This window comes from Occallatibacter sp. (assembly GCF_049582745.1).
GTDB lineage: Bacteria > Acidobacteriota > Terriglobia > Terriglobales > Acidobacteriaceae > Telmatobacter.
This window is the reverse complement of sequence record NZ_JBAUUO010000087.1, coordinates 1-57,671: the sequence shown is the minus strand read 5'-3', so window position 1 is coordinate 57,671 and position 57,671 is coordinate 1. Positions and strand designations below refer to the sequence as shown.

Below are 57,671 nucleotides of genomic sequence, written 5' to 3'. Positions count from 1 at the left end.
ACAGCGTTACGCCGAGCTGAACAGCCGGCAAAAAGTACTCGAGTTCGTGCTGCAGGCGCCGAACCGCCCGCGCGCCCGGCACCTTGGCGGCTAAGAGCTGTTCGATGCGCGTGTCGCGTGTGCTCACCATGGCGAATTCGGCGGCCACAAAGAAGGCATTGGCCAGAATCAGCATGGCGACAGCGACAACCTGGAGAAGCGGCAAACCGTGCATCTCGGTTGTGAGGATAGCATTCGCACCGCGCCTGCCCAACATGATGCTCGATTGGCCGCTCACTAATACCGGATCGGCCGAGTCATAGCCATGTCTGGAACTAACCGGGCGCGAAGTGCGTATCCGATTACAGCCGGTAGAGCGACTGAAACGGGTGCCGACTCTGCTTCGTTCTTTATTTTGGAATTGAAATTGCTGGTACCGGTTGCGGAGTTTCCATTCTTCAGCGGGCGTTCGGCTCATTCATTTGGTTTTCATATTCGGGGAGCGAGAGGCTCCAGGTTGATGTTGGGGGTGCTCCATGGCTTCGCGGAAAAGCAAAAAAATCTGGATCTGGATTGGTTCGGTTGCGCTGCTGGTAATTGTGGTGATTGGCGTTGGGGCGGCACGTTTGGTGCGGTCGACGAGTATCGATCCCAACCGCATCGCCAAAGTGCAGCGCGGTGACGTATTGCGGTCCGTAGTCGCGACCGGGAAAATTCAGCCCATCACCAAGGTGGAAGTCAAAAGCAAGGCATCCGGCATCGTCACCAAACTCTACGCAGACATCAATAACAAGGTTCGCAAAGGGCAGCCGCTGGCGCAGCTCGATCAGCAGGAAATTGAAGCCCAGGTGGAAGCACAGCGGGCGCAGCTTGCCGGGGCAGAGGCAAACGTCGCCACATTTGAAGCGAACATCGTACAGGACAAGGTGAATGCCTCCGCCCCCGATCTGCCCATGTACAAGGCCACCCTCGACCGCAATCAACAGCTGTCGAAAGAAGGCATTGTGAGCCGGCAGGCGCTGGATGATGCGAACAAGGACTACCTCGCCGCCCTAACCCGCCGCGATTCAGCCAAGGCACAAATTGGCGTCGACACTGCCAAGCTGAAACAGGCAAAGGCGCAGGTGGCCCAAAGTCAGGCTAGCCTAAAGCAGCTTGAAGAGCAGTTAAGCTACACCACGATCGTGGCTCCCATGGATGGCGAAATCCTGTCGCGCGATGTGGAGATGGGCGACGCCGTCAGTTCCATCCTCGTGCTCGGTTCGACAGCCACCCTTGTGATGACCGAAGGCGATGTGAATCAGGTCTACGTCCAGGGCAAGGTGGATGAATCTGATATCGCGCACGTCTACATGGGACAGCCCGCGCGCATCAAGGTCGAGAGCTTTCGCGACCGCGTCTTTAACGGCAAGGTCACCAAGATCGCTCCGCTCGGTGTTGAAAAGGATAACGTCACTACCTTCGAAGTGCGCGTAAGCATCGACAATCCCGGCGGCGAACTCAAAGCCAACATGACCGCCAACGCCGAGATCATGCTCGACGAGCACAAAGGTGTGCTCATGGTTCCTGAAAACGCTGTGAGCTACGACGCGCAGAAGAATTCTTTCGTGCAGGTTCCCGACAAGAATCAGAAAGACGGCACGCGCAAAGTCGCCGTGGCCGTCGGCCTCTCCAACGGCTCGCAGACTGAGATCGTCAAGGGCCTCAAAGAGGGCGACCAGGTCGTACTGCAGCAATAAAGCAGTTGTGAGTTAGGAGTTCGATGTTTTGAGTTAACGATTTCTTGTTAACAACGGTGCGATTCCAAACGTCATCCCTGTAGCAGCGCAACTCAAGGGAGAATATGTGCGAAAGATCGGTCTCATTCGGGTCGCTCACGCACCGTGGGCAGATTGTTCAGTGCCGCACAACAGTGTTCGCAAACGGACACTCGACGCGCGGTTGTCTACCTCTCCTCCAAAGCCGGGCGCACTCAAACCAGTGAAGTTGCAGCGGACTGTGCTTTTGGCAACGCGCATGCTCATCCCTACGACGTGGAGTTTATTTCCCTCCCCCATCAACCAACGGCAACGATGAACGAAGCAAGGTCAGAGGCCACAAATCGGGAACAGGTGAGCTGAATCAGAATCCAGTGCTCTGACCACAGAACCAGAAGTGAATCGAGGAACATGATGAAGCGATTTGCATTTGCAGCAGCCATTCTGGCTCTCGCCGCTGTTCCGGCGCTAGCCAACGAAGCGACCTTCGAGCGCAACCTCACCGTCAATGGGCACGTGGAGTTGGCGGTCTCAACAGGCTCCGGACATATCCACATCACGCACGGCTCCGGCGACCGGGTCCACATCGTCGGCCATGTGAAGTCCAACTGGGGCGCCAACGAAGCTAAGGTGCAGGAGATTGCGAATAATCCACCTGTCGAGCAGACCGGAAATATCATTCGCATCGGCCAGCGCCACGAGAACTACCACAACATCAGCATCGACTACGATATTGAAGCGCCGGCGAATTCCTTTCTCGAGGCCAACTCAGGCTCCGGCGACATTAACGACGATGGCGTTGGCGAAAATGCAAAGCTCGGAACCGGCTCAGGCGGCATTCATGCCACTGGCCTGCAGGGCGGTTTCATCGCCAATACAGGTTCCGGCAACATCTACGCCGAGCAGACCGGCCAGGGCGACGTGAAGGCGCAGACTGGCTCCGGCACCGTCGAATTGAAAAACCTGCATGGAAGCCTCCGCGCTGGCACCGGATCGGGCAACATTAAGGTCGCGGGCACACCGACTTCCGATTGGAAGCTCGAAACCGGCTCTGGCAGCGTTGAATTCTGGGCTGGCGATGCCGGCTTCACACTCGATGCTTCGACGGGCTCCGGCTCCGTACACACCGATCAGGAAATGGCTGTGCAGGGATCGTTTGACAAGCACCACATCGTTGGCAAGGTGCATGGCGGCGGACCGACCGTGCGCATCGAAACCGGTTCAGGCGACGTTCGCGTTCATTGATTTGTAAATGTTGTTGCGGCCGGGTCTGGGTGGCTGGGTTGGGCCGCGCAACGGGCAGCAGTTTGACCAACAAGTTCGTTCCTCAGGCGAGGCTTCGGAGTTCTGCCATCAGACCGCGATGACATTGCTCAACCTCCTGGGAGGCCTCGCCTGCCTTTTTCCCCTCCCCCAATTCCTGATCCTGCCCTCCCGTTACTTGATGAAGTAAAACGGGTCAGGATATTTCACTGAGAATTCCGCCTCGGGATTGCCCCGCAGATCGCTCCACTGGTCGCCGACGTTGAGGATGATCCGATATCCTGCCGCCGCAATCTTTGCGCGCTCCGCCGATTTGTACGCAAGCGCGTTCATCTTCGCCTGCTCCGGCTTGCGCATGATGAGTTGCTGCCACGTGCCGAATCCCCGCAGCCGCAGATTGGTCTCCGTCGATGTGCGCTGCACCTCCGGTCGTCCCGTAAGAAAAAATACCCTCACGCCCAGTCGTTGCGCTTCGTTGTAGATGCGCAGCGTACCTGGAATGGCCGGTGCCTGCGCCGACTCGACCCATGCATTGAAGGCCTTGCTGTCGTACTCGAAGTTCGCACCTGACATCTCCTCCCAATTCGACAATGTCGTCTCATCGATATCCAGAACAAGAGCCAATTTATCGTTGTCACAGCGATGCGCGCGCGCTTCGAGGAAAGCAACTGCACGGTCCGCCTCAAGATCCAGATCCTTCGCATAACAACCGCACGTGCAGGTGCATGCGTGGTATTGCCGCAATTCCGACTTCACCGCATTCACCTTGTCGAGCAGTGGGCCAAGGTTCGGGATGCTTTCGCTGCGCGCGACGGGTGCCGTGTGCGGCTCCTGTGCGACTACGATGGGAACCGCGAGCATCAGCAGCAGCGAGAGGCGAGTGAATCTGAATTTCATCGATCTGTTTCCCTTCATTGGCATGAAGTTGCATTTTCGCACTGCGGAGAACATTTTGGGAGCGCGCGGTGTCCATACAAATGAGGGTTCTGCCAATGCAAGGAGAAAACCCACATCCGGAAGAGGCGCAGTTGGCCCGGAGTCTCCAGCAAATGTGGCCCCATCGCGAGCACGAGTCGGGCGCGTTGCGGGCGTTGATGTGCCGTCTGGGAATGCACCTCTGGCTACAACCGGATTACAGCGGCTTTGCGCCACGCCGGGCGGTGCGGTTCTGCCTGTGGTGCCCGTGCGTGGAGATTGATGGGCGGCTCTATCGTTGAATGGCCACGCAGAGCGAACCATTGAGCGCCTCACCCGACTTCAGGTTCTGCTAATATCGAACCATCCCAACACAGGAGAAAACATATGATTATCGACGACTTTGAAGAACTCTCCTGCTTTCGAGCGCAGCAGTAAGCGCCGTAAAGGCTATCCTTCCGAGACAAACGTAAAACGTGGACTCCGAATTGTTCGGGGTGAAAAAGAGTTGCGCGAAAAACTTGGCCGGAACGATTTGTGCCCCTGCGGATCCGGGAGGAGCTTTCAAGAAATGTTGCCTGAAATGCGGCAGATTTGACGGCTCGAACCGCAATTACTTTTTTCCGCGAGTAGTGCGAACCATGGGACTGGCGGCGTCTTTCGTCTGCTGGTCCCATTACACTGGAAACATGATTCGGGTTTTCCGTCCTGTGCCTGTCGACCGCCTCAAGCTACTGGTATTCGACCTTGACGGCACGCTCATCGATTCGGCCCAGGATCTCTGCAACAGCGTCAACGCCACATTGGAAAATTTCGGCCGGCCGAAGCTCTCCGACGAAATCATCGCCGGATACATCGGCAACGGCGCCCTCATGCTTGTGCGCCGTGCCTTCGCCACCGATGACGGCCGCGAACCGGGCGATGAGCTTCTCGCCGAAGCGTACAAATTTTTCCTCGACTACTATCGCGAGCACAAGCTCGACTACACCTACGCCTACGATGGCGTACTTGAAGCACTCAGCGCCCTGCACCAGGTCCACGACCAACTTGACGTGCCGGCGCGCGCCATGGCCGTGCTTACCAACAAGCCCGTGCGTCCCGCGCAGGCCATCTGCGAAGCGCTGGGACTCGCCCCCTACTTTCTGCGCATCTATGGCGGCAACAGTTTCGCAACCAAAAAGCCCGACCCCGAGGGGCTGCTTTCGCTGATGAAGGATGCAGGCGCCACGCCCGAGCAGACCGTGATGATCGGCGACAGCCAGGTGGATGTGCTCACCGCCCGCAACGCAGGCGCCTGGGTCATTGGCTGCACCTTCGGCCTCGCTCCGGGAAGCCTCGAAGCCATCCCCCCCGATGTGCTCGTCGATTCACCCGCAGACTGGACAGCCGCCCTGAGTCCTGCGAGAATTGAATCATAAGGGCGCCTCACACAAGACTGCAAGTGCGTAAGCTGCATGGAGTTAGAGCGCAGTCAAAGATCGTTCCGCAGAGAAGATCCAGGGGATCAACCATATCTCCCCTGACATTCGCCGGCCACGAGTGTCTGTCTCCCGCCGCGGACCGGGGTGCCTGATTGCAAGCACAGTGCGAGCCAGTCCTCCTGGTCTCGATGTTGGGTAATGCTGGAGATTTGAATGCTTCGCTTTTTTGCTTTGGTTGTATTGTTGCTGTCGCCCGCCGCGATTCTTGCCGGTAATTCTTCGAATTCCAATGCAAAGCCCGCACCTGCCGCCACCGTTCAAGGAGTGGTCGCCGACCCCACAGGTGCGATTGTGCCCAACGCCGAGGTCGACCTGGTCGATACCGATGGATCGATCGCCGGCACCACAAAGTCAGACGGTATAGGAAACTTTCTGATGGCCGCGCCTCACTCCGGCAGTTTCACGCTGGTCATCTCTGAGCCCGGCTTTGAGACCGTTCACCTTCCGGTCACAGTCCGGCCTAACGTGGTTGCGGCCGCGGCCCCTGCAGCCCACGTCATGGCTGCGCCGCTCCACATCACGCTGCCCATCGCCTCAGTCGCCACCAATGTCCGCGTAAACGGCGATACCGACGAAGATCTGACGGCATCCGAAGACAATCGCGATTCCTCGGTGATGTCTTCGAGCGATTTGAAAGCGTTACCAATCTTCGACAACGACTATGTCACCGCGATGAGTTCCTTTCTGGATGACAGCGCGTCGGCGACGGGCGGGTCCGGCTTGATGGTCGATGGCGTCGAGGCCAACCGCGTAACCGTGTCCCCCTCGGCGGTCCAGGAAGTGCGCATCAACCAGGACCCCTATTCCGCGCAGTATTACTGGCCCGGCCGCGGGCAGATGGAGATCATCACCAAGTCCGCCGCCGACAAATATCACGGCCAGTTCAATTTCCTCTTTCGCGACTCCGCCCTGAATGCGCAGAACGCACTTGCCCCGTCGAAGCCTTTCGAGCAGCGGCGCGTGTATGAGGGCAGCATGACCGGCCCGATCTTCTTTGCAAAGAAGAGCAGCTTTCTCTTGAGCTTCAATCGCGCCGAAGAAGACCTTGATTCCGTCGTCAATGCAACAGTTCTTCCCACCACCGCCGATCCAAGCGGTCTCTTCCAGGCCAATGTCGCCGCTCCCACGCGCGACACCGAATTCAGCATCCGCGCTGCCCACCAGTTCGGCGACAAGTACTCTGCCTATGCACAGTACAGCTACGAAAACTGGACCGGGCAGAACCAGGGCGTCGGCGGCCAGTCGCTTGCCGACAGCGGTTACAACAGCAAGTACCATGAAGACGATACGGTTGTGCACGTCGACTCGACGCTCTCCGCCGTGCTGCTCAACCAGTTTTCCGTCGTCGGCGAGCACGACTTCAATACCCACGCCAACGCGTTTGACGCGCCGAAGGTGAATGTTGCCGGCGACTTCATCGGCGGCTCTGCGCAGGGTGATTACCTCAGCACTGAATACAACTTCCGCATCTTCGACATGGTTACGTGGAACCACGGCCGCCACACCTTCAAGCTCGGCGCCGGCGTTCCACACATGAACCGCCGCGCTTTCGACGACAACACCAACGCACTCGGCACCTATACCTTCGGCCCCACGCTGAATGCGAATGGCAGCGTCGCCCAGTCGGCTCTCCAGAACTACGCCAACAATCTACCCTCGGGTTTTTCGCAAAACACCGGCGACGTCCACTTCATCTACCACCAGCAGGAGATGGGCACATTCATACAGGACCAGTTCAAGATCAACGCGCGCTTCGCCATCACGCCCGGCGTGCGCTATGACTGGCAGAACTTCCTGGCAAGCAAACGCCTCGGCTTCTCGCCCCGTGTCTCGTTCGCATGGGTGCTCGATCAGGATTCGAAGACTGTAGTGCGCGGCGGCGGCGGAGTCTACTACGACCGCTTCGGCTCAGGACCGCTGCTCGACCTCGCGCGCTATGAGAATGCGCGGCGTCGCTCTGTGCAGATTTCTCTGAGCCCGGCCAACGAACCTGCGACGGGATGCGTGCCCGTCAGTTCCTGCACCACCGTTACCGAACAGCCCGCAAACCTGGCCCAGCTTGCTCCCAATGCGGCAATTCCCTACCAGATCCAGTACGGACTCTCCATCGAGCGCCAGCTCGGCGAGAAGGCCACCGGCATCGTCAGCGCCTACCAGACCCGCGGCATCCACGAGTTCCGTTCCGTCGACATCAACGCGCCGACTTCGGAGTCTGGTTACACCGTGCGCCCCGATCCCAACTTCGGAATGATCCGCCAGATGCAGCCCTATGCGTTCATGGAGGGCAACGGCCTCGACGTGTCCTTCCGTGGCCGCGTCAACAAGCACTTCACCGGCTTCGGGCGCTACACCTGGTCCCACTTCGAGTCCAACACCGGCGGCATCGGCTGGTTCCCGCAGAATCAGTTCGCCCCCAATGACGAGTGGTCCAACGCCAGCTTTGACCGGCGCAACCGGCTCGGCATGTACGCCATGGTCAATCCCAAGAGTGTTTACAACATCGCCGCCGGCGTCTTCGCCAACACCGGCCGGCCGTGGACCATCACGACCGGCAGCGATCTCTATGGGGATTCTCTCTTCAACACGCGGCCCGACGACGTCGGTCGCGACACTGAGAACGCTCCATCTTATGTGGACCTGGACCTGCGCTGGGGCCACGACTTCGCCATCACCGCCAACAAGGACGAAGATGCTCCGCGCGTGGGCCTGTCCGCGGGCGCATTCAACCTGCTGAACCACCAGAACCCCTCGAGCATCGACACCGTGGAAACTTCGCCAACTTTCGGCGACGTCACTGCGGACGGCCCGCCCCGCCGCATCCAGCTCGGCATGCGCGTGGAATTCTAGGGTCTAAAGTTCTCTTGTTTTAGGGGATTCAGAATTCGCTTAATGCGTTGTCATTCCGACCGACCCTTCGCAAAGCGAAGGGGAGTGGAGGAACCTGCAGTTGCTTTTCAGCACTCTCTCCACTCGCCCCGCACTCCGGAAAAGTCCTCACTGACAGCTCACCGCTCCCAGAAATGAGGCGGCTCAATTCCCAGCGCACGCAGATACACATACCCCTGGCCGCGATGGTGAATCTCATTGTCGATCCCGTAGCGGATAATATCGACGCCGCGCATTTCCCACTGGCCAAATGCCTTGTCCACCTCGTTGAACCGATGCGGCGGAATCTGCGCAAACACTTCGTCCAGCCTGGCTGTCTGCTCATCCCAAATCCGCAACAAGTCAGCCTTCGTGGTCACTTTCGCCTTCGATAGATCGAACTCCGCCCACTTCCCCGTAGCGACACCTTCCGCAATCGGCACTGCCATGCGGATAAACTCCCACGCCAACTCCGAGAACGGCCGCATGCCGCCAACTGAGAATTCGAAAAGCTTGTCTTCAGGAAACGCTTCAATCACCCTGCGTGTAAGCCGCCGGTGTCCCTGCCAGTTCTTCAGGATGTCGTTCGCCGTCTCCACGCCCACTTCTGCAATCGCGGTTGTCATATCGGTTTTCCTCCGGCTCAAATCTGAGCACAAAACAAAGATGACAAACCATACATGACAGAGCATGTCATATTTACGAAATAATTCATACCAGATCGAAAGCTGAAAATCCTCGGCCCTGGAAGGGCGCCTTCAGCGTTATTGCAGGATGGCCGATCACTCGTTCGCAACCGTGTCTGAACCGCCGACCGGATCTTGCTCAAGCGGGCTGCCGGCGGGCTGGCGCTTGATATATGCGGCTCTGATGTTTTCGTATTTTGTCTTCAACTTATCGAGTTCAAGGTCGCTCAAATTCTCGATGTCGATCATCTGATCGCGAGCCTTATCGATGGCGCGAATAAGCTCATTGAGTTTCAAGTTAATCGCTCGAGCGTCCCGGTTCTGTGTGTTCTGGATCAGAAACACCATGAGAAATGTGACGATCGTTGTGCCTGTGTTTATCACCAGTTGCCAGGTATCGGAGAAGTGGAAGACTGGGCCAATGGCCGCCCAGATGACGATGACGATGCCCGCTCCCGCAAACGCCCACTTCGATCCCAGCCATCCTGAAGCAGAGGCGGCAAATTTTCCGAACGCATCATTTGTCGCACGCGTTTGAACTTCCAGGGGCGGCTGCGCCATTGGCATTCCTTCGCTCAATGGCGCGATACGCGAAGCTTGGCGGGAGCCATGGTCTTTGCGAGGTAGCGGCCCACGCTGGGTTTGCGGGGTGTGTAGACAACGGAAGGCCAATGTCGCTCGGGAACCCAATCGCCATTTGCCTCGGAGACCCCGACGCTCTGACCGCAGATCTCGCAGGAGTACACCCCCCAATCAGCTCTTTCCTGACGAGTGCGCAGCAATTGTCGCGTCTGTTCGCTAAGTTTTCCCTTACACGGCTTCGTCAATATCGGCATCGTCCTCATTTCGTGGCCTGCAGTTTGTGAACCACAGGCGGCCTTTGCTTGGTCAACGGGTGGCCAGTTCGTTGCAGGCTGAGAGAAAGACTCTTCCTCAAAGCCTTAGACCACATTGGATGCGGTAAGACGTTCCCGAGGTTTTGCATCTGGCGATTACAAGCACTTTCGCGGTAGACCGCAAGGTCCATCCGCCACCCCTCTCCTACTTAAATTTGCGGTTTTTCACACCTGAGTTGCAGGTTTTTCGGGAATCGAACCAGACTGATTCGCTCCATTTATCTTGGGCTTGCGGGAACCTTTCTCCCGGCCAGCGCGTAGAATTCCTGAGTGAGGGTCGCCATGCCTCAACGCCTGTTTTCTGCCCTGCTGCTGTTCTCTGCACTTCTACTCTCCACAAGCCCCGCGCGCGCCGACAATGACGCGGTGCAGTTTGGCAGCAACATCGTGGTCCCCGAGGGCCAATCCGTGCACGACGCGGTCTGCTTCTTCTGCAGCGTCAACGCCAAAGGCGACATCGATCACGACGTCGTGGTCTTCTTCGGCAACGTACACATCGCGCACCGGTCCCGGCACGACGTTGTGGTCTTCTTCGGCTCCGTGCGCACCGAAGATAATGCCGCGATCGGCCACGATGTGGTGAATTTCTTCGGCAACGTGCACCTGGCAGAGAACGTGACGGTCGGCAACGACCTGGTCGTCATGTTCGGCGGCCTGCATGCTGCCGATTCGGCGAATGTCACAGGCACGCGCTTCGCACAGCCGATATGGGTCTTTTGGACTCCGCTGCTGATTCTGGGCCTGGTTATCGTCCTCGTCGTGCGCGAAATTCGCGCCTCGCAGCGCCGTCGATACTTCGCGGCCTATGGATATCCGCCCATACCGCCGCAGCCGCCAATTCAGCCGGGACCGTCCGCACAATAACCCTTCCGATACACTCGCTTTGATGGAGACGAGCCGTTTTGCGGCAGTGCGTCCGCTGCGCATTGTCATTCCCGGTGGCAGCGGACAGATCGGGACCGTTCTGGCGCGGCACTTCCAGCGCCGCGGCGACCAGGTCATCGTTCTCACCCGCGGACCGCATACGGCCGAGTGGCAGACCGTGCATTGGGACGCGCAGACGCCGGGCCTCTGGACGGACTATCTCGACGGTGCCGACGTCTGTATCAATCTCACCGGCCGCAGCGTCAATTGCCGCTATACGCCTGACAATCGCGTGGAGATTTACAACTCGCGCATTGCATCCACCCGCCTCCTCGGCCAGGTCATCGCATCGCTCGCGAATCCACCCCGCGTTTGGCTCAACGCCTCCACGGCGACCATTTACCGCCATGCCCTCGATCGCCCGATGGACGAGAAGACCGGCGAACTCGGCGGCCGCGAATCCGGAGTGCCCGATACCTGGAACTTTTCCATTCGTGTGGCGCGCGACTGGGAGACGGCATTCTTCAAAGCCGACACACCGAACACCCGCAAAGTGGCAATGCGCTCGGCGATCACCTTCAGCCCGGTCCCAGGAAATGCGTTTGCCGTGTTGTCCAACCTGGTGCGCATAGGACTCGGCGGAAAACAAGGAAACGGACGGCAGTGGGTTTCATGGATTCACGAAGACGACTTCGCCCGTGCCGTGGAGTTCCTGATCGCACGCGAGGATCTCGAAGGCCCGGTCAACATCGCATCCCCGAACCCCGAACAGAATCGCGAATTCATGGCAATCCTGCGCGAAGCCTGGAACATGCCTAATGGAATCCCAGCCCCCGCTCCGCTGCTTGAAATCGCTGCATTCTTCATGCGTACCGAGACCGAGCTGGTGTTGAAGAGCCGCCGCGTGGTTCCCACCAGGCTGCTCAACCGTGGGTTCACGTTCAATATTCCCAACTGGGCCCACGCCGCCGAGGACCTGGTCGAAAAATGGAGACGCAGACCGTAACAAAAATAACGTTAACTAGTGCGGCGTAATATCCGTGACCGGCAGATCCCAGTGCCCTGCGAGGATTTCGAATCGCCGTTGTTCCTCGCGTTTGTAGGTGTCCTGGTCCGGCCAAAGCTGCTTGATCAATGCTTCCTCATCAGGATTTGAGGTCGTCGCAACAGTGGAGTTTTTATAGCGGATGGTGACCCGGTAATCCCAGCGGCCGTCTTCCGTCGTGTGGTACGCGGGCGCCTCGATCTTGATCGAGAGCATGCGGCCGGTGGACTGAATCTTCTTCAATAGCGGGTAGTGATTCTTGAGGAAGAGATCGAGAAACTCCTGCTGATGACCCCATTGCACCTTGTAGTAGTACTCAACGGTATAGGGCTGATCGGCGCTCGTCTGCGGCGGAGCACCTTGCGCCATGAGCGGCGCAGCAATTGCAAATGCAATCAGAAGCGAAAGAATTGCGGGAAGGACCCTGCGCATGGAAGCCTCCTGGAGGTGAATGCAGCTGGTTGGCTGCCATTGTAACGCGAAGGCTTCCGTGCGCATCACTCGGGATTTTTATAAGTGCGCCGCCACGAACCCGGGCCCAACTATATATGTCGATATAAATCGTGGCGGAAAATCAACAACGCAGAAAATCAACAACACTGTCCAACGAACGACTGCAAATCCGTTTGGGATTCTCTCTTACACTCCGGCAAGATGCTCCAGTGCCACTCTGCTGGGGATCTCAAGAATCGAACCGTGAAATGCAACAAGGCGGCGGCTCTTGAACGTCGACAGTGTGCGCGTGACAGTTTCCCGCGATGCACCGATGAATTCGCCAATCTCTTCGTGCGTCAGGCAGAAGCGAACGCGTGTACCCGCGTCGGTTTTCTGGCCGTTCTCGCTCCACTCCAGCAGAAGGCGGGCGAGTTTCTCCGGGGCCGAGCCAGAGAGCGCGACCGTACGCAGTTGCTCACAGGCAACTTTGTACTGCAGGCTCAGTTCCTGCGTCACTACCTGGTACACCTCGGGATGGCGGCTCATGAAAGCGATGAACTGATCGCGCTCGATGATGGCAATGCGCGAGGGATACAAAACCTCGGCCGTCATCTCGCTCGGCAGTCCCGAAAGAACCGATGAGAGACCCAGCACCTCGCCGGCCTTGGCGATACTGAGGATCAGACGCTTGCCCTCGCTTGAGTTGATGGAGAGCTTGACCTCGCCCGACACCACGATGAAGATGCCCTCGGGCGCAGCCTTCTCAGAGAACAGCAGCATGCCCGGTTGATACAGCGTGGGGAACTCCATCGACTCCAGGTCCTGCAGCGCCGCCGGCGAAAGCCCCTTGAAGAATTCGCCTGCCCGTTGACTCTGCCCTTGCGAGGTATTCATCGTATCGCGTGTCATCAGCATTGTTACTCTCCCTCTTCGACGTTTACGGGTTCGCTTGCGGTGACTTCTTCAGCTAAAAACCTGGCCCATGGTGTGTTTGTGACAAACTCGGCGTGAGTCTGTGCGTAAATCGATTTCAGTACGTTCTTGCCGGCGGCATCGGCGTATGTAACGTTGTGCAGATCGATGATGAGTTTCTTCGCGGCCACGCGCGGAGCCGTATCCACCCAGACACGGTCGAGTTCACTCGCCCATGGCCCGGCCACTCGGCCTTCCAGCCTCATCTCTATTGCTTCCTCGGTATCTTGAAATGTGATTCGCAACGTATCCAGGCCCTCACTGGCCTCGACCACTACTAAGGCAACTGGCGTGCCAAACTTGTGTGACGAGTAAACGATGGCTGTGAGTGGCTGAATTTGAAGGATTTATTTTTGCGGAAATCTTCAGAGAGACCAATCTGACCAACTCAAAGTGACGAAGTGACGAAGACGGAATATCGTCACCGGACGAGATGTCGTCACAAACCGACGTCGTTGCTTAAGAAAAACCGCCTCAGCAGGCTCGCAACTGCCGCCACGCAACCCTACATATAGTCGCTGCGTTCAATGCCGAGTTTCTTGAGCTTCGAATTCAGAGTCGTGCGCTTCAGGCCAAGCCGCTCCGCCGCGCCGTCCGTTCCACCAATCTGGCCCTTGGTCTCGCGCAGCACGCGCAGGATGTGTTCGCGCTCCGCGGCGTACAGATTCGGGTTCCGCTCTTCCAGCTCCGCTTCTTCCTCGGCTACCTTGGTCTCGAGCTCGGCAAGCGGAACGTAGAGTTGAGGCCCGCGGGTAAGGATCACGGCGCGTTCCAGAAAGTTCTCCAGTTCGCGGATGTTTCCTGGCCACGGCCAGCGGCAGAGAGCCTGCATCGTTTCCTCGGGAATGGTCTCGATGTTCTTTCCCATGCGCCGGCTGTGCGTCGACACAAAGTGGCGCACCAGCACCGGAATGTCGTCAGCACGATCGCGCAGCGGGGGAGCGAAGATCGGAAACACCTTTAACCGATAGTAGAGGTCGCTGCGGAACTGCTTCTCGGCAACCATCTGCCCCAGGTCGCGATTGGTGGCGGCAACAAGACGAATGCTGATGGGAATGGAGCGCGTGCTGCCGAGCCGTTCAATTTCTCTTTCCTGAATCGCCCGAAGCAGCTTTGGTTGCAGGTCGAGTGGAAGCTCCCCCACCTCGTCGAGAAACAGCGTGCCCTCGTGCGCGAGTTCGAGCCGGCCGACCTTGCGGGCGATTGCCCCCGTAAATGCCCCCTTCTCGTGGCCGAAGAGTTCGCTCTCCAGCAGTCCCGCGGGGATCGCGGCACAATTCACCTTGACAAACGTGCGATCCTTGCGCGGGCTCAGCCGATGGATGGCGCGGGCCAGCAGTTCTTTTCCGGTTCCCGTCTCGCCCTGGATCAGTACGGTCGCGTCGGTCGGTGCGACCGTCTCAATCTGCTTGAGCACCTGGCGCAGTCCGCCGCTCTCGCCCACAATGTCTTCGAAGCGATTCTCGAGATTGATCTCTTCCTCGAGGTATTGTTTCTCCTGGCTCAGGCGATCGCGCAGGTCGGCAATCTGCCGAAATACCATCGCGTTACTGACCGCCATCGCCACCTGGTCGGCCACCTGCACCAGCATTTCGGTTTCTCTCTCGCCAAATGCGCGTTCGATCCTGCTGGCAACCGCAAGCGCGCCGATCGCCTGGCCGCGATGCACTAGCGGTACCCAGCAACCAGATTGCATACCGAGGCTGGTCAAATGTTGAACGCTTTCCCGCGAGAACTCACTCCTCTCGATGCGGTCGATACGGATCGGCTCCCGCGTCAGAAAGGCCCTGCCCGCAGGCGAACCTTGCACCGGTACGCGGACATCTCCACGGCTCGGCTGCTTCTCGCTGACGTCGAGAAACTGCACCATGATCGAATTGGTTCCCTCCTCGTACAGACCCAGCGTGGCGCAATCCAGCGGAACGACCTCCTGCAGGCTCGCGGAAATGGCCGACAAAAGCTTGCGCACATCCATATTGGCCAGCAGCGCCTGACTCAGCTGCAGCATCACGGCTTCTCCAGCGCGTTTGCGATCGGTAAAGTCGCGCGTCACCTTCGCATAGCCCGTCAGCTCGCCGGTTTCGTCGCGAATCGCTGTGAGCACGACATTCGCCCAGAAACGCGAACCGTCTTTGCGCACGCGCCAGCCTTCGTCTTCGATTCGGCCGCGTTGCGCAGCAAGCTTCAGCAACTCTGCCGGGCGCCCACGGTCGATATCTTCCTGCGTAAAGAAGCGGGAGAAGTGCTTGCCGATGATCTCCTCGCTTTTATATTGCTTGGCCCGCTCCGCGCCTGGATTCCACGTTGTGACGTACCCCTCCGTGTCGAGAAGGTAGATGGCATAGTCCCGGACGCCGTCGAGCAAAGATCGAAGTTGAAGGTCCTTGCGCCGCGCAAGTTGCTGGGCTGCATGCTGCTCAGTTACATCGCGGACGATGCTCAGCACAATCGTGCCTTCCGGCATTGTCAACGGCTTGAGCATGATGTCGACCGGGAATTCCGTGCCGTCCTTGCGCAGCCCGAAAAGGTTCAAGGCCGCACCCATTTGGCGGGCTCGCGGATGAGCATGATAGTTATCGCGATGTGCCGGGTGATGCGTCCTGAAGCGCTCAGGGACGAGGACTTCGATCGGCTGGCCGATTAGCTCCGACTGGCTATAACCAAACAGCTCGACGGTACGCGGATTTGCGACACGAATAATGCCTTGCGCATCCGTGACAAAGATGGCGTCAGGTGAGATATCGAACAGGTTCTCAAGCGCAAAGTGAGCGAGTTCGGAACGTCTGATCCCAGCCGTAGCGGCTGCGTCCTGTTCCGGGGAATCAGAAAGGCGCATTCAGGCTCCAAGCTATGTCAATTTGAACCTTAGTCGCTCTCCACCCACCATGCAAACGAATTGGAGGGCTTCTCTCCATGATAGGGGACAATCTCCTTTGTCCTGTCAAACATTGCGCGCTTCGGTTCCACCCAATACTGAATTCCTGCACCGTAATCTGCCCCTCTGGAATCCAAGGCTCGACAGGAGAAACTCGGCCCATGGAACAAAAGATCGCATTCATTACCGGTGGCAATCGCGGACTCGGCTTCCAGACCGCCCTCGACCTCGGACAGAACAAGGAATCTGACATCAAGGTTGTAATCGGCTCTCGCGACAAAACGCAGGGCGAGCAGGCGCTGGCCCGGCTGCGTGCCGCCGACGTCGCCGCAGACATGATCCAATTCGATATCACCAGGCCGGCCGATTACCAGGCCGCCTACGACTACTTTGATTCCAACTACGCGCGGCTCGACATCCTTGTAAATAACGCGGGAATCGCCGGAGGCGCATTCCCCGGAGAAGGCCCGGAGCATCGTGCCGCCGATGTGCCGATGGATCTGCTGCGCAAGGTCTTCGAAACCAATTTCTTCGCCCAGGTGGAACTAACGGAAAAACTGCTGCCCCTCATTAAAAAGAGCCCGGCAGGACGCATCGTGAATCTGTCCAGCATTCTGGGTTCGCTCAAGCTCCATGCCGACCCGAATTCGCCGATTTACCACGCAAAGTCCTTTGCCTACGACGCCTCCAAAACCGCCCTTAACGCATTCACCGTGCACCTTGCCTACGAGTTACGAGATACCAAAATCAAAGTGAACTCCGCGCACCCCGGCTGGGTCAAAACCGACATGGGGGGCCAGAGCGCGCCGATGGATCTGAGCGACGGAGGCAAGACCAGCGCGGCCCTGGCAACGCTTCCAGACGATGGACCCACGGGCGGCTACTTCCACATGGGTAAGCCGCTGCCCTGGTAGACGATTTTCCGTCCAATATTCCGCAATTCCTCGACGATGGCACTCTTGAACGGGCGTCGGTATGGGGCGATACAATCGTCCCAGCCTGGACTGGAGAAGGAACCGCATGCAAAAGGAATGGGCTCTACCTGCCGCTGCCGTCGTGCTTCTCATGATCTTCGTCGTTACCCTGGTGCCGGTCTTCGTCAACGCGGACGCTTTCAGACCGACGGTGGAGAGTCAGCTCTCGTCGGCTCTCGGCCGTGAAGTGACAATGGGACGCCTGACCCTATCTATCCTGGCCGGAAATCTCGTGGCAGATGACATTGCTATCGCCGATGATCCGGCCTACAGTGCTCTTCCCTTCATCCAGGCTAAAAGACTGGACGTTGGCGTGAAGATTCTGCCTCTCGTTCTTCATCACGAGGTGCGGATCACCCGGCTGAACATCGACACTCCCTCGATCCAGCTCATCCAGAACGGGAGCGGGAAATGGAACTTCTCCAGCATCGGGGGCGCGGCGGCGGCGGCGTCCGGCCAGGCCCAGCCGAGCTCAGTGCCCGACCTGACCGTAGACGAATTGAAAATCACCGATGGAAGCGCCACGGTTTCATCCATCCCGTTGACCCAAAAGCCCTTTGGATATTCAGCAGTCAATCTGACCGTAAAGCACTTCTCGTTTCTCAAGTCTTTTCCGTTCGATCTTTCCACCAGGCTACCGGGTGAGGGCTCTCTGAAGCTCACCGGCGATGCGGGCCCGATCTCGCAAAAAGACACAACCCAGACCCCGTTCCAGGCCACGTTGCAACTGCGCGACTTCGATCCGGTCGCATCCGGCATCATCGACCAGAGCAAGGGAATTACGATGGTGGATGACGTGGATGCCCAGATCAAGTCCGATAGCGTCACCGTCTCGAGCACAGGGAAGATCAAGGCAATGCGCCTGCAACTTGTGCCCAGGGGATCACCGGCGCAAGACCCGGTTGAGATGGACTACACCGTCTCAGACAATCTCGAATCGCGCCTCGCAACCGTCTCGGATCTCGCCGTGCACGCTGGATCGGCGGCAGTCCATGTCAACGGTACCTTCCAGTTCACTGCACAGGCTGTCATGCTCAACCTGCATCTGGCTGCGCCCAACGTTCCTATCGACCAGCTTGAGAGCCTGCTCCCCGTCGTCGGCATCCACCTGCCCAGCGGTTCTTCGCTCCAGGGAGGAACGCTGACCGCAAACATCACGGTCAAAGGTCCGGCAACGACCGCAACCCTCGCAGGGCCCGTCGAGATTGACAACACCAGGCTCGCCGGATTCGACCTGGGATCGAAGATTCAGGGCCTGAATCCCTTTGGCGGAACATCCGCCGGCACAGAGATCCAGGTGCTCAAAGCAAATGTGAGCTCTTCCCCTGAAGGCGCGAAAATCACCGACATCTATGGCAATCTTCCCCAGCTTGGCTCCGCTACCGGCGAAGGAACGGTCGCTCAGTCGGGAGCCATCGATTTCAACCTGACGGCAAAACTGAATTCGTCCAATGCCGTGGGTGCCGTTGCCAATACCGCCGTCAATGCGGTTGGCGGCATTGTCGGAGGCTTCCTGCATCCGGGAACAAAGCCGGCCCCGGTATCGAATCGCGGAATCCCGCTGACGATTACAGGAACGGCAGCCAGCCCCTCGATCAAGGCGAATCTCGGTGCGATGTTAAGGTAGCTTCTCTGCCCCCGCCATCAAGACTGGCTCAGTGAGCGGGTTTCCTGAAGATCGCTGATCTGCGCAGACGTTTCCGGGTGCGCATTCGACAGCACCTCGTCCAGAACTTCCTCAATCGTATCGACAGCTTCCTTCACCGGGTCCATCGCGTGCGGATTGCTGGCATAGACAAGGCATTCAATCGCCTGCAGCGAATTGCGAATCCGGTCATTCATCCAGCGGATGGTCTCGAAGCGGTGCAGCGTCTCGATCTTGCGTCTGCGGGCCGCCATCTGCCATCGAAACGCGAACACAAAGGTGAGAACGAATGCAACAGCGCTGCCCAGCAGGTGCAGCGGTGCACTTTGGTGCAGCCAGTCGTCATAGACCAGCCACTGCAGGCAAATGACAAGGAAGAAAACTCCCAGTCCACACACGACCGCGAATATCCAGGGAGCGGTGACAGAAGGAATCTGGGACGATCGGGGAGTTCGGTTTTGGGATCTCATCGGAAGGCGAGGACGTCAAAAATGACGACAAACGCCTGATTTTGAAAATAGCACAGTCCGAAGGCGGCGTCACGTTGCCGCTCTGCTGCCGATCAGACAGACAAACCAGCCACGCTTGCGCGGATCAGAAGTGCACGGCAAGGTCCGCAATTGTGATTCTGACGGTTTTTCCGTCAAGTCCGTTGACAGTGAGTTTCGTCGAGGCCGCCGCGGACTTGGCATGATCCATCTGGCCGATCTGTTGGGCACGCACAGGTGCGATACCTGCCAACAGGACCATGGCCAGACCCGCCTGAGCAACACTTGAAACTGCGAATCCGAATAAACCTTTCATAGGATTTCTCCGTTGGAGTTTCCCTGTCGCACACACACTCGTGCGGCTGAACATTGCCGCGATCCACAATCACTAAAACGGCATGCGAAGCGTAAAGACCAGGTTGTGGTTATTGCTGTAGAAGTGAGTCACCGCGATCTGCTCCCCGGCTCCAAACGTTAGACCCAGCCGTCCCGGTTTGCCGCTCGCATCGTGAACAAGCGAAATGCGGCCAATGACAATGCCCGGCGTCAGAAAGCTCGTCGCTTTCCCATCGTTGGAGCCGCCCTTGAAGAAACTGCTGTTCGATTCCAGTTCGGGCCAGAAGAGACGCCCCGCCCCGGTGTGAGCCACGCGATACTGGATGACGTTGTTCCACGCAATTGTGTGCCCGAGCTTGGCGGTGTTGCTCGCCGGTATTGACCCGCCTGCCGTCGATGTCAGCGCCACCAGCCCAAATCCCTTGCCAACCGCCAACGTGGGAGTAATCGAAGCACAGCAACTGCCGTTGCCATTCTTCCCCGTCGGATACGAACCCGCGAGGAAAGCCGTAATGATCGCGTTGCCGTGTTCCTCATTGCGCGCATAGAAACGGTACTTTGAGTTGAATGAAACGTCGCCAAAGCCATCGTTTCCCGCGCCCGCCTGGTGTGCGATAAACGGCGGGAAGTTGAACAGCAGCTCGATGTGCCGCTCCGGAATAATCTCAAGACCCTTCCCATTCCCAAAATTCCACGTCTCCTGCAACTTGGAATTGGTTTGGCGCACAAAGTCAGACCGAACCTCCTGCTCCAACCTTGGCGTAACGGTGACCAGCGGAGTGATCCAGTGAGGCTGCTCTGCCTGCGTCGCCGACACTCGCTCCTGGTACCGCGCAATAAACGACCTTCCGCTCTGCGCCTGAGCGTTCGGCAAGGCCAGCGCGGCAAAACCCATGAGCAGGACAACGTAACGAAACCGCCTGGCGCCGGGTGAGGAAGGACAAATGGAGTCTACGTATAGGTTAGAAGGGTAGCCCAGTCGCATATCGGTCGATTTTATACGATTCTTATCGTTTATTCGTAGGATAATACGCAAACTTGAGCGGATTCAGAGCTCATGGCCGAAGGCACATACGAATCGCCGCCCGACGCGAGCTCCGCTCCTGCAATGCGGCGTTCGCTCCTCGATTTGAGGCGGATGCGTATAGAATTGCGAACGAACTACATCTTCTCCGATCTACAACATAGCGGAAACTCCGTTGCCTCCAAGGCGCGGGTGTGTCTGCAGCAGAGGAATCCGAACAGATGATTGCGATCACACGTGCGAAATCGATTGCGGGCCTGGGTGCGGTTCTTGTCCTGGTTTGCGTTCCCGCACTTGCCCAGCAACCGCGCCGGTATACCGATCAGGATTATGCGGCGGCCGAAAAGTTCATGGCCTACAACGTGAATCCGCTTGCCTATAAAGGCCAGGTGAATGCGCAATGGCTCGATAACGATCGCTTCTGGTATCGCGAGGTGGACGAAAGCGGAACTAGTTACGTGATCATCGACCCGGCAAAGGGATCGCGCGCACCGCTTTTCGACCGCGAAAAACTGGCAGCCGCGCTGAAAGAGATCGCGAAAGGCGGCCCCGGACTCGATGCCCGGCACCTGCAGCTCTCCGATATTGCGCTGAGCGACGGCGATCGCACGCTGGAATTCAAAATGCGCGGCGCAACATACCAATGCACCCTGGGCGCCCAATCGGACTCGTGCAAAGCGATCTCGGGAGGGACCGCCCGGCCGGGCCAGCCTGCGCAAGCGCCCATGAACCTTTCACCCGACCGGAAGCTCGGCGCTTTCATTCGCGACTGGAATCTCTGGGTGCGCGACCTGGCGACAGGCGCCGAGACCCAGTTGACCACCGACGGCGTAAAAGACTTCGGCTATGCGACGGACAACGCGGGCTGGAAGCATTCAGACTCCGCCATCCTGCTGTGGTCGTCCGACTCAAAGAAAATTGCCACGTTTCAACAGGATCAGCGCAAGGACGGTGAGATGTACCTTGTCCCCGTTACCAACACGCATCCTGAACTGAAGACGTGGAAATACCCGCTCGTTGGCGATAAGGACGTGACGATGATCGAGCGCGTGATCATCGACGTCGACGCGCGCAAGGTGATTCGCCTCAAGATGCCCCCCGATCAACATCGTTCGACCTTGTGCGACGACATCTCCTGCGAAGGCGACACATTTTCCGACGTGGAATGGAGTCCCGATGAAAAACACCTGGCGTTCGTCTCCACCTCGCGCGATCACAAGCAGGAGTGGCTCCGCCTGGCCGACGCCGAAACCGGCGATGTGCGCGAAGTGATGGGCGAGACCGTGCCTGAGTTCTACGAAAGCGGCAACGGCAAAATCAACTGGCATTACCTGCCCGATTCGAATGACATCCTGTGGTTCAGCGAGCGCGACAACTGGGGAAATCTGTATCTCTACGACCTCTCCACCGGCAAACTGAAAAACCAGATCACCCAGGGACCGGGAAACGTCACGCAGGTTCTGTATGTCGACGACAAGGCGCGCGTCATCTACTTCGTCGGCGTCGGTAAGGAGAAAGGTCGCGATCCTTATTACCAATACTTCTATCGCCTGAATTTTGACGCCACGGGACTGAAACTGTTGACGCCCGAGAACGCCGATCACCGCATCAAAGTCTCGCACGACGGCCGCTACTTCACCGATACCTGGTCAACGCCGACCCAGCCGCAAGTCACCGTTGTGCGCGATGACGAAGGCAAGACGGTGATGGACGTGGCGAAGCAGGACATTGCACCGCTGCTCGCTGCCGGTTGGCAGCCGCTCACGCCGATCACCGTAAAGGGCCGCGATGGCACGACCGACCTCTACGGCTTCATGTTCAAGCCAACGCACTTTGACCCATCGAAGAAATATCCGATCGTCAACTACGTCTATCCCGGCCCGCAGATCGGCTCCTGCGGTGCCCGCGACTTCCGTGGAGCCCATGGAGACAATCAGGCCCTCGCCGAGCTCGGCTTCATCGTTGTCTGCATCGACGGCATGGGAACACCCTTCCGCTCCAAGTCGTTTCACGAGGCCTACTACGCGAACCTCGGCGACAACACCATTCCCGACCAGGTCGCCGGCATGAAAGATCTCGCGAAGCAGTACCCTTTCATCGATCTCGATCGCGTTGGAATCTGGGGACACTCCGGCGGCGGAAACGCAACCGGCGCCGCCATGCTGCATTATCCTGATTTCTTCAAGGTCGGCATCGCGGAAAGCGGCAACCACGATGAGCGCGACTATGAAGACGACTGGGCCGAAAAGTGGGCCGGGATCGAGGTAAAGAATCCCGACGGCACCAGTAACTACGATTCGCAAGCCAACCAGAACTTCGCCAAGAACCTGAAAGGCCACCTGCTGCTGGCGCACGGCACCATGGACGACAACGTGCCGCCCAACAATACTCTGCTGATGGTGGACGCCCTGATCAAGGCCAACAAAGACTTCGACCTGATCTTGATCCCCAATGTGCCGCACGGCTATGGCCCTGCATCGCAGTACATGATGCGCCGCCGCTGGGATTACTTCGTGCGTTATCTTGCCGGCGACATCCCCCCGAACGAATACCAGATGAAGCCGTATGGCGCCGCCATCTCCGTGATCCGGGGTGGCCCAGATGCGGACGATGACGACCAGTAGCCACCAGTAGTCACGGGGCGGCTCCGGAGGGGGACGAACAGATGACAGATCGAAATCCCACAAAACGCACAAAGCCTCCGAGTATCCAAAAACTTCTCATCGGCACGGGGACTACCGGTATTCGCAAAGAGAACGATTCGATGGGCGCGATCGATGTTCCAGCCGAACACTACTGGGGCGCCCAGACGCAGCGTTCCCTTATTCACTTTGCGATCGGCGAAGACCGCATGCCGATCGAAGTGTGTCGCGCATATGGCTATGTAAAAAAGGCGGCGGCATTGGTGAATGGCGAGATCGACGCAATGCCTGCGTGGAAAGCCGATCTGATTGCAACGGTTGCCGGGGAGGTAATATCCGGCGCGCTCGACAGCGAGTTCCCTCTGAGCGTTTGGCAAACCGGATCAGGCACGCAGACGAACATGAATGTGAACGAGGTCATCGGCAACCGGGCCGTCCAGCTCGCAGGCGGAAAACTCGGCAGCAAGGCTCCGGTTCATCCCAACGACGACGTCAACATGAGCCAGTCGTCAAATGATACGTTCCCGACTGCGATGCACATTGCCACAGTGCTTGCCTTCGACAACTATCTCATTCCCGCAGTCTCCGCGCTAAGAGAGGCGATCTGGACGAAGGCACGCGAGTGGGTCGACGTGGTGAAGATCGGCCGGACTCATCTTCAGGACGCAACGCCACTAACCGTCGGGCAGGAGTGGTCAGGATATGCGACGCAACTCGAGGATGCGCTGCTGCTGATTAAAGAATCGATGCAGGGACTTTACCGGCTCGCGATTGGCGGAACCGCCGTCGGTACGGGAATGAACGCGCCGCCCGATTTCGGCCCGCGCGTCGCGGCAAAGATTTCCGAGTTCCTGCATCGTCCGTTCGTTTCGGCACCAAACAAGTTCGCGGCAATGGCTTCGGTGGATGCCATGGTCGCTGCAAGTGCGGCACTTCGTTCGCTGGCCATTGTGCTGATGAAGATTGCAAACGACCTGCGCTGGCTCGCTTCGGGACCACGAGCAGGTCTGAACGAACTCATGCTGCCACAAAACGAGCCGGGAAGTTCGATCATGCCCGGCAAGGTGAATCCTACGCAGCAGGAAGCGATGGTGATGGTGTGTACGCAGGTGATCGGTGAGGACACTGCCGTCGCGTTTGCGGGTTCGCTGGGGAATTTTGAATTGAATACGATGCGGCCCCTGGTGATCGGGAACGTGCTCCACTGCGCGCGCATCCTCGGTGACGCCTGCGTGCAATTCAGGCAATACGGCGTTGAAGGAGTCACGCTCGACCGCGAGCAGATCGCAAGGAACGTCGAGAACTCCTTGATGCTGGTGACCGCGTTAAGCCCACTGGTCGGCTATGAAAATGCGGCAAAAATCGCACACATCGCTTTTGAACGGAAGATCAGCCTGCGCGATGCGGCAGTTGGCGGCGGGTTCATATCGCCTGATGACTTCGACCGCGCCATTGACCCGCAGAAGATGGTTGGCAATCCTCGGCAGGATTTGGGAATGGAGTAGAGACTTGCCCCTCTTTTCACCCCCTGCTCTTCGCCTAATCTTCGCTCTTCATCTATAATCTTCCAATGGATTTTCAGTTGGTGACCAGCTACAAGCCTCGCGGCGACCAGCCCCGCGCCATCGAGGAACTGATGGAGGGTCTCAGCGCGGGCGAGAAACACCAGGTGCTGCTCGGCGTCACCGGCTCGGGAAAGACCTTCACCATGGCCAAGGTGATCGAGCAGTCGAACCGGCCCGCCCTCATCCTCGCGCACAACAAGACGCTCGCCGCCCAGCTCTATCACGAGTTCAAGCAGTTCTTCCCCGGCAATGCCGTCGAATACTTTGTCAGCTACTACGACTACTACCAGCCCGAGGCCTACATCCCCGCCGGCGATCTCTATATCGAAAAGGAAGCCACCATCAACGAGGAGTTGGACAAACTCCGTTTGTCTGCGACCCGAAGCCTCTTCGAGCGGCGCGACGCTATCATCGTCAGCTCGGTTAGCTGCATCTACGGCCTGGGCTCGCCGGAGGCCTACTACGGCATGCTGCTCCTCCTCGAAAAGGGCCAGCGCATCAGCCGCAAAGACATCACCCGCCGTTTGGTAGAAATCCTCTACGAACGCAATGACGTGGACTTCCATCGCGGAACTTTTCGCGTGCGCGGCGACATCATCGAGGTCTATCCCACCTACGACGAGTCAGCCTATCGCATCGAGCTTTTTGGCGACGAGATCGAGTCGCTCGCTCAAATCGATCCACTCTTCGGTACCGTCAAGCAGAAATATGCGCGACTGCCGATCTACCCGAAAAGCCACTATGTCGTACTGCCCGAGCGGAAAGCCCAGGCGATCGACTCCATCGTTGCCGAGCTCAACGAGTGGGTGGCGCATCTTGAGGCTGAGGGGCGCATGGTTGAAGCGCAGCGCGTGCATCAACGAACACGCTTCGACCTCGAAATGATCAAGTCCATGGGCTATTGCCACGGCATCGAGAACTACTCGCGCCACTTCTCCGGCCGCCTGCCCGGCGAGGCTCCACCAACGCTGCTCGACTATTTCCCGCGCGACTATTTGCTTTTCGTCGATGAAAGCCACGCGACCATCCCGCAGGTGCACGGCATGTGGCACGGCGATCGCAGTCGCAAGCAAAACCTTGTCGACTACGGATTCCGTCTCCCCTCGGCGATGGATAACAGGCCTCTGAAATTCGATGAGTTTGAGAATCGTGTGCACCAGACCATCTATGTCTCCGCAACGCCGGGTCCATATGAGCTGACCCGCTCCGCAGGCGTCGTGGTCGAGCAAGTCATCCGCCCCACCGGCCTCGTCGATCCTGAAGTCGAGATCCGCCCGGTAAAAGGCCAGATCGACGACCTGCTCGGCGAGATTCGCGATCGCGCCAAGCGCGGCGAGCGTGTTCTGGTCACCACTCTCACCAAGCGCATGTCTGAAGACCTTGCCGGCTACTACACCGAAGTCGGCGTCCGCTGCCGCTACATGCACTCGGAGATCGAAACGCTGGAGCGCGTAAAGCTGCTGGCCGGTTTGCGAAAAGGCGAGTTCGACGTGCTTATCGGCATCAACCTGTTGCGCGAAGGCCTCGACCTGCCCGAGGTTTCTCTCGTGGCAATCCTCGATGCCGATAAAGAAGGCTTTCTCCGCTCAACCGGATCGCTGATTCAGACCATGGGCCGTGCAGCGCGCCATCTCGAAGGCCGTGCGATCCTCTACGCCGACAAAATGACCGACTCGATGAAGCAGGCCATTGGCGAAACCGATCGTCGTCGCGCCATCCAGCACGCCTACAACCAAGAACATGGCATCACGCCTCAGTCGATCATCAACAAAATGGATATGGGCCTGGCACAGATTCTCAAGGCCGAGTACGGCGAGATCGAAGTCGAGGAGGCGGCGGGTCTGCCGGAATTCAACTCGCAGGCCGACGTCGACGCATTCATCACGAAACTCGAAACGGACATGCGCGAAGCCGCCCGCAAATTCGAGTTCGAAAAAGCCGCCAAACTGCGCGACTCGATCAAAGAACTTCGCGAAAAGGAATTCCTGTTCGGCTAATCAGAGCGCGGTCCTTCGTTTCTCCGCTTGCCAACGATCCACTCAGTTTGTATCCCCGGCGGCATTCCTGTCGCCGGGGACTTTCTGCACTTACTGCACTGTCAGCGAGAATGTAGCCGAGTGGCTCGTCGATCCCGACGCGCCTGTTACCTGGACCGAGTAGTTCCCCTTCGGCGTGGTTGGGCCCCCTCCGCAGCCCGCGATCCCGGTTGAGATCAGCACCGCAAGAAGTCCGAAGCAGCTCAGGGTCAGAAGCGTTCGCCTGAGCTTCCGGTTCCGCGCCCCGAACAGCGGAATCAGAACAAGCGCCAACGCAGCAGACGCGGAGACGATCGGATTGCGAACCGGTGCATGCCCGGATATATTTCCCCTTGCAACTTGATCGATGGCGCTTGCGGGCTTTGTGTCGGTCGTGATCGTCAGAGTTGAAGTCGCCATCCCCGACACGTCGGGAGTAATGCTGCTCGAGGAGAAGGCGCACGTGGTGTTCTTGGGCAGAGTGCCACAGCTCAATGTCGTGGCAGCATTGAAGCCATTCACTGAGGTAACCGTGATGGTGACGGTCGCGGGCTTGCCGGCTTTGAAGGAACCACTGCCGGGAGAGAGCGCCATCGTGAAATCCGCAGGTCCCGGCCAGACGACGACTGTAACGCTACTCGATACAGATGCCGCATTGTTCGTGTCCCCTCCATAGCTCGCGGTGATGCTGTGCGACCCCGCCGCCAATGCGGACGTAGCGTATGTCGCTACTCCGGAAGCATTCACCGTGCCGGTACCCAGAGTCGTTGTGCCATCTTTAAACGTGACAGTTCCAGTGGGTGCCGCTCCTCCTGATCCACCCGTGACCGTCGACGTGAACGTAAGGCTCGAGCCCACCACGGCAGACGACGCCGAAGAAGTCAGTGTGGTCGTGCTTGACGCAGCGGTAACAATAGCGGCGACCGACGTTGAAGCGGACGCCAGGTTACGCGAATCGCCTCCGTAGCTGGCAGTAATCGTATGCGCGCCCTCTGCCAGAGAAGCAGCGGCATACGTGGCCACACCCGAGCCGTTGAGCGTGCCCGTGCCGAGCGTGGTCGATCCGTCTTTGAATGTCACGGTACCAGTGGGCGTCGGTGTACCCGACGCCGGAGTCACCGTGGCCGTCAACGTCACACTCGTGCCAACGACGATGGAAGTCGCCGAAGCCGAAAGCGCCGTTGTCGACGCCGTCGCAACCGGAGCAACACCGGTACCAGTCAGGTTCACTACCTGCGGACTGTCCGAAGCATTGTCTACAAAGGTCAGCGTTGCCGATTCGGCGGCTGCCGTGGTGGGCGCGAACTTCACGCTGATCGCGCAGGTGGCCCCTGCCGCCACAGTCGCGCTGTTGCACGCGTCGGAACCGATCGGGAAGTCAACCGCGTCAACGCCGCCTTCGACGACACTGCTGATCGACAAGCTGGTCGAGCCCGAGTTCGTAATCGTCAACGTCTTTGCGCTGCTGGTTGTCCCCTCGGTCTGGTTGCCGAAGGTGAGCGGGGAGGGCGAAGCGGAGAACGGCGAGCCGGAGCCCGCTACCGTAAAGGTGTAACTGGCAATGCTGCCGATTAACGGGCTTGACTGCACACCGGTGATCGTTGAGGTGGCATCTTGGCCGTCTGTAGCGAAGGCGTAGAGAGTGTGGGAACCATTCTGAAGGGTCGTCGTACCGCTAAACTTTCCGCCTCCCGTGCTGGTCGCCTGCGTCCACGGCCCTTGCAAGGAGTCCACTAGGAAATAAACGGCTTCCACTGGCGGAGCGACGGGAGCAAAGGTGCTGGCGGCGGAGAAATTGAACGTGGGAGTCGAACTCGAAGTCTGGTTTCCCGTGAAAGGAGTGATCGTGGTGGTGAGCGGAATGGCCTGCGCCGTTCCGGTGCCGGCAATCACCGTCACGTTGTTGCTGCTGCTATTCGCCACGTACACCGTGTTGGTCACAGGATTCACCGCAATGGCAACGGGCTCCGTCCCGACAGCGAGCGTCGTGGCGTACGTCGTGCCGTCGATCACCGTCACATTGTTGCTTTTAGAGTTGGCTACGAAAATCTGGTTTGTCGTTGGGTTCACGGTCACGGCGATCGGGCCGCTTGCGTTCGTGTCTTTCACCAGGGTCGTCGCGTACGACGTCCCGTCAATTGCCGTTACGTCGTCTATAAGGGTGTTAAGCACGTAAACGGTATTCGTGACTGGATTCAAAGCCACGTCAAGTGGGGCTACGAGGTTCGACGAGACCGTCGTCGTTAGCGCATTTGTCGCCTCGTCGATCACCAGCACCGTGCTGTTGCCGCCTTGTACTGCGTAAATCGTGTTCGTTATGGGATCCACTCCCATCGGACCGCCGCCAACGAGACCGCCCGTATAGGCCAGCTGGGTCACTGTGTTCGTCTTCCCGTCGATCAGCATGTCTGCGCTTTGACAGGTCACATAGATTTGGTTCGTCACTGGATTGACGAACACCGCGCTGGGAATAAAACCTTGCAGAAAGTTCGGGCCTCCCGCGAGGGGGTTCTTAGCCGTCACAGTATTAGTGGTGCCGTCAACCACCCACACGGTGCTCCCAGTATCGCTGGCCACGTAAATCAAGTTGGTTGCCGGATTCACGGCTACCGCTACGGGGTCCGGTGCCACAGTCACGGTGGCAACCACCGTATCGTTGGAGCCGTCTACCACCGTGAGGTAGTTGTATGCGTCGACAAAGTAAATCATGTTGGTGAGCGGATTCACAGCTACGGCGGTTTGACCTGTAATCGTCGTCAGCGTCTTGGTCGTGTTGGTCTTTCCATCGATGACCGTTATGCCATTGGTATCGCCATAGAAATCGGCAACGTAAATCTTGTTTGTTCTTGGATTCACGGCCACAGCAGCAGGGCCCTGACCCGCAGGGACCGTCGCCGTGACTGTTTGTCCTGAAACCGGCAGGCAAATGCAGCTTGCCAGAAACAACCAGGCTCCCAGCCCTCCCACAAAACCGCGACGCAGAACCCAGTCGACCGCGCTTCGCATTCGCACCCTCTGTATCCAAGTGCGCGCAGACTGCTGCGAATCGCATCGGTTTAACGTCACCCGCACATCGGCTGCAGCGTTAGTCAAGATCGTCATCGAGAATGGCCTCCTAAAGGCTGGGAACGTGAATCACGCATCGCGGAGTCTCTGCGAAAATGCGGCGAAGAACGGAGAAACAGGACGCAATTGGGCCTCGACGCAGAAAGTCAACTCCCTACGCCCCGCAAGAAATTGTCCCGACGATTTACCCCTGATCGCGTTCTTACCCATCTCATTTGTTCAGGTTGGCAAGCAAGTGACGGGATCGGCCAACAACGGCCATTTCAGGCCGGGGTTTCAAAAATCGTTCACTGGACAGCGGAAAAGGGCAAAGCGTACCATCTCCGTACTCGATCAGTTTTGGGCCTTGGAAGGATTTGGCCGTGCTTCCCCTTCGGGCTGAAAATCCGGAGCAAGAGAAGATCCTCGTCTCGTGGAAGGAGATCGCCTCGTTCCTTGATCGCGCCGAGCGGACTGTAAGGCGCTGGGAACGCGAGCGAGGTCTTCCCGTGCATCGCGTTCCCGGCGGAGAACGCGGCGGTGTATATGCCTATCCAAGCGAACTGGCGGCTTGGCTTAGAGGCAAATCGAGCGAATTGGAAGCCGACGACTTGGCCACCAGCGATCCGGCGACATCTGGCACCGCTGAGACTGGAGCTGTGAGCGAGGGCAAGGTTGAGCCGCGGCCGGGTGAGCCTGCCGGCCGAAGTGGCAGGCTGGGAAAAGCGCGCCGGGTTAGGCTTGCTTTAATTGGGATGGCGGCGGCGCTCGCCGCAGCCGGAATCTACGCCAGCTTTGCTCATCCATTCGGCAATTGGAGTCGGCAGCGCGTCCCTGCTACCGCCGGGATCGGAATGGCAAGCTCAATTCGGCCCGCCGTTACTCAGGTTTCAGATGCTGAAGAGACACTGGCTCACGACCTCTACCTTAAAGGTCGATTTGAATGGAACCAGAGAACCCCTGACAGCCTGAATCGCGCGCTCGACGACTTTACGCAGGCAATCGTTCACAATCCCAACGACGCGCATGCCTATGCCGGCTTGGCCGACACCTACGAGATGCTTTTCATTTACGGGACCCGGCAAGACGATGACGCTCGCGACAGGGGAATGGCTGCGGCCAGAAAAGCCGCGGAACTGGACGGCTCCTTGTCAGAAGCGCATCGTGCGCTGGGATATGCGGTGTGGAGAAGCGGCAACTATGGCGAGGCGGAAAAGGAACTTCATCTGGCTATCCAGCTTGATGCCAAAGATCCGCTGGCACACTTGTGGCTTTCCAACGTGCTTGCGAGTCAGAATAGAGACAGCGAATGCCTTGCGGAGATCAACAAGGCCCAGGACCTTGATCCGGCTTCAGCTTCAATTCTGGCCGTTAAGGGAGACAGGCTTTATTGGACTGGATCGCAGAAAGAGGGAATCGAACTCCTGATGGAGGCGGTGCGCTCCGAACCCAGGCTCGGAATAGCTCACTGGTATCTGGCGGCAATCGCATACGAGCGGCGGGACTATCCCAGGTATTTGAGGGAATCGAAAGCGACGGCGGAGATTCGAAAGGACGCTTGGCTCAGGGAAGTTACGGAAAAGATGTCCGCCGCTTATGCGCGAGATGGCGAACGCGGTCTTTTGAATGCCGAGTTTGCGGTCCAGGAGAGTTGTGCCCCGCCCGTGTACGTGGGAGCATACGGGTTCTCCAGAACCCTGAAAGCCTTTGGATGTTTGAAAGACGACAGAAGATCGGAGGCGCTGCAGCTTCTCGAAGAAGCCAGCGCGAGTCAGGAAAAGGAATTTGAGGACTTCAGGGCTAGGTTCACTTCCGGTTCTCCCGGGGAGGTGCATGGGCCTGCCTCTAAACTGGCCGATGACCCCCGGTTTCAGGCTCTCATGAAGCAGAAAGCCAATCTCCCAAAGCCAGCGAAACGCCCGACTTCTGCTGGTTCTGGCATCCTGTGAGCTCACTTTGCAGCCCGGCCCGTTACGATCCTCGCTCGGCATGAAGAACTGCAAGAACTACGCGCCGAGACAGCCCTCACCACCCCTTGTGTGAGGCAAATCACATTTCACAAGCCTAAAATGATTGAGAATAAGCTCGTTCGATTCCCCTAAGGCATTAGTCCTCAGTGCGAGAATCAGAGATGGAGCTCTGATGGCAACGTTTGGAAGTCTCTCTCTTCTCATCGCTTTAGCGCTGGCCGCGTATAACCTCTTTGCTGGCATTGTCGCGTTGAGGCTACTGACCACCGGCCAGCCTGCGCCAATTGCCCCGGAACGGCTGGCCGACACGGCTCGCCGAGCCGGAATTGCCGTGTTTGTCGCGGTAACGGCAGCGGCATTTGCCCTGGTGTGGTCGGTTTTCGCCAACGATTTCTCCATCACCTACATCATGGAGCACTCCAACCGCGCTCTCCCCGGCTGGTACAAATTCTCAGCTCTGTGGAGCGGCCAGGAGGGTTCCCTGCTCCTCTGGTGCTGGCTGCTCGCGACCTACGGGTTCGTCCTCCGCCTCCGTCATAAGACCGACGTAAAGCTCTATGCCTATGCCGGGACAATCATGGCCGGCATTCAGGTCTTCTTCCTTTCCGTCGTGAACTTCGCGGCGCCGCCCTTCTCCCTGCTCAGGGGCGCTCTTCCCGCCGATGGTAACGGCTTGAACCCTCTGCTCCAGTATCCTGAGATGGTGATCCATCCCCCGATGCTGTATCTCGGCTACGTGGGGTTTTCGGTTCCTTTCGCATTCGCGCTCGGCGCCCTCATGATGCGGTACCCCGGCGAAAAGTGGATCAAGATCACGCGCTCCTGGACAATGGTGACGTGGCTGTTTTTGACCTGCGGTATCTTCCTCGGCATGCACTGGGCCTATGCAGTGCTCGGCTGGGGCGGCTACTGGGGCTGGGATCCGGTTGAGAACGCCAGCTTCATGCCATGGCTCACCGGTACGGCATTTCTGCACTCGGTCATGATGCAGGAGAAGAAAGGGATGATGAAGAGCTGGAATGTCTGGCTCATCTTCTCCACCTTCCTGCTCACTCTTCTCGGCACGCTGCTGACCCGCGCTGGCCTTGTAAGTTCCGTCCACGCGTTCGCGCAATCCTCCATCGGCACCTGGTTCATCGTCTTCATGGGGATTGTGCTCGCCGTCTGCACCTTCACCTACATCCTGCAGCGCAATCACCTGCAGGCCGAGCATCGCCTTGAGTCGCTAGTGAGCCGCGAGTCAAGCTTCCTCTTCAACAATCTTGTGCTGCTGACCGCCTGCTTCGTGATTCTCTGGGGAACGCTCTTCCCCATCCTCAGCGAATACGTCGAAGGCAGCAAGGTCACGGTTGGCGCACCCTTCTATAATCGCGTCGCGATCCCCATCGGGCTATTCCTGCTCTTCCTCACCGGCGTCGGCCCGCTGCTTCCTTGGCGTGCAACCTCGTTTCGGGCTGTTCGACGCAACTTCGTATTACCGTCGATTGCCCTGTGGTCCATGGTCATCGTTTGTCTCGCAGTTGGCGTTCGCCCGTGGAAAGACGGCGCTTTCGATCCCGGCAACTTCTACGCGCTGGTTGCGTTTGCGTTAGCAGCCAGTGTCATGACGGCGATTCTGTCTGAGTTTTTCCGCGGAGCCGGCGTAATTTCCAGGCAATCTCACAAGAATCTGGCCTCTTCGATGTACCTGCTCACGCGCCGCAACACGCGCCGCTATGGGGGCTACCTGGTCCATATCGGGGTTGTGATCATCGTCATTGGCCTTGCGGGATCGGCGTTCAATCGCAACACCGAAAAAGAACTTGCTCTGCACGATAAAATGAGCGTCGGCCCTTACACGCTGGAGTGCGTCGGCTTCACGCAGGACTCGAACGCGAACTACAACTCCGATTACGCGCTCCTCGATGTATATCGCAATGGCAAAAGGCAATTTCAGATGGCGCCTGAAAAGCGCGTCTACCTTGCCAGCCAGCAACCCCAGACCATGGTCGCGATTCACTCCGTTCCGAGCTGGGATTTGTACGTGGTCTTCGAGGGCACCAATCCCGATACAGGGCAGCCAATCATCAAGGCGTTTCTCAATCCCCTTGTCAGTTGGATCTGGGCGGGCGTGGTGCTGATTGTTCTGGGCACATTTGTGGCGCTGGTTCCAAGCCTCAAGCCGGTAGCCACTGGAGTGCGCACGCCGGCTGCGCGGGATGAGCAACCCGAGCCTGTCATGAAGGGCGGCGACTGAGATGCGAATTCCGCTGAGTATTACTTTTTTGAAGAGAGCTTTGCAAGCCGGAACGCTCGCGGTTGCGGTTTGCTTTTCAATGGGAGCGAGCGACGCAGGCGCGCGTTACGATCACCTGAACCATCAGCTCATGTGCAGTTGCGGTTGCGGCCAGGTTCTGGGTGAGTGCAATCACGTGGGCTGCCCTGACTCGCCGGTTCAGTTGGCGGAATTACGCACCGCCATCAATGCCGGCATGACCGACAAGCAGATCCTCGACAGCTTTGCTGCAAAATACGGCGCAACTGTGCTGGCCGCGCCCACCATGCAGGGATTCAACCTGGTGGCGTGGATCGCGCCCTTCGCGGTGTTTGGCGCAGCGCTGCTCGGCACAATTCTGCTCGTCCGCCACTGGTCACTCGGCAAAAAAGAGGCAGAGCAAACGGCGAGCACGCCGGAGATGGACGAAATCCATGAACGGATTCGCCGCGAAACCGGCAGCGATGGAGGTTACTGAGCAATGAGCGAAACTCTTGGATTGGCGCTTGGTTGCATGATGGCGATGGTCCTGTTCCTCTACACCTTCTGGCCCGAAAATTCCTTCGCGAGCCAGCGGCAAAAGACGCGCCTCGATTATCTCGAAGAACGCAAGGAACAACTCTACGAAAACCTGCGCGACCTCAACTTCGAACATCGCGCCGGCAAATACCCTGAAGAAGACTTTGTGGCGCAGCGCGCGCAGCTTGAAAATGAAGCGGCGCAATTGCTCGCCGAGATGGATCACCTGCAGCAGCAGGGATAGGCAATCAAAGATAAGGACTCCTGGAAGAATCATGAAATCGATGAAGACCATTTTGCATGCGGCCCTTGCAAGCTTTCTTTTTGCCGGCACACTCGCGCAGGCCGCGCAGTTGACAGGTACGGTGACGAACAAGACAACCGGCAAGCCCGCGGCGGGCGATACCGTTGTTCTCGTAGAGCCCATGACGGGCATGACCGAAGTGGCGCACACCACCGTCGATGGCAGCGGGCACTACACGCTCAATCGCCCAAGCAACGCGCCCGCGCTCGTAAAGGTGACCCACCAGGGAGCCGAGTTTTTTGCCGATGCTCCCCAGAGCGGCTCGGTCCCCGACATCGCCGTCTACGACGTGGCCCCCAAGGTGGAAGGCGTTTTTGCTGAAGCCGACGTGCTCGAAATCGAGAGCGGGAACGGACAGTTGCACGTGATCGAGCGCTACTTCGTCCACAACACCAGCATGCCGCCGCGCACCCAGTGGAGCCCAAAGAGTTTCGAAATCGTCCTCCCCGCGGAGGCCGTTGTCGAATCTGCCCAGGGGCAGCGGCCGAGCGCTGGCAGCCTTCCCACCACTCTGAAACTGCAGCCCGATGGCGCGAAGGGACACTACGCCTTCAACTTTCCCATCCAGCCCGATGAAGGCGACAAGGACACCCAGTTCAATATCAGCTACACCATTCCCTACAGTGGATCGTTCACCTTCCATCCGCAGGAATCGCTGAGCACGCAGAGCGTCGGCGTACTGCTGCCGAAAAGCATCACCTTCACCGCAGGCCCTGGCTCGGCGTTTACGGCGATCAACCAGGATCCGAACATCCAGACACTCGTCGCCAAAAACGCGGTGCCCGGCAAGGCGTTTGAGTTTACTGTTTCAGGCACTGGATCGATGCCACGCGAAGATCAGGGCGCGGCGAGCCCCGGTGGTCCCGAAGCCGCTGCTCCCGCCAGCGGCCAGCCTGGCGGCGGAATCGGCGAGCCCATTAACACCCCTGACCCGCTCAGCAAATACAAGTGGTGGATCCTCGGCGGTCTGGCGCTCCTCTTCGTTGTCGCAGCCGCTTTCCTGTTGCGCCGACCTGCGGGAGTTCCCGGCGTGCCCGCACCCCTCAGCCCCGAAGTGGCCGCAACTCCAGCCTATTCGCCCGCGAAACCGACATCCCCGGCCACGCACAATAGCGCATTGCTCAGTGCGCTGAAGGAAGAACTTTTCGCACTGGAAAGCGATAAGCTCACCGGAGCCGTTTCGCCCGCCGAATACGCCGAAACGAAGGCGGCGCTGGAAACAGTACTCAAACGCGCCCTCAAAAACAAGTCGTAAAAATCAGATCCAGAACGACGGCGCTCGCACACCAGCAATGTGCGAGCGCTTTTTTCTTCAGCGCCGCCGTTCATCCATAGTCCCTTTTGTCCCTATGTCCCTCTGTCCCTTCGTCCCTATGTCCCTCTGTCCCTCTGTCCCCCTGTCCCGGTTCCCTGTTCCCGGTTCCCCGTTCCCCGTTCCCCGTTCCCCGTTCCCTGCATTTAGTATTCTTCCCAAATGAAGACATTGCTTCGCACGCTCCTTTTTCTTGCACTCATTGTCTGGATCGGCGGCGAAATTTTCTTCCCCATCGTTGCCGCTGTTACTTTCAATTCCCTGCCCGGCAGCACGCACACCGCCGGCACCATCGTTGGCGAATTGCTCCGCATACTCCACGGCATGGGCATCGTCTGCGGCCTCGTGTTGCTCGCTCTCCTGGCCCTTGCGCCCGCCTGGAACATCTACAAGCCCCGCGCCGTCCTCGCGCCCATGGTTCTCATTGTCCTCATGCTGGCCTGTACAGCCTACTCGCAATACGGCATTATTCCTGCGATGGAACGCGACCGCGCCGCCGCCGGAGGAGCCATCGACACCTCTGCCACCACCAGTCCCACAACGATCCACTTCAACATGCTGCACAACCGCAGCGAACACGTTGAAGGCGTCATCCTCCTGCTGGGAATCGCAACCGTCGTCCTCGTCGCCTGGGCGGAATCAACCCGCGCATAGGAGCCTGCATGGGACGTGAAGCCATCTGCACTTGCATCTGGAGCGGAAACCGCCACAACGTGAAAGCGCTCCTGGAGCCGCCCGAATTAATCCTGCGGGGAGAGATACGACTCAGGATTCCCTTCGCCGAAATAAGAAATATCACCGCCGATACGGAATGGCTTCGCTTCGAAATCGACCACGAGCCTGTCGCACTTCAGCTTGGCCCCTCAATGGCGGCCAAGTGGGCAGACGCACTTCTGAAACCCCCGCCATCGCTAGCGAAGAAGCTTGGCATCACGTCCGAAACGACGGTGCGTACAATCGGCCCCATGGATGATGCTGCGTTGAAAGACGCGCTCCACCAGGCCAAAACAATCTCGAATTCCAAAGGCGATCTGATCCTTGCCCGCGTCGACACTCCCGGCGATTTGAAAGAAGCATTGGCCAATGCCACCGACCAACTCGACTCCGGCACTCCCGTCTGGTTCATCTACCGCAAAGGCCCCGGCCATCCCCTGAACGAAAACCTGGTGCGTGCAACCGCTCTGGCCACTGGCATCGTCGACACCAAGATCGCAGCCGTCTCGCCCGAGTTCTCAGCCCTTCGCTTCGTCAAACGCCGCACCTGATCGCTATCTCGAAATTCCAACCAGCACATCCACACCTAGTCCCCATGTCCCAAATCCCTGTTCCCTAATCCCAATTCCCTGCTCGTTGTTCTTGTATCATCGTAGAGGCCCTGAAGCGCGCAAGCTATCGTGCAGGGGCGCCATCGGATACGCATGAAAACTGGCATCATCGGCCTGCCTCAGGTGGGCAAAACATCCTTATTCAAGATTCTTACCAAGGCCAGGCTCGAAGATCGTGGCTATTCCAATCCTCGTGAGGCGCACATCGGCGTCGCCAGGGTTCCCGACGATCGCCTCGACAAGCTTTCCGCGCTCTATGCGCCCAAAAAAACCACGCACGCCACGGTGGAGTACGTCGATGTCGCGGCCATCGGCCAGGAAGCGCTGAAAGAAACTGCCTTCCTCACCAGCCTCCGCAACGTTGACGCCTTGATTCACGTACTTCGCGCATTCGACGACGATTCCATTCCCCACGTCGGCGCGATCGATCCCCTCCGCGACGTTAAAAATGTCGAATTCGACCTGATGATCAGCGATCTCACCCAGGTCGAAAAGCGTCTCGAGCGCGTCGAAAAGGATCTCAAAAAGGGCAAAACCAACGATCTGGAACACGAAAAAGCCCTGCTTATCCGCTCCAAAGAGGCGCTCGAAAAAGAGCGGCCGCTCCGCGAACTGGAAATGACTTCCGAAGAAAAGAAGCTAATTAAGGGCTTCATGTTCCTCTCGCAAAAGCCTGTTTTATATGTGGTTAATATCGGAGAAAGCACGACGCTTGGCGATAACCTGGATGCCGCCGTTTCACGCTATGGTCTCACCGAAGTAGCCCAGCGTCCTAACGCCGGCGCAACCGCAATCTGCGGCAAAGTCGAGGCCGAGTTAGCCGAGATGGATGAGACCGAAGCGGCGGAATTCCTTTCCAGCTACGGCCTGCACGAGAGCGGCCTGGTGCGATTGATCCGCAAGAGCTACGAACTTCTCGGCCTCATCAGCTTCTTCACCGCCGGCGAAGACGAGTGTCGAGCGTGGACGATTCCTGCGGGATCGAAGGCTCCGCAGGGAGCCGGTGCGATTCACTCCGATCTCGAACATCACTTCATTCGCGCAGAGACCATTCGCTGGGACAACCTGCTCGCCGCAGGCAGCGAAGCGAATGCGCGCGCTTTGGGCACCCTCCGTCTCGAGGGCAAAGAGTACGTGGTGCAGGATGGCGATGTGATGCACATTCGGCACAGCGGGTAAGGGTAAGCAAGCATGCTTAAACTCTCGGTGCTCCTGGGCATCCTGGCCGCGCTCGCGGATGTCGCCGGCGGCCTGGTGCTGGTGCGGGCTCGCGGCGTGGAGCGCTACCTGCGCTATTTCGTCGCCCTGGGCGCCGGCTTTTTAATGGCGGTCGCCTTGCTCGAAATGACGCCTGAGAGTTTGAAGCTGAGCCCGACACTCGGCCCGATCCTCATCATGATCGGCTACTGCGTCGTTCACTTGCTGGAGCACACCATCAATTCGCATTTCCACTACGGCGAAGAGACGCACCATGACGAATTCGTCTCCGCACGCACCGGCTATTCCGTACTCGGCGGACTCAGCGTGCATGCACTCTTCGACGGCGTGGCCATCGGCTCGGGCTTCGTCGTGAACAGCGCCCTCGGCTGGCTGATCTTCCTCGCGGTATTCCTCCACAAAGCGCCCGAGGGCTTCACCATGGCCTCTGTGATGCTGGCCAGCGGCCGAAGCCGGAAGGCTGCCTTTTACTCGGCTGTTATGCTGGCGGCCGCCACCATCGTCGGAGTGCTCGTCATCGAACTCGCTCCCAGATGGATGCTCTATGGCCTGCCTGTTTCAGCCGGCGTAGCGCTCTATGTCGGCGCCAGCGACCTCGTGCCCGAAGTCAATCGCGAGCCCGGCATTCGCATGGCCCTTGTGTTTTTTCTCGGTGTCGTGGGATTTCTTGTAATGCGCTGGGCGCTCCCGGCGCTCTAACCCGCCAATTCAGATCCGATTCAGTCGAATGTGCTCACCGGTACCGGACGACTCGATAAAAACCTGCCGCGATAGAGCCTCGCGAGCAGGCGGCCATAATCGAGAGCGACCTTTATATTGGCCTTGCTCACGCCGCGGTATCTCTGTCCAATGGCAAATGGAATCTCACGAACCGATGAGATGCGCGCGCGAACCAGGATCTCCAGCAGCAGCTTGAAACCTGCCTGCTGAAACGCAATCCCCGCAAAGCAATCGCGGCGCACAAAAAAGAAGCCGGACATGGGATCCCTGGCGCGGAGACCTATACGCTGAATGGGCCATGTAGCCCACACTGCCGCAGCCGACAGCAGTTTCCTGAAGACATTCCATTCGCCAAGCCCGCCGCCCGGCGTATAGCGGCTGCCAATCACTACGTCGCAGCCCGATGCAATCGCAGCGGCCAGTTCCGGCAACAGTTCCGGCGGATGCTGGAAATCCGCGTCCATCACACCCACGATCGTGGCGTCGGTGTTCTCCCAGCCGTGAAGAATAGCCCCAGACAAACCGCGCTGTCCCTTGCGCACCAGCAGGCGAATCCGTGCATCCTGCTGCGCAAGAGAAGAGACAATCTCGGCCGTCCCATCGCAACTGTCATCATCCACAATCAGAATCTCGTATTCAAGATTGAGCGGGTCCAGAACGCTCTGTACGCGTTCCAGAAGCGCCGGGATATTGCCAGCTTCGCAAAGGGTGGGTATGGCCAGTGCCAGTTTCTGATGAAAGCAGGCGCTCTTGAGTTCTCGCGTCTCAGGCGTCGTTGCCTCGTCGAGCGCAACCCGAATTGGACTGATTGATGCTAATGCCATGCTTTGAATGTCTTCGGGAGTATAGACGGACCAGGCTATGAATGTGTACTCAAAACAAGAGACTTCCTTGAAATTTGGAAGGTTCGGCAGCAACAACCTTCGATGACCTGGCGATGGGAAGAGAGGATTTAGGGTAACAATTCCGCGCCAATCTCGATTATAGTCAGCTAAACGCCTTTCAGTCTCGTCCAAAGGGATAGTGGCTCCAATTCCGACATATTCTCGCCATGGGAAACTGGAAAAGGGCTTACAGTTTGCTCAGGGTTGATCTCTTTCCCAACCCTTTGACACAAGAGGATCCCGTTCTCCCCGCTGATGGGAGATTTAAATCGGATTGTATGAGCTGAATCATTTGGAGAACGTTCGCAAGCGTAATTTACTGTTGATCCTCGCCTTCTCACTTTTGGCGATGGCAACGATGGGTTATCACCCCGGGCTGGAAGACGATGGCGTCTATCTCACCGCGGTAAAAAGCGATCTCAATCCCGCGCTCTACCCCCACGATGCGGAGTTTTTCCGCGTCCAGTTGCAGGCAACGCTCTTCGACAAAGTTGTTGCTGCCTTCATTCGCTTAACCCATATTCCCGTCACCATCACTGAGTTGCTGCTTCAATTTGTCACGATTCTGCTCATCGTTCTCGGCTGCTGGTGCATTGCACGGCTTCTCTTCGAAGACGAGCGCGTGCAGTGGGCAGGCGTCGCTCTCACCGCCGCCATGCTGACTCTACCCGTCACTGGTACAGCCCTCTACCTGGCCGACCAACATCTGCATCCTCGCAACATCGCCACGGCATTTCTTCTTCTCGCTGTTTCCCGCATCCTCGCCGGTCATCGCTGGCAAGCACTTCCTCTCCTGCTGCTCGCCTTTGTGCTCCACCCCATCATGGCGGCGCTCGGCATCTCGTTCTGCTTCTTCCTCACCATGTCCATGCTCGAACCAGTGCACGTATGGCTGCGTTCTCTGCGCGGCTCGCTCGCAGCCGCAGTGCCGCTCGGCTGGATCTTCGAGTCTCCTACGCCCATCTGGCATCGCGCCCTCGCAACGCGCAGCTACTACTTTCTCTATAGCTGGACCTGGTATGAATGGCTCGGCGCGCTTGCCCCGCTTTTCCTCTTCTGGCTGCTGTGGCGCATCGCGCTCAAGCGCGGCGATACAATGCTCGCACGCTTTTCTCTGGCCGTCTTTTCTTACGGCGTTTTCCAGCAGGCTGTCGCAATGATCGTGCTTGCGTCGCCGCGGCTCGTGCGGCTCACGCCCATGCAGCCCATGCGCTTTTTACATCTCATTTATTTCTTCCTCACGCTGGTCGGCGGCTGTCTGCTCGGCAAATTTCTCCTGAAAGACATCCCCTGGCGCTGGGCGGTCTTCCTGGTCCTCATCAACGCCGGCATGTTCGCTTCACAGCAAGCCGAGTTCAGCAGCAGCCCGCACCTCGAGCTTCCCTGGACGCGATCCAGCAATCCCTGGCTGCAATCCTTCGCATGGATTCGCGAGAATACGCCGGTCAATGCCTACTTCGCGATGGATCCCCACTACCTTGCCGCCCCAGGAGAGGATTACCACAGCTTCCGCGCCTTGGCCGAACGCAGCCAGCTTGCCGACATGGAAAAAGATCCATCGGTAGTCACCCAGGTCCCCGAACTCGGCCCAGCATGGGAAAGGCAGACAGACGCCACAGCGGGGTGGCAGCACTTCGAGCTGACCGATTTCGAAAGATTAAAGAAAGACTTTGGAGTCGATTGGGTAATCGTGGCATATCCCCAACCGCAAGGTTTGGCCTGCAAATGGCACAAACAAAACGTCGCGGTATGCGAAATCCACTAGAATCCGCTCACAACATCCCTCCACCGGCGTCGTAATATTAGAGGAACGCTCTGAGGTTTGCGCACCAGGTATGACTTTTGAGAATTTCGCGGTCTGCCTTGGCTGCATCCAATCCCCTATTGGCTTCATTGATGATTTCGCTTCCCCGTCTCTGCACGTTGCCGCCATTGATACTGCGGAATTGAAACCTCAAGGACTCTCCACTCGGTCTACGGGGCAGGTGATGCAATGAACGACACTCCGCGCGGCCGACTTCCCTTCCTCCGACTTATCGCCCTGACAGCAGCAGCCCTGATGATTCACGGATATCATTACGGCGTTGAAGACGGCGAGATTTACATCCCCGCTGCACAAAAGCTTCTGCACCCAAATCTTTATCCCTTCGGAGCGGAATTCTTCCTTTCCCACGGACATCTTTCTCTCTTTGGTTCTATCCTGGCCTGGACGGCGAGGCTCACACACATGTCCATGGACTGGACGCTCCTCGTCGCGTACCTTCTGAGCCTTTTTGCAACCCTTGCGTCCTGCTGGCTGCTCGTCACGGCATGCTTTCAGGAGCCGCGCGCGCACTGGACAGCGATGCTGATCATAACCGCCGTGCTGGCAATGCCGGCCACCAACACCGGGCTCCTCCTGATTGATCCATACGTTACAGCACGGTCGTTTTCAACCCCGTTGACTCTCTTCGCACTAGCCAGCCTGCTTGAGCAGCGTTATGCCCGCGTCATGATCGCGATGCTGCTCACAGTCCTGATCCATCCGCAGATGGTGCTCTATCTGCTCTTTCTGATTGGAGTGATGTGGGTGGCTGATCGTCGCAGGAATGCCGTGCTCGAACCCGTACCGGCGCTTCCCGCGGTCGTTGGCATGTTCCCTACAGGTTTTCATCTTGCCCGCGCAACCGGCCCTTATCGGGAAGCGCTCTATTCGCGCGACTACTTTTTCCTCTACAACTGGACCTGGTACCACTGGCTCGGAATGCTCGCGCCACTCGCGATTCTCGCTTGGTTCTGGCGAGGCAATCTGCGCGGCACTCGCCCCGCTTTCCAACGGATCAGTTTTGCTCTCATTCCCTTCGGCTTGCTCTCCATTCTCATTGCCGTCGTGCTTTGTTCTTCTCCTGAATTTGAGATGTTTGTCCGACTCCAGCCCCTGCGGTCGTTCCACCTGATCACGTTCCTTTTTGTTCTTCTTCTAGGCGGAGTCGTAGGAGAATATTTGGCCAAGGCGCGCAAATGGGTTCCCGTGGCCATCTTCATTCCGCTCGCCGTCGGAATGTTTTTGGTGGCGCGACAGACTTACCCCAATAGTCCCCAAATCGAGATTCCCTCGAAGACCAGCACAAATCCCTGGGTCAACACCCTCCTTTGGATCCGCTGGAACACACCCGCGAACGCCGTCTTTGCTGTGGATTCGCACTACTTCATGGATAGCGAGAACGACGTACATGGTTTCCGGGCGATCTCCGAGCGCTCCGCCTTGGCAGACTATTTCAAAGACGGTGGTGTGGTTTCACTGTTTCCGGCGCTCGCCGACGAATGGAAGCAGATGAGTAGCGCCACCTACGGACTCAACCACTTTTCCGTCGCACAGTTTGGGCAACTTCAGCGGGAATACCCCGACGTCACCTGGACCGTGATTCACGGAGTTGCCCCGTCAGGGTTGGATTGCCCCTATCAGCAGCGCGGATACAACGTTTGCCGCTTGCCCTCCCCTGAATTCCCCAATCTGAAGGCAGTGGAAATTCGAAACTGAATCACTGTTTTTTCGCTGTTGTCCCGAATCTCACCCAAAATCAACATCAAACCTCCCGCCCGTTTTGCGCCTTGAGGGTAGGTGCGCAAAAATGAGAGTGTGGTTCTCTCCGGCGCGGAGCCCGAAAGATGCTGAATCTTACGCAGAGGTTGATTCTCGGCTGTGTCGCGATCGCCACCCTCGCCGTGTGCCTGGTCGCCGCAACCCATCGCGCCCTGTCCGCAGCCGGCCAGATGCACCTCGCCATCGCGCTCCTTATATCCCTAATCCTCGTTGAAGTGGCGACCGTCATGGTCGTGCTGCATCCCATCAGGATGTTGGCCGCCGATGCCCGCAAAATCGCCCGCGGCAACCTCGAGCATCGCGTCGAGTTTGGCGGCCGCGACAGCTTCGGCGAGATTGCGTCCGAGCTCAATCGCATTGCCGTACGCCTGCGCGAACTGCGCGACACCGATGCCGGCCGCCGCCAGATGGAGTATCAGCTCTCCGATGCCGTCCTCCAGTCCATCTTCGAGCCCATCATCGTCACCGACGCCAAGGGGCACATCCTCAAGCTCAACCAGGCAGCCGCCGATGTACTCGGCGAAGCAGCCAACGATCGGCTGGCCCTCACCAGTACCCCCGGCGGCGACAAGATCCTGAGCGCGATCCGCGAAGCCATCTCCATGCAGAGGCCCATTGCGGCCGAAGGCGAGGCTTCCATGCTGCCCATGCGCATCGGCAAGCAGTCGCGCAGCTATCGCCTGCGCACCATGCCCATGCGTGACTCTGAAGGCCGGCTGCTCGGCACCGTGACCACACTTGAAGATGTCACTACGCTCCAGGACACCGACCGCTTCAAGACGCAGTTCATCTCCGTCGCCAGCAAGAAGCTTCGCGATCCTCTCTTGCAACTGCGCCGCGGCATCTATGCGCTCCAGCATGGGTTCGGCGGCGAATTGCTTCCCTTGCAGTCCGAGTTGGTCATCGAAGCCGGAAACGAGGCCGAGAAACTCAGCGACCTGATGGCCGACCTGATCGAAGTCGCCGAACTCGACACCGGCAAACGCGAGTTCAAACTTGAGCGCCTCCGGCCGCTGCCCCTGCTCGATGAAGCGCGCAACCGCTACATCGACGAAGCCGCAGCCAAACAGGTCCGGATTGAAGTCAGCGCCTTCGCCGATCTGTCGTTCATTCTGGCCGATCGCCGCGCGGTCCGCTCCATCCTCGACAATCTGGTCGGCAATGCCCTGCGCTATACCCCGCCCGACGGTGAAATCCTGCTCGCCGCCGAAGAGTTGAAAGAATTCGTGCAATTTACCGTGCGCGACAGCGGACGCGGCATCGAAGCGGAACGCCTCAGCAACATCTTCGATCGCTTCAATCCCTTCTCTGAGAGCGGCACCGGCATGGGTCTCGCGCTCGTCCGGCGTCTCGTCGAATCCCTCGGCGGTCAGATCGCCGTCGAGAGCCGCATTGGCCACGGCACCACCTTCCGCTTTACCCTGCCCGTCGCAGTGGCCGAAGCCATTCCGCATCCGGTCGAGGTGGGCTGATGGCCGAAATCGAATTTGAACGCCAGCAGGAGCCCGCCCACCTCCGCATCTACCTCGGTGCCGCGCCCGGCGTCGGCAAAACCTACCACATGCTCAATGACGCCCTCCTGAGGCGGAAGCAAGGCGTCGACGTAGTGATCGGCCTGGTGGAAGCGCATGGCCGCGCGGAAACCCTGGAACAGATTCGCGACCTCGAAATCGTGCCTCTGCGCGTCATCCCTTATCGCGGCGTCGACCTTAAGGAAATGGACATCGACGCAATCCTCGCGCGTCATCCGCAGATCGTGATCGTCGACGAACTCGCCCACACCAACGTCCCCGGAAGCAAGAACCGCAAGCGCTACGAAGATGTTCTCGAACTGCTTGACGCGGGCATCGACGTCTGGACCGCGGTCAACATCCAGCACCTCGAAACGCTCAACGACGCCGTCAATCGCTCCGCCAATACCGTCATTCGCGAAACGGTTCCCGACAGCTTCTTCAAGCGTGCCGACGAAGTCATCAACGTCGACATCACCGTGGAAGAACTGCGCTCCAGGTTGCGCGAAGGCAAGATCTACGCTGCCGAAAAAGTTGAGCTGTCGCTCGCCAACTTCTTCCGCAAAGGCAATCTCAATCTGCTGCGCGAACTCGCACTGCGCGCCACCGCCGAACAGGTCAGCAAGCGCGCATCCGACTACCGCCGCACCCAGGGCCTTGAACAAGCGCCCATCCCCGACAAGGTGATGGTTTGCCTAAGCACGCGGCCCGGAACCGAACGCCTCATCCGCGTGGGCGCGCGCGTGGCCGGCCGGCTTGCCACCAATTGGTACGCCGTCTACGTGAATCGGCCCGACGAAGACAAGGGCCATGGAGATCCTGAAGCCTTTCAACGCATCGAGGAGTATCGCCGCATGGCCCGCGACCTCGGCGCCCAGGTGATCACTCTGAATGACAAAAATGTCGCTGACGCACTCATCCGGTTTGCGCAGCAGGAAAGCATTTCGCACGTCATCTTCGGGCAACCCGTCCGCTCGCGTTTCGACATCCTCCTGCGCGGTTCCGTGCTTAATCGCTTCCTCGCCGAAGTCCGCGACGTAACCGTGCAGGTCGTCCCGATGCAGAAGGCGCTGCGACGCGGATAGCAGAGCGGCCTAGTCACTGGTCCCTTTGTCCCTGGTCCCTGTTTTACTCGCTGAACACCCGCACTCGCGTCTTGTTGCCGTCCTTGCCGTCCACGTCCACCGTCAAGTCTTCCAGGTGATCGATCAGCTCTTCCAGGTTCTCCGGCTTGATCTGCGAGAGCGTGAGCGGAACACCGTGACTGCTCAGTGCCTCGTCAAGCTGGTTGTGCGCCTGCTGCGGAATCAGCGCCGCCAGCCGAACCCCCGCGCGCAGCAGTTGCAGCGGCACGCGAACATTCACCGTGGTCGGCCCCTTCAGGCCGGTCATTTCTTCATCGGCCTCCACCAATACACGCAGATATTTGGCGCGCGTGTGAGGTACACCCGCCTGCTGTCCATTCCCGGCGTTGGTCGTCGTTCTTCCCGTCGTCTGCGCGGTGTCCGGATCGAGTGCCGCAAGCAGCCGCTCCGCCTCGTCTGCCGTGATCTTCCCCGCAGCCAGCATCTCCAAAATCTGTTTTCTGTTTTCGTTCATAGCAGTCCTCCCCCGCGCGCAAGCGACATCAGATCCGTAACCGGCCCCGTGATCGGCGAGAGCGCCCGATGCACGGCCTCGGCCAGCGCCGGAATCTGCGCGCTGCAAAAGTGCATGAGAATCAAAAGCTCATGCAGATTGAGTTGAGCCAGGCAGGCAAACGCCAGGCAGAGACCAACAATCCAAGCCGTCTCGCGGCTCTCGTTCCAGGCCGCCAGCAGGCGCTCCGCCTCGGCGGCGGTTATCCGCCCCATGGCGACAAGCGAAAGAATGGCGCGGCGATCCGTGTTCATGGCAAACCTCTACAAAATCCGAACGAGGACGCGATTGCCCTCGGTTGTAACCCGTACATCCGTTCCCGGAAGGCTGCACACAATCGCCCAGAACGAGCGAACCGACTGCCAGAACGGAATGCCAAGACAAACACACGCAACCAGCAGGACCACCAGGACGAAAGGCGCCAGCAGAAGCGCCGGAATCCATAACAAAAACAAGGGCAGCCACAACCGGAAATTCGGCCCGTGCGGGTAATTCACGTGAACGATGGCAATATTCGGAGTCACTTGATGGCCTCCAGTTCGCTGATCGCCTCGGCAGCGCTGATCTCGCCGTTCTTCAGCCGCTCCAACACGTCCGAGCGCGATGGCGAGGGATTTGTGTCAATAAACTGCAGCAGCCCGGAGATTCGGTGTAACCGCGCCTTGATCGTCGGATAACTCACCCCGAAAATCTGCTCCATCTCTTTGATCGACCCGTGGGACCGCAGAAATGCCGTCACAAAAATCTGGTCCTCCAGGCTCAGCCTGGCCAGTTCCGGCAGCGTAAAAGCACCTTCAATGGCGATTCCCTTCTCCGGAATCCTGACCCGCTCGATCACCACGGGCGCCCCCTGTGCCATCCGCAGCAGGTCCTGCCAGTCTGAAGGGGCTTTGAGATCAGTTGCCATTGGTAGAACACCTCGACGAAATCAAACATAATCGATTTTAGACAAAAATGCAACAATATAATTAATTTTATAAACTAGTATTCTATTAAATATAGATAAACTCAAGTAATGGTAGATGCTCTCTAATGCCGGTATTTGTTTGGTTGACTCCCCGTTTTTGTTAACTACTTAGTACATCTTGTGACGTAGATCACATACGTAAGAGCGAGACACTGTAGGCATCTCTTTTCCAACAAAGAATCAATAACTTAAATAATCTCATCAACTTAGTGTCATTACTTTTGTAATCTAATGCCCCGCAGGTGTGATACCGAATTAGTACACAAGCCAGTAGTCTGGCTATGCGAGCCTACTTGAGCCTGCTTGGCCGTTGACCTGGGACGCAATTTCAAAGGCAAGACTCCTGATCTCGCCGAAACCGAGGGCCACACGTGAAAAACCTTAAGAATGAGTTCAGCCCCGAACCGAAAACCCAGACTCCCGGCCTGTCAGCCACGCCTGTTTTGAATCGACTCTCCGCCCGAAATCTTCTCGCGCTTTTTAAATCCCAAACCGACGGCGGCTCTTTGGTCGAATTCGCCATGATTCTTCCATTAATGCTGGCTCTCGTCACGGGAATCTTCGGGTTAAGCTTCGCTCTCCTTTTTTACCTGCAGTTAAACAACGCCGTCGATGTCGGCGCTCGCACCGTGGCCGTCATCCGCGCAACAAACTCCGACGGCACCACTCCCGATCCTTGCGCTGCCGCCTTGACAGCCATCACCGGTGCTGCACCGACCCTGGCCCCCTCGAAAATCATGCTCAGCGTCAATCTCAACGGGAATGCATACAACAACGTGACCTCGTGCACCAATGGTGAGGCGAACGTCGTTTCGGGCAAAACAGCGCAAATTACGGCGACGTACCCCTACACCCTCATGCTGTTTGGCTGGAAGCCGGTCGCCATGACTCTCAGTGCACAAACCACCGAACTCATGCAGTGAACAAATCCGCTTTACGTACGAAAGACCAAGGTGAAACCGCCATGAACGTGAAAGAAAAATCGAAATACCCACGCCAGCTTTTCCATGACCAGCGCGGACAAGTCCTCCCCTGGGTAGCCGTGATGATGGTTACGTTGCTCGGGGTTTGTGGATTGACTCTGGATGTCGCCCGCGCAATGGTCGTCCATCGTCAGCTTCAGGCTGCGACCAATGCAGCGGCCTTGGCGGGCGCGCAGCAAATGCCCGATGGCGATTTCAGCGGTACGGCGAAGTCGTACAGCTCTGGCTCCGGGAATTCCAACAATTCCGCAACTTACTCCGCCGGCAACGCGGTCGTAACACCGCTCTGCGTGGCTTTTCTGAAGAGTCAGGGCCTCCCCTGTTCCGGAGACTCTGGGGCCAACGCGTTGCAGGTGCAACAGTCAGCTCAAGTCCCCATGCTCTTCGCAGGTCTCTTAGGCTTCAAGACTCTGAATATTTCAGCCACCGCAACCGCAGCTATGCGCGGCTCCAAACCGCTTCCTTATAACGTCGCCATCATCCTCGATACAACGCCGTCCATGGATTACGCCGATACCAACTGCGGCTCGGGCGCAACCCAACTTTCCTGCGCAGTGGGCGGTGTACAGCAGCTTCTGCTCAATCTGTCGCCAACCGTGGATAACGTCAGTCTCTTCACCTTCCCAAACATCACCACGACCACCACGGGGAACGATTACGACTGCTCAACAACCAAACCGACGGTCGGCCCATATACCTTCCCCTCCACGACCGGGAAGACCCTGACCAACATGAACTATAAGGTTGGAACCACAACCGTCTACGAAACCTACCAGGTCACTGGTTTCCTGGCGGACTATCGAACTGACAACCAGGCAAAGTCGTTGACCACGACTTCGAACCTTACCAAGGCTGTCGGGGGAAAGAGCGGATGCACTGGAATACAGACCAGTACGGAGAATACGTACTACGCGGCCGCCATCTACGCAGCCCAGTCCGCCCTCATCGCAGAGCAACAGGCAAAACCCGGCACGCAAAATGTGATGATCCTACTCAGCGACGGCAATGCCACCGCAAAAGAGCAATACCCAACCAGCTCGTTCACCTGTAATGGCACCAGCTATGCCGCTGGAGCGTTTGCCCCAGGCTGCAACGACATGGTCGTCGGAACCCAGAGCACAAAGATAGCCACATCCTCAGGAACTTACCCGTCCTGGGTTGGCGAATGCTCGCAAGGTGTCGACGCCGCCAACTACGCCAAAACCTATCCGGGCGACTCCAGCAATGGCACCAGGTTCTATTCCATCGCCTATGGTTCGTCCACCAGTTCGAACTCCAGCTACTGCGCCAGCGACAGACTCACCGGCGCGACCCACAAAAACATCAGCCCATGCGGGGCGATGCGGGCTATGGCCTCAAGCGCTTCGACGTTTTACTCCGACTACTATCTGGCCGGAAGCGATTCAGGCTGCCAGGCATCGGGTGCAACCAACACCATCACCTCATTGAGCAACATCTTCAAAGCCATTGCCTATGACCTCACCGCCGTCCGCCTCATACCAAACGGAGCTGCAACCACAACGCCATAACTAAGCTGCCTGATTAAGCTGCCTGATTCTCTCCGGCCGGGAAGAGCTTCTCTTCCCGGCTGTCTCTTTTTCAACGCGATTCTCGTCTCTCGAACTCCAGCAAGCTTCATCTTCCAAAAAGCGCCACGAAAAAGCACAATCTGATAAAGTGAAAGAATAGCTGCACTTGGATGAAACTGGTTTCCGACGCTTGACTGATCACCGGATTCGCGAAACAGATTCCTTCACTGACAAACCAAGTCATTCATAAGAGTCAGCTTAGCCATTTGGCAGCGAGCCCGTAGCTCAGTTGGTAGAGCAACGCCCTTTTAAGGCGTGGGTCCTGGGTTCGAGTCCCAGCGGGCTCACCATTCCTCCGAATGGATTTCGAACTTTCCCCAACCCTGCACATCGTCCCTTTTCCACTCGTGCGCGTGCATGACGCCTCACAGAACGCGGAACCGCATTTGTTGTCATCGCGATGACTATCGGCAGGTTCCGGAACCGCGCAGTTGACCGCAACACGCATCAAAATCCCTACAGGAAGTGCTGGATCTCTGCCGATTCCGACAATCGCCGCATGCTGCAATGCGTCACGCGAAAAGACGTTCTGCGCAGAGTTGATGCCTGACGGCTTCTATCACTCCCTCGCCCAGAAGTGCGTATCCGAGCACGCTCGCCGGGTGCCCCATCCAAGCTTCGCCTGGGTGGGAAACCACGAACCTTGCCAGCCTATTCCCTCGCCCAGAAGTGCTGCTCTGAACAAGCGCGCAGCCGCTCCGCCGCGCTCTCCGGCGTGATGTCGCGCTGCGGCATTCCCAGCATTTCAAACCCCACCATAAACTTCCGCACCGTCGCCGACCGCAACAATGGCGGATAGAAATGCGCGTGAAAATGCCACTCCGGATGCTTCTCGCCATCTGTCGGTGTCTGATGAAATCCCATCGTGTACGGAAAGCTCGTCTCAAACAGATTGTCATAGCGCGTCGTAAGCCGCTTCAACGCATCGGCCAGTGCGTCACGTTCATCGCCGCTCAACTCCGGCATTGCACCAAGATGCCTTTTGCTCACCAGTAGCACTTCGAAAGGCCACACCGCCCACCATGGCACCAATACCGCAAAATAATCGTTCTCCAGAACCAGGCGCTCGCCCGCAGCCTTCTCGGCAGCAACGGTATCGCACAGCAGGCACCGCCCCGACTTCACCAGGTGCTCGCGCTGTGCCACGCTCTCCGCCGCAGGCTCATCGGGCACAAATCCCGTCGACCAGATCTGCCCATGCGGGTGCGGATTGCTGGCGCCCATCATCGCCCCGCGATTCTCAAAGATCTGCACGTACCTGATCCAGTCGATCGCGCCCAGTTCTTCGTACTCCCGCGTCCACGCATCCACCACGAGGCGTATCTCCGCCTCCGTCATCCGCGCCAGCGTCAGGCTGTGGTCAGGATGAAAGCAGAGAACTTTGCAAAGTCCGCGCGCCGGCTCCGCAACCAGCAATGGCGATGGGGACGCATCCTGTTCCGCCACCGCGTTCGGCAGCAACGCGGCGTAATCGTTTACAAAAGTAAAAATGGAATCGTACTGCGGGTTCACCGCTCCGCCCGCGCGTGTGTTGCCCGGACACAGATAGCAGTTAGGATCATGGTGAATTGCCGACGGTGCCGCCTTCTGCGCCACCTCGCCCTGCCACGGCCGCTGCGTACGATGCGGCGAAACCATCACCCACGACTGCCGCAGCGGGTTCCACCGGCGATGCGGATACTGCCACTTGCCTTCCATGCGTGCTCCCGCAGCCATTGTAAAAGGCCGCCCCGCTGTCACCCGCATCTGTGCACGTTCGGCGAGGCCTCTTACTTGAGAAAGGATTTGCCACGTTCCTTAAAGGCGTCGTCGAGAATCCCCAGCGCCTTCGGTCCCATCCCATGCAGCGCTCCCAAATCCTCTCTGCACATCGCCGCGTTCTCCCGCAGAATTGTCGTGCCCATATCCCTCCTCCTTCGCCCCAAATTCCTTGCTTCTTTGATTCTTTACGCCCCCTGCACACACGTGTCCCGTGCAGCTCATCGTGCCAGAGCCGCCTCACTACTGTTTTCGTATTGAACGGTTATCGCTTGACGGGAAAAACCCTGCGCAGTCCGCATTCGCGCAGATACACTCCTGCCCAGAGCACCACGCCAAGGATCACCGGAAAGACCGTCTCAAACGTCGGACTGCCGGCGCGCATCTGAATCGCAACCGCGCCACCGAGGTATCCGGTCAGCAACACCGCGCCCAGCACCGCACTTCGCGGAATCGCGTAGATGATCGTGCTTACCAGGAGCAGAACTCCGATGCCGGAGATCTGCGAAGCCGGAATCCCCAACCGCGCGCATGCGTCCAGCACTTGTGCTTGCTTCGCAAATTTCCCGAAAGCATCGAAGAGCATAAAAAGAACCGTCAGGATTGAAAGCACGCGGCCCGTCCAGATCAGTCCGTTCGATGCGGTTTTCGTTTCGTTTGCGGGCCGTTCCATCATGCCCGCCTGAGTGCCTGGAGCCGTCTGTGCCATCGGTGACCTCCGCTTTTCTTTCTTGGGTCAAGTGGTTGATGAATGGACCGCGTAGTGCAGAGAGGAAGTGCGGTCAGACCGTCGGAATCATGATATGCGTAACCAGTTGCTCGGGCGGCGTTACGCGTGGATCGTTGACATAATTCTCGATCGCGAAATCATCGCGCACGTCGATCTTCTTCTCCGCCACTATCGCCCACGCGCGCCCTGAAGCCTGCGGCAACTGATCGTACGGACCCGTCAGCTCAAACCGAACGTACTTGCCGCCCTGAAATTTCTCGTACCTTAGTCCCTCCGGCAACTTCACCGGCGGAGCCGCAATTGAAAAACCGGCGCGATAGATCTTCGGCCCCATCTTGTAGAGCGCCATGTAGCCCGTGATCTTGTTATTTTCTGCGAGCGCAGGCACCAGCGGATGCGCCTGCTGCCACGCCGCTCCTGCGTTCTCCATAAACGGTCCGATCCGTTCCACGAACACGTAATGCATCTCGGGCCAATGCACAGATTCGGGATCTTCATTAAGACTCATGACTTCTCCTTCGGGAATTAATTCTGCGCTACGTGCTTACCTAGAGAAGCTAGTCCCTGGCCCCTTGTCCCTAGTCCCGAGCCCCTGGTCCCTTGGTCTCTGTTCTTTTCACGACGTCGGCTTGTCCGGCGGCGGAAGCGCTGCAAGAAACCGCTGCGCAAATTCCGTGCTGTACTGGTCCAGCAGTTCCCTCACCCTGCTTGCACTCTCCGAACACACGATCAACCCCGCGTGGTGATGCTTCTTCATGCTGTACACAACCTCCGGTGCGTCGAACATGCTGGTGTCCGGCTCCTCCGTCTTCGCAAGGCAAAGGACGCTGCCCGCATACTTCTCGGTGAACTTCGGCAGCACATACGGCTCGCCGCGCAATTCAGCCACCTCAATCCGCGCCCATTCGCGCCACAGGTTGATCCCCGTCGCCGTTTCAATCAGATCCGAAATAAACGCTCCGCCCACACGCGCTGCGATCTCGAGAAAATAAAGCCTTCCATCCTCGTACGCCCTGATGTATTCGGCATGCGTCACCCCGCGCGCAATGCCCAGATCCGGAGCCAGCCGCGCATTCAGCGCGGTCAGATCCTTCCATTCGCGGCTCTTGCGGTCCACTGTCCGCGTCGTAAACACCCCGCCCTCGTGCATCACCTGCATCGGCGGCCTGCCGTACTGGTGAACCGACGAAAACACCACCCTGTGCTCGCTGATCACAGAGTCGACGTGAAATATATCCCCCGGCACAAACTGCTCAAGCAAATAATTCGTCTGCAGTTCGCCCAGCTCATCCAGCGTCCGCCACAGTTGCTCGGGCTCGTATATCTTGCGGATCCCCAGCGCCGAGGCCTCCGCCCGCGGCTTCAGCAGCCACGGTCCGTGGATCGCCTTCATGTAGGCCCGCAGTTCGTCATAATTCAGCACGCGGCAAAACTCCGGAACCAGGAAGCCCGATTCGCTCGCACCCGTGCGCATGGCCAGCTTGTCGCGATAGTAAGCCGTCGATGTAACGCCCATCCCCGGAATCCGCGTGTGTTCGCGAATCTTGGCGGCCGCGTCCAAGTCGAACTCGTCCAGCGCGATCACGCGGTCGAACTGACGGCCCCGGCACATCCAGCACACGGTCTTGATCAGTTCATCGACCGTGTACGTATTCGGCATGTAGGACACGTCTTCCAGAATCTCGCGCGGCCACGGCGCATCGCGCAGCTTTTCCACCGTCAGCAGCGTCGGCATCACGCCCATCTCGGCGCACTGCCGCATGAAGTCCTGGCCCTTTTCGTAGCTGGAAATACAGAGAAACCGTTGACTTCCGTCCGGCATTTTCCCTCCGCCTCTTGGGGTCCGGGTGAGGATAGTTCTACCATAGACGCTGCACGCAATTACCCGCACCGCCAGGAGCCCGATGCTTTCGGCCGACACAATTGTAAAGCTGCACGATGATTCAACCGCCGCGTGGCATGTCGCCTCCGAGAGCGCTCCGGATTCCGCCTGCAACGACCCTTGGCTCGCCCGCGTCGCCCGCCAGCATCGCGCCAACTTCGACCTCTGGCACATCGAAGACGAAGCCCGCACCCCCGACGCCACTGACGCGCGGCTTGCCGGCGTCAAGCGCCGCATCGACCTGACCAACCAGCTCCGCAACGATCTCGCCGAGGACCTCGACCGCGCCCTCCTCGACTGGCTTGCACCGCAGCGTCTGCCCGCCGAAAACGCCGAACTTCACTCCGAGTCGCCCGGTCTCATCATCGACCGGCTGTCGATCCTTGCTCTGAAGATCTATCACACCCGCGAAGAGGCTGAACGCACCGACTGTTCACCCAGTCATGCCGAACGAAACCGTTCGCGTCTTGCCATCCTTATCGAGCAGCGGACCGATCTCGCTCACTGCCTCGATTTACTGTGGCGAGCGACACTGGACGGCACCCGGCGCTTCAAGCTCTACCGCCAGCTCAAGATGTACAACGACCCCACACTCAACCCCGCCATCTACCGCAGTGCACAATCTTAGTCAGGCCCCTGGTCCCTCCTGGGCCTCACCCATTGACGTGAAACGGGGTTATGGGTATAAAGAGGGCCTAAGTAGTTTGATTCCTAATCCTGGTGATCCTGCCGGAATGATCCGGTTCAACTTCTGCACCCTAGAACGGACGTCCCCCATAAAACCCATGACGCAAGAGGCCAAATCCGCGACGTCAAGCCGCAAAAAGACTCCTCCACCGGCTGCCAAGCCCGGCAGTCACTCGAGCACGGCAACGGGGCCGGTCTTCACGCATTACCAGGCCGCCGTTCAGCTCGTGCAGCAGGGAAAATTCGAAAGAGCCATCGCCGCCTTTGACAAGGTGTTGCCTGTCGCGCCGCCTGAGATCGTGGAGCGCTGCAAGATGTACATCAGCACCTGCCGCCGCCAGCTCGACAAGCAGGGCCTCGCCTTTCTCACGCCCGGCGAGCGTTACGACTACGCTGTATCGCAGATCAACGCCGGCGATTTCGAGGAGGCCGCCGACCAGCTCAAGGGCATCCTCTCCGACGATCCCCGCGCGGACTTCGCCTTCTATGGCCTCGCCCTGCTCTACTCCATCACCGGCAAGACGCAGGATTGCCTTGACAGCCTCGCCCAGGCCATCGAACTGAATCCCAAAAACCGCCTCCAGGCACGCTCTGACAATGACTTCCAGAGCATGGTCGACGACCCCCGCTTCACCGAGTTGCTGTATCCTGAACTTCCGTAGGGTGGCCGTTCGCCCTCAGGCCTTTTGTGACTTTTGGTTTGTCAACAAAGCTCGCTCCATCCGCGTCGAGCGCCTCTGAACCGGGCTCTCAGGCGCTCGAAGACCTTACCCCCTCTGCCGCCCTTCGGGTCGTAGCTATTGGCGGCGGTACCGGCCTCTCGACCCTGCTCCGCGGTCTTCGCCGTCACGTCGCCTTCCCCGACTGGCCAACAAACACTCCCTGCCACATCTCCGATCTCGCCGCCGTCGTTACCGTTACGGACGACGGCGGTTCATCCGGCCGCCTGCGTCAGGACTTCAACATGCTGCCGCCCGGGGACCTCCGCAACTGCATGATCGCGCTCAGCGCCGAAGAAGACCTGCTCTCGAAGCTCTTCGCTTACCGCTTCAAATCCGGAAAAGGACTCGGCGGACATAACTTCGGCAATCTCTTTGTCGCGGCCCTGACCGACATTACCGGCGATTTCGCCCACGCCATCCAGTTGGCCTCCAAAATTCTTGCCACCCGCGGCCGCATCTACCCCGCCACCACCGCCAACGCCACGCTTGTCGCGCACATGGAAGACGGTTCCATCGTGCGCGGAGAAACCAACATCACCGCCAGCAAGCAGCGCATCGCCGAGCTCATGATCGATCCTCCCAACGCCGCGGCCATGCCCGAGACGCTCGAAGCCATTGAACGCGCCGACCTCATCACCGTCGGTCCCGGCTCGCTCTACACCTCCCTCATCACCAACCTGCTCGTGCAGGGAATTCCCACCGCGCTCGCTGAGGCGAAAGGCACCCGCGTCTTCATCTGCAACCTCATGACCCAGGCCAATGAGAGTCTCGGCCTCAAGGCGTCCGAGCACATCGAGCGCATCTACGAGCACACCCACGCGCCCGTCTTCGACTACGCCGTTCTCAACACAGCTCCATTCTCGCCAGAGACAATCGCGCGCTACGCTGCCGAGCATGCGTCGCCGATCGAGGTCGATATCGATCCCATTGAAAAGCTCGGCGTCCGCTGCATCACCGGCGACTTCGCCAGCGAAGAAAACGTAGTCCGCCACGCCGCCAACCGCGTCACCGGCGCCCTCCTCGCCCTCGGCCAAAGCTCCCCCAAACGCCCCTGACCTGCCGCGGTCTCTTACCTGCCTTCGCTCCAAAACTAATATGTCATCCTGAGCGAAGCGCAGCGCAGTCGAAGGATCTGTGGTTGCGTTTTCGACTTGAGCTGCACCCAAAGACGCGCATTACTACCGAGTTGGCCACTTCCATGTAAGTCATCCATGTAAGTCATCTGTCAAGGAAAAGCACAAGATTCGTGGGCGCGCACCGGAGGGCGCGCAGTTGGTCTGATCAGGATCTACCGTTACGCAACAGTGCCTCTCGGCCGATGATTCCTGCATCAAGCAGAACCACACAT

The 57,671-nt window shown here is 58.4% G+C and carries 52 protein-coding genes and 1 tRNA gene (1 of these 53 running past the window's edge); 31 read left to right on the top strand and 22 right to left on the bottom strand.

Annotation, left to right across the window (positions count from 1 at the left end; translation table 11 throughout):
* Window positions 1-256, bottom strand: partial view of a hemolysin family protein gene (locus tag WCA10_RS14280; protein ID WP_472823204.1) — the 5' portion only. It extends 1,256 nt beyond the left edge of the window; the window shows 256 of its 1,512 coding nt (coding positions 1-256); it begins with the start codon at window positions 254-256; its stop codon lies beyond the left edge, outside the window.
* Between the two features lie 259 nt (window positions 257-515).
* Between WCA10_RS14280 and WCA10_RS14275 the strand changes: the two genes are divergently transcribed.
* A complete protein-coding gene (locus WCA10_RS14275; RefSeq protein ID WP_472823203.1) occupies window positions 516-1,718 on the top strand; it encodes an efflux RND transporter periplasmic adaptor subunit in 1,203 nt (400 codons plus the stop codon).
* A gap of 429 nt (window positions 1,719-2,147) precedes the next feature.
* A complete protein-coding gene (locus tag WCA10_RS14270) occupies window positions 2,148-2,981 on the top strand; it encodes a DUF4097 family beta strand repeat-containing protein (protein ID WP_472823202.1) in 834 nt (277 codons plus the stop codon).
* Between the two features lie 192 nt (window positions 2,982-3,173).
* Here WCA10_RS14270 and WCA10_RS14265 read toward each other — a convergent pair whose 3' ends face one another.
* Window positions 3,174-3,896 carry an HAD family acid phosphatase gene (locus WCA10_RS14265; RefSeq protein ID WP_472823201.1) on the bottom strand — a complete coding sequence of 241 codons (723 nt, stop codon included), beginning with the start codon at window positions 3,894-3,896 and terminating at the stop codon, window positions 3,174-3,176.
* Between the two features lie 421 nt (window positions 3,897-4,317).
* On the opposite strand from WCA10_RS14265, the gene WCA10_RS14260 reads away from it, so the two are divergent.
* The 3 genes from WCA10_RS14260 (at window position 4,318) to WCA10_RS14250 (ending at window position 8,242) form a co-directional block, all read left to right on the top strand.
* Entirely contained in the window at window positions 4,318-4,512 is a 195-nt protein-coding gene (locus tag WCA10_RS14260; protein WP_472823200.1) for an SEC-C metal-binding domain-containing protein, read from the top strand.
* A 91-nt stretch (window positions 4,513-4,603) separates the two neighbouring features.
* Complete coding sequence (locus WCA10_RS14255) at window positions 4,604-5,332, top strand: HAD-IA family hydrolase (protein WP_472823199.1); 729 nt, start codon at window positions 4,604-4,606, stop codon at window positions 5,330-5,332.
* A gap of 216 nt (window positions 5,333-5,548) precedes the next feature.
* Window positions 5,549-8,242 (top strand): TonB-dependent receptor, encoded by a 2,694-nt coding sequence (locus WCA10_RS14250; RefSeq protein ID WP_472823198.1) that lies wholly within the window; start codon window positions 5,549-5,551, stop codon window positions 8,240-8,242.
* 158 nt (window positions 8,243-8,400) lie between these two features.
* Here the strand turns inward: WCA10_RS14250 and WCA10_RS14245 are convergent, their stop codons facing one another.
* Together WCA10_RS14245 and WCA10_RS14240 are read right to left on the bottom strand one after the other, a co-directional pair.
* Window positions 8,401-8,886, bottom strand: a complete 486-nt coding sequence (locus WCA10_RS14245; protein ID WP_472823197.1) for a DinB family protein — start codon at window positions 8,884-8,886, stop codon at window positions 8,401-8,403.
* Between the two features lie 156 nt (window positions 8,887-9,042).
* Window positions 9,043-9,507, bottom strand: coding sequence for a low affinity iron permease family protein (locus WCA10_RS14240; RefSeq protein ID WP_472823196.1), 465 nt, complete (start codon window positions 9,505-9,507; stop codon window positions 9,043-9,045).
* A 617-nt stretch (window positions 9,508-10,124) separates the two neighbouring features.
* Here WCA10_RS14240 and WCA10_RS14235 point away from each other — a divergent pair.
* Window positions 10,125-10,706 carry a hypothetical protein gene (locus tag WCA10_RS14235; protein ID WP_472823195.1) on the top strand — a complete coding sequence of 194 codons (582 nt, stop codon included), beginning with the start codon at window positions 10,125-10,127 and terminating at the stop codon, window positions 10,704-10,706.
* Window positions 10,707-10,728: 22 nt separating this feature from the next.
* Entirely contained in the window at window positions 10,729-11,712 is a 984-nt protein-coding gene (locus WCA10_RS14230) for a TIGR01777 family oxidoreductase (RefSeq protein ID WP_472823194.1), read from the top strand.
* Between the two features lie 15 nt (window positions 11,713-11,727).
* On the opposite strand, the gene WCA10_RS14225 is transcribed toward WCA10_RS14230, so the two are convergent.
* From WCA10_RS14225 to WCA10_RS14210, 4 genes are all read right to left on the bottom strand, one after another.
* Window positions 11,728-12,183 carry a hypothetical protein gene (locus WCA10_RS14225; RefSeq protein WP_472823193.1) on the bottom strand — a complete coding sequence of 152 codons (456 nt, stop codon included), beginning with the start codon at window positions 12,181-12,183 and terminating at the stop codon, window positions 11,728-11,730.
* A 207-nt stretch (window positions 12,184-12,390) separates the two neighbouring features.
* Window positions 12,391-13,101: a Crp/Fnr family transcriptional regulator gene (locus WCA10_RS14220; protein ID WP_472823192.1), complete on the bottom strand. Its 711-nt coding sequence runs from the start codon at window positions 13,099-13,101 to the stop codon at window positions 12,391-12,393.
* Window positions 13,102-13,103: 2 nt separating this feature from the next.
* Window positions 13,104-13,364: a hypothetical protein gene (locus WCA10_RS14215; protein WP_472823191.1), complete on the bottom strand. Its 261-nt coding sequence runs from the start codon at window positions 13,362-13,364 to the stop codon at window positions 13,104-13,106.
* Between the two features lie 299 nt (window positions 13,365-13,663).
* Complete coding sequence (locus tag WCA10_RS14210; protein ID WP_472823190.1) at window positions 13,664-15,994, bottom strand: sigma 54-interacting transcriptional regulator; 2,331 nt, start codon at window positions 15,992-15,994, stop codon at window positions 13,664-13,666.
* Window positions 15,995-16,194: 200 nt separating this feature from the next.
* On the opposite strand from WCA10_RS14210, the gene WCA10_RS14205 reads away from it, so the two are divergent.
* Window positions 16,195-16,947 (top strand): SDR family oxidoreductase, encoded by a 753-nt coding sequence (locus WCA10_RS14205; protein WP_472823189.1) that lies wholly within the window; start codon window positions 16,195-16,197, stop codon window positions 16,945-16,947.
* Between the two features lie 61 nt (window positions 16,948-17,008).
* Window positions 17,009-18,634, top strand: a complete 1,626-nt coding sequence (locus WCA10_RS14200; protein WP_472823188.1) for an AsmA family protein — start codon at window positions 17,009-17,011, stop codon at window positions 18,632-18,634.
* Window positions 18,635-18,651: 17 nt separating this feature from the next.
* On the opposite strand, the gene WCA10_RS14195 is transcribed toward WCA10_RS14200, so the two are convergent.
* From WCA10_RS14195 to WCA10_RS14185, 3 genes are all read right to left on the bottom strand, one after another.
* Window positions 18,652-19,050 carry a hypothetical protein gene (locus tag WCA10_RS14195; RefSeq protein ID WP_472823187.1) on the bottom strand — a complete coding sequence of 133 codons (399 nt, stop codon included), beginning with the start codon at window positions 19,048-19,050 and terminating at the stop codon, window positions 18,652-18,654.
* Window positions 19,051-19,246: 196 nt separating this feature from the next.
* A complete protein-coding gene (locus tag WCA10_RS14190) occupies window positions 19,247-19,456 on the bottom strand; it encodes a hypothetical protein (protein WP_472823186.1) in 210 nt (69 codons plus the stop codon).
* Window positions 19,457-19,528: 72 nt separating this feature from the next.
* Entirely contained in the window at window positions 19,529-20,461 is a 933-nt protein-coding gene (locus WCA10_RS14185; RefSeq protein WP_472823185.1) for a hypothetical protein, read from the bottom strand.
* 260 nt (window positions 20,462-20,721) lie between these two features.
* Between WCA10_RS14185 and WCA10_RS14180 the strand changes: the two genes are divergently transcribed.
* The 3 genes from WCA10_RS14180 (at window position 20,722) to uvrB (ending at window position 26,704) form a co-directional block, all read left to right on the top strand.
* A complete protein-coding gene (locus WCA10_RS14180) occupies window positions 20,722-23,124 on the top strand; it encodes a S9 family peptidase (protein ID WP_472823184.1) in 2,403 nt (800 codons plus the stop codon).
* A gap of 41 nt (window positions 23,125-23,165) precedes the next feature.
* A complete protein-coding gene (gene fumC, locus WCA10_RS14175) occupies window positions 23,166-24,647 on the top strand; it encodes a class II fumarate hydratase (RefSeq protein WP_472823183.1) in 1,482 nt (493 codons plus the stop codon).
* Between the two features lie 65 nt (window positions 24,648-24,712).
* On the top strand, window positions 24,713-26,704 hold the full coding sequence (uvrB, locus tag WCA10_RS14170) for an excinuclease ABC subunit UvrB (protein ID WP_472823182.1): 1,992 nt from the start codon (window positions 24,713-24,715) through the stop codon (window positions 26,702-26,704).
* Window positions 26,705-26,794: 90 nt separating this feature from the next.
* Here the strand turns inward: uvrB and WCA10_RS14165 are convergent, their stop codons facing one another.
* On the bottom strand, window positions 26,795-29,728 hold the full coding sequence (locus WCA10_RS14165; protein WP_472823181.1) for an Ig-like domain repeat protein: 2,934 nt from the start codon (window positions 29,726-29,728) through the stop codon (window positions 26,795-26,797).
* Between the two features lie 422 nt (window positions 29,729-30,150).
* Here WCA10_RS14165 and WCA10_RS14160 point away from each other — a divergent pair, with 422 nt between their 5' ends.
* From WCA10_RS14160 to WCA10_RS14120, 9 genes are all read left to right on the top strand, one after another.
* Complete coding sequence (locus WCA10_RS14160) at window positions 30,151-31,716, top strand: hypothetical protein (protein WP_472823180.1); 1,566 nt, start codon at window positions 30,151-30,153, stop codon at window positions 31,714-31,716.
* Window positions 31,717-31,909: 193 nt separating this feature from the next.
* The gene (locus WCA10_RS14155; protein ID WP_472823179.1) at window positions 31,910-33,973 is read left to right on the top strand and encodes a heme lyase CcmF/NrfE family subunit; all 2,064 of its coding nucleotides are present in this window, start codon (window positions 31,910-31,912) and stop codon (window positions 33,971-33,973) included.
* Window positions 33,974-34,001: 28 nt separating this feature from the next.
* Window positions 34,002-34,469 carry a cytochrome c-type biogenesis protein gene (locus WCA10_RS14150; protein WP_472823178.1) on the top strand — a complete coding sequence of 156 codons (468 nt, stop codon included), beginning with the start codon at window positions 34,002-34,004 and terminating at the stop codon, window positions 34,467-34,469.
* 3 nt (window positions 34,470-34,472) lie between these two features.
* Window positions 34,473-34,754 (top strand): hypothetical protein, encoded by a 282-nt coding sequence (locus tag WCA10_RS14145; RefSeq protein WP_472823177.1) that lies wholly within the window; start codon window positions 34,473-34,475, stop codon window positions 34,752-34,754.
* Window positions 34,755-34,785: 31 nt separating this feature from the next.
* Window positions 34,786-36,069 carry a peptidase associated/transthyretin-like domain-containing protein gene (locus WCA10_RS14140; RefSeq protein WP_472823176.1) on the top strand — a complete coding sequence of 428 codons (1,284 nt, stop codon included), beginning with the start codon at window positions 34,786-34,788 and terminating at the stop codon, window positions 36,067-36,069.
* Between the two features lie 219 nt (window positions 36,070-36,288).
* Entirely contained in the window at window positions 36,289-36,780 is a 492-nt protein-coding gene (locus WCA10_RS14135) for a DUF4149 domain-containing protein (protein WP_472823175.1), read from the top strand.
* An 8-nt stretch (window positions 36,781-36,788) separates the two neighbouring features.
* The gene (locus WCA10_RS14130) at window positions 36,789-37,391 is read left to right on the top strand and encodes a hypothetical protein (protein ID WP_472823174.1); all 603 of its coding nucleotides are present in this window, start codon (window positions 36,789-36,791) and stop codon (window positions 37,389-37,391) included.
* A 153-nt stretch (window positions 37,392-37,544) separates the two neighbouring features.
* Complete coding sequence (gene ychF, locus WCA10_RS14125) at window positions 37,545-38,630, top strand: redox-regulated ATPase YchF (protein ID WP_472823173.1); 1,086 nt, start codon at window positions 37,545-37,547, stop codon at window positions 38,628-38,630.
* 12 nt (window positions 38,631-38,642) lie between these two features.
* Window positions 38,643-39,368, top strand: a complete 726-nt coding sequence (locus WCA10_RS14120) for a ZIP family metal transporter (RefSeq protein ID WP_472823172.1) — start codon at window positions 38,643-38,645, stop codon at window positions 39,366-39,368.
* 20 nt (window positions 39,369-39,388) lie between these two features.
* Here the strand turns inward: WCA10_RS14120 and WCA10_RS14115 are convergent, their stop codons facing one another.
* Entirely contained in the window at window positions 39,389-40,213 is an 825-nt protein-coding gene (locus tag WCA10_RS14115) for a polyprenol monophosphomannose synthase (RefSeq protein WP_472823171.1), read from the bottom strand.
* A 334-nt stretch (window positions 40,214-40,547) separates the two neighbouring features.
* Between WCA10_RS14115 and WCA10_RS14110 the strand changes: the two genes are divergently transcribed.
* The 4 genes from WCA10_RS14110 to WCA10_RS14095 all read left to right on the top strand — a co-directional run bounded on the left by WCA10_RS14110 (window position 40,548) and on the right by WCA10_RS14095 (window position 46,452).
* Window positions 40,548-42,038: a hypothetical protein gene (locus WCA10_RS14110; protein WP_472823170.1), complete on the top strand. Its 1,491-nt coding sequence runs from the start codon at window positions 40,548-40,550 to the stop codon at window positions 42,036-42,038.
* 228 nt (window positions 42,039-42,266) lie between these two features.
* Window positions 42,267-43,793, top strand: coding sequence for a hypothetical protein (locus WCA10_RS14105; RefSeq protein ID WP_472823169.1), 1,527 nt, complete (start codon window positions 42,267-42,269; stop codon window positions 43,791-43,793).
* Between the two features lie 149 nt (window positions 43,794-43,942).
* Window positions 43,943-45,328 (top strand): HAMP domain-containing sensor histidine kinase, encoded by a 1,386-nt coding sequence (locus tag WCA10_RS14100; RefSeq protein ID WP_472823168.1) that lies wholly within the window; start codon window positions 43,943-43,945, stop codon window positions 45,326-45,328.
* Window positions 45,328-46,452 carry a universal stress protein gene (locus tag WCA10_RS14095; RefSeq protein WP_472823167.1) on the top strand — a complete coding sequence of 375 codons (1,125 nt, stop codon included), beginning with the start codon at window positions 45,328-45,330 and terminating at the stop codon, window positions 46,450-46,452. The genes WCA10_RS14100 and WCA10_RS14095 overlap by 1 nt, the downstream gene beginning before the upstream one ends.
* Before the next feature lie 43 nt (window positions 46,453-46,495).
* Here WCA10_RS14095 and WCA10_RS14090 read toward each other — a convergent pair whose 3' ends face one another.
* Genes WCA10_RS14090 through WCA10_RS14075 form a run of 4 tightly spaced genes read right to left on the bottom strand, consistent with a single transcriptional unit; the run spans window position 46,496 to window position 47,912 of the window.
* Window positions 46,496-46,966, bottom strand: a complete 471-nt coding sequence (locus WCA10_RS14090; protein WP_472823166.1) for an SHOCT-like domain-containing protein — start codon at window positions 46,964-46,966, stop codon at window positions 46,496-46,498.
* Entirely contained in the window at window positions 46,963-47,259 is a 297-nt protein-coding gene (locus tag WCA10_RS14085) for a hypothetical protein (RefSeq protein ID WP_472823165.1), read from the bottom strand. Before WCA10_RS14085 ends, WCA10_RS14090 begins: the two co-directional genes overlap by 4 nt.
* A 9-nt stretch (window positions 47,260-47,268) precedes the next feature.
* The gene (locus tag WCA10_RS14080; RefSeq protein WP_472823164.1) at window positions 47,269-47,529 is read right to left on the bottom strand and encodes a hypothetical protein; all 261 of its coding nucleotides are present in this window, start codon (window positions 47,527-47,529) and stop codon (window positions 47,269-47,271) included.
* On the bottom strand, window positions 47,526-47,912 hold the full coding sequence (locus WCA10_RS14075; RefSeq protein ID WP_472823163.1) for a DUF2089 domain-containing protein: 387 nt from the start codon (window positions 47,910-47,912) through the stop codon (window positions 47,526-47,528). Before WCA10_RS14075 ends, WCA10_RS14080 begins: the two co-directional genes overlap by 4 nt.
* A 431-nt stretch (window positions 47,913-48,343) precedes the next feature.
* Here WCA10_RS14075 and WCA10_RS14070 point away from each other — a divergent pair, with 431 nt between their 5' ends.
* The 3 genes from WCA10_RS14070 (at window position 48,344) to WCA10_RS14060 (ending at window position 50,834) form a co-directional block, all read left to right on the top strand.
* The gene (locus tag WCA10_RS14070) at window positions 48,344-48,895 is read left to right on the top strand and encodes a TadE/TadG family type IV pilus assembly protein (RefSeq protein ID WP_472823162.1); all 552 of its coding nucleotides are present in this window, start codon (window positions 48,344-48,346) and stop codon (window positions 48,893-48,895) included.
* A gap of 41 nt (window positions 48,896-48,936) precedes the next feature.
* Window positions 48,937-50,484 (top strand): pilus assembly protein TadG-related protein, encoded by a 1,548-nt coding sequence (locus WCA10_RS14065; protein WP_472823161.1) that lies wholly within the window; start codon window positions 48,937-48,939, stop codon window positions 50,482-50,484.
* Window positions 50,485-50,758: 274 nt separating this feature from the next.
* Window positions 50,759-50,834, top strand: a tRNA-Lys gene (locus WCA10_RS14060).
* Between the two features lie 361 nt (window positions 50,835-51,195).
* On the opposite strand, the gene WCA10_RS14055 is transcribed toward WCA10_RS14060, so the two are convergent.
* From WCA10_RS14055 to WCA10_RS14035, 5 genes are all read right to left on the bottom strand, one after another.
* Entirely contained in the window at window positions 51,196-52,260 is a 1,065-nt protein-coding gene (locus WCA10_RS14055; RefSeq protein WP_472823160.1) for a UDP-glucose--hexose-1-phosphate uridylyltransferase, read from the bottom strand.
* Window positions 52,261-52,313: 53 nt separating this feature from the next.
* Window positions 52,314-52,448 carry a helix-hairpin-helix domain-containing protein gene (locus tag WCA10_RS14050; RefSeq protein WP_472823159.1) on the bottom strand — a complete coding sequence of 45 codons (135 nt, stop codon included), beginning with the start codon at window positions 52,446-52,448 and terminating at the stop codon, window positions 52,314-52,316.
* A gap of 119 nt (window positions 52,449-52,567) precedes the next feature.
* On the bottom strand, window positions 52,568-53,011 hold the full coding sequence (locus WCA10_RS14045) for a DoxX family protein (protein WP_472823158.1): 444 nt from the start codon (window positions 53,009-53,011) through the stop codon (window positions 52,568-52,570).
* A gap of 73 nt (window positions 53,012-53,084) precedes the next feature.
* Window positions 53,085-53,540 (bottom strand): GyrI-like domain-containing protein, encoded by a 456-nt coding sequence (locus WCA10_RS14040; protein ID WP_472823157.1) that lies wholly within the window; start codon window positions 53,538-53,540, stop codon window positions 53,085-53,087.
* Window positions 53,541-53,648: 108 nt separating this feature from the next.
* A complete protein-coding gene (locus WCA10_RS14035) occupies window positions 53,649-54,854 on the bottom strand; it encodes an ATP-grasp domain-containing protein (protein ID WP_472823156.1) in 1,206 nt (401 codons plus the stop codon).
* 82 nt (window positions 54,855-54,936) lie between these two features.
* Here WCA10_RS14035 and WCA10_RS14030 point away from each other — a divergent pair, with 82 nt between their 5' ends.
* The 3 genes from WCA10_RS14030 to WCA10_RS14020 all read left to right on the top strand — a co-directional run bounded on the left by WCA10_RS14030 (window position 54,937) and on the right by WCA10_RS14020 (window position 57,378).
* Window positions 54,937-55,542 carry a DUF4254 domain-containing protein gene (locus WCA10_RS14030; RefSeq protein ID WP_472823155.1) on the top strand — a complete coding sequence of 202 codons (606 nt, stop codon included), beginning with the start codon at window positions 54,937-54,939 and terminating at the stop codon, window positions 55,540-55,542.
* A gap of 157 nt (window positions 55,543-55,699) precedes the next feature.
* Window positions 55,700-56,263: a tetratricopeptide repeat protein gene (locus WCA10_RS14025; protein ID WP_472823154.1), complete on the top strand. Its 564-nt coding sequence runs from the start codon at window positions 55,700-55,702 to the stop codon at window positions 56,261-56,263.
* 26 nt (window positions 56,264-56,289) lie between these two features.
* Complete coding sequence (locus WCA10_RS14020) at window positions 56,290-57,378, top strand: gluconeogenesis factor YvcK family protein (protein WP_472823153.1); 1,089 nt, start codon at window positions 56,290-56,292, stop codon at window positions 57,376-57,378.
* The last annotated feature ends 293 nt before the right edge of the window (window positions 57,379-57,671 follow it).

Bases quoted from the DNA above. Each gene is read 5' to 3' on its own strand.
- WCA10_RS14275 (WP_472823203.1), top strand. From the start codon at position 516: ATGGCTTCGCGGAAAAGCAAAAAAATCTGGATCTGGATTGGTTCGGTT.
- WCA10_RS14270 (WP_472823202.1), top strand. From the start codon at position 2,148: ATGATGAAGCGATTTGCATTTGCAGCAGCCATTCTGGCTCTCGCCGCT.
- WCA10_RS14265 (WP_472823201.1), bottom strand. From the start codon at position 3,896: ATGAAATTCAGATTCACTCGCCTCTCGCTGCTGCTGATGCTCGCGGTT.
- WCA10_RS14255 (WP_472823199.1), top strand. From the start codon at position 4,604: ATGATTCGGGTTTTCCGTCCTGTGCCTGTCGACCGCCTCAAGCTACTG.
- WCA10_RS14250 (WP_472823198.1), top strand. From the start codon at position 5,549: ATGCTTCGCTTTTTTGCTTTGGTTGTATTGTTGCTGTCGCCCGCCGCG.
- WCA10_RS14245 (WP_472823197.1), bottom strand. From the start codon at position 8,886: ATGACAACCGCGATTGCAGAAGTGGGCGTGGAGACGGCGAACGACATC.
- WCA10_RS14240 (WP_472823196.1), bottom strand. From the start codon at position 9,507: ATGGCGCAGCCGCCCCTGGAAGTTCAAACGCGTGCGACAAATGATGCG.
- WCA10_RS14235 (WP_472823195.1), top strand. From the start codon at position 10,125: ATGCCTCAACGCCTGTTTTCTGCCCTGCTGCTGTTCTCTGCACTTCTA.
- WCA10_RS14230 (WP_472823194.1), top strand. From the start codon at position 10,729: ATGGAGACGAGCCGTTTTGCGGCAGTGCGTCCGCTGCGCATTGTCATT.
- WCA10_RS14225 (WP_472823193.1), bottom strand. From the start codon at position 12,183: ATGCGCAGGGTCCTTCCCGCAATTCTTTCGCTTCTGATTGCATTTGCA.
- WCA10_RS14220 (WP_472823192.1), bottom strand. From the start codon at position 13,101: ATGCTGATGACACGCGATACGATGAATACCTCGCAAGGGCAGAGTCAA.
- WCA10_RS14215 (WP_472823191.1), bottom strand. From the start codon at position 13,364: ATGAGGCTGGAAGGCCGAGTGGCCGGGCCATGGGCGAGTGAACTCGAC.
- WCA10_RS14210 (WP_472823190.1), bottom strand. From the start codon at position 15,994: ATGCGCCTTTCTGATTCCCCGGAACAGGACGCAGCCGCTACGGCTGGG.
- WCA10_RS14205 (WP_472823189.1), top strand. From the start codon at position 16,195: ATGGAACAAAAGATCGCATTCATTACCGGTGGCAATCGCGGACTCGGC.
- WCA10_RS14200 (WP_472823188.1), top strand. From the start codon at position 17,009: ATGGGGCGATACAATCGTCCCAGCCTGGACTGGAGAAGGAACCGCATG.
- WCA10_RS14190 (WP_472823186.1), bottom strand. From the start codon at position 19,456: ATGAAAGGTTTATTCGGATTCGCAGTTTCAAGTGTTGCTCAGGCGGGT.
- WCA10_RS14185 (WP_472823185.1), bottom strand. From the start codon at position 20,461: ATGCGACTGGGCTACCCTTCTAACCTATACGTAGACTCCATTTGTCCT.
- WCA10_RS14180 (WP_472823184.1), top strand. From the start codon at position 20,722: ATGATTGCGATCACACGTGCGAAATCGATTGCGGGCCTGGGTGCGGTT.
- fumC (WP_472823183.1), top strand. From the start codon at position 23,166: ATGACAGATCGAAATCCCACAAAACGCACAAAGCCTCCGAGTATCCAA.
- uvrB (WP_472823182.1), top strand. From the start codon at position 24,713: ATGGATTTTCAGTTGGTGACCAGCTACAAGCCTCGCGGCGACCAGCCC.
- WCA10_RS14165 (WP_472823181.1), bottom strand. From the start codon at position 29,728: ATGCGAAGCGCGGTCGACTGGGTTCTGCGTCGCGGTTTTGTGGGAGGG.
- WCA10_RS14155 (WP_472823179.1), top strand. From the start codon at position 31,910: ATGGCAACGTTTGGAAGTCTCTCTCTTCTCATCGCTTTAGCGCTGGCC.
- WCA10_RS14145 (WP_472823177.1), top strand. From the start codon at position 34,473: ATGAGCGAAACTCTTGGATTGGCGCTTGGTTGCATGATGGCGATGGTC.
- WCA10_RS14140 (WP_472823176.1), top strand. From the start codon at position 34,786: ATGAAATCGATGAAGACCATTTTGCATGCGGCCCTTGCAAGCTTTCTT.
- WCA10_RS14135 (WP_472823175.1), top strand. From the start codon at position 36,289: ATGAAGACATTGCTTCGCACGCTCCTTTTTCTTGCACTCATTGTCTGG.
- WCA10_RS14130 (WP_472823174.1), top strand. From the start codon at position 36,789: ATGGGACGTGAAGCCATCTGCACTTGCATCTGGAGCGGAAACCGCCAC.
- ychF (WP_472823173.1), top strand. From the start codon at position 37,545: ATGAAAACTGGCATCATCGGCCTGCCTCAGGTGGGCAAAACATCCTTA.
- WCA10_RS14120 (WP_472823172.1), top strand. From the start codon at position 38,643: ATGCTTAAACTCTCGGTGCTCCTGGGCATCCTGGCCGCGCTCGCGGAT.
- WCA10_RS14115 (WP_472823171.1), bottom strand. From the start codon at position 40,213: ATGGCATTAGCATCAATCAGTCCAATTCGGGTTGCGCTCGACGAGGCA.
- WCA10_RS14105 (WP_472823169.1), top strand. From the start codon at position 42,267: ATGAACGACACTCCGCGCGGCCGACTTCCCTTCCTCCGACTTATCGCC.
- WCA10_RS14095 (WP_472823167.1), top strand. From the start codon at position 45,328: ATGGCCGAAATCGAATTTGAACGCCAGCAGGAGCCCGCCCACCTCCGC.
- WCA10_RS14090 (WP_472823166.1), bottom strand. From the start codon at position 46,966: ATGAACGAAAACAGAAAACAGATTTTGGAGATGCTGGCTGCGGGGAAG.
- WCA10_RS14085 (WP_472823165.1), bottom strand. From the start codon at position 47,259: ATGAACACGGATCGCCGCGCCATTCTTTCGCTTGTCGCCATGGGGCGG.
- WCA10_RS14075 (WP_472823163.1), bottom strand. From the start codon at position 47,912: ATGGCAACTGATCTCAAAGCCCCTTCAGACTGGCAGGACCTGCTGCGG.
- WCA10_RS14065 (WP_472823161.1), top strand. From the start codon at position 48,937: ATGAACGTGAAAGAAAAATCGAAATACCCACGCCAGCTTTTCCATGAC.
- WCA10_RS14055 (WP_472823160.1), bottom strand. From the start codon at position 52,260: ATGGCTGCGGGAGCACGCATGGAAGGCAAGTGGCAGTATCCGCATCGC.
- WCA10_RS14050 (WP_472823159.1), bottom strand. From the start codon at position 52,448: ATGGGCACGACAATTCTGCGGGAGAACGCGGCGATGTGCAGAGAGGAT.
- WCA10_RS14045 (WP_472823158.1), bottom strand. From the start codon at position 53,011: ATGGCACAGACGGCTCCAGGCACTCAGGCGGGCATGATGGAACGGCCC.
- WCA10_RS14040 (WP_472823157.1), bottom strand. From the start codon at position 53,540: ATGAGTCTTAATGAAGATCCCGAATCTGTGCATTGGCCCGAGATGCAT.
- WCA10_RS14035 (WP_472823156.1), bottom strand. From the start codon at position 54,854: ATGCCGGACGGAAGTCAACGGTTTCTCTGTATTTCCAGCTACGAAAAG.
- WCA10_RS14030 (WP_472823155.1), top strand. From the start codon at position 54,937: ATGCTTTCGGCCGACACAATTGTAAAGCTGCACGATGATTCAACCGCC.
- WCA10_RS14025 (WP_472823154.1), top strand. From the start codon at position 55,700: ATGACGCAAGAGGCCAAATCCGCGACGTCAAGCCGCAAAAAGACTCCT.